The sequence below is a fragment of the Mycolicibacterium obuense genome (assembly GCF_055397605.1).
The window spans coordinates 5555542-5613212 of sequence record NZ_AP043663.1 but is presented as its reverse complement, the minus strand read 5'-3'; the positions used below and the strand labels follow the sequence as shown (position 1 = coordinate 5613212).

The window sequence follows — 57671 nt, the reverse complement described above, 5'->3', positions numbered from 1 at the left end:
GGCGCAGTCGATCAAGGCAGGCGTTGACGACGATGCGGTGCAGCCAGCTGCTGACCGCGGAATCGTGCCGGAACGCGCCGGCGGTGCGGTGCGCCGCCAGCAGGGCGTCCTGCAGCGCATCGGCCGCGTCGTCGGGATCGGCGGTGGTCAGCGTCGCGAGACGGTAGAGCTGGCGGTGGTGGCGATAGAAGAGTTCCTCGAACGCGTAGCGGTCGCCCGCGACGTGCGCGGCCAGCAACTCGGAGTCGGTGCGCGGCCGCACCACGCCGTCGCCGTGCCCCGAGAAAATCCCCACAGCCGAACCCTAGGCGGACCGAGCGGGGGCCCTGCGCACCAGTTTTCGGTCAGCCGGCGGCTTTGAGCGTGATCTCCGAGACGTCGGTACGGCTCTGCCCGTTGACCTGTCCCAGCGTGGAGATCCACACGAGCACATAGGACGTCGGGGCGGCGTTCTCGACCGCAATGGTGTTGGTTCCGGGCTTGAGCGTCGTGGGCTGGGTGAGCGCGGTCGTGTCGTCCAGCGACGACGGTGACGCCGATGTCGCCGAACGGATCTGCACCGCAGTGCCGGTGCTGTTGACGTTGATACCGACCGAACCCAGCGTGGTCGGTTGCGGCAGCTGCAGCATCAGGCCGACACCGTTCTTGAATCCGGGGAAGGGGGCCGCGTCGCTGTAGGTGTCGGTGGGCCACACCGTGCTCGGATCGCCGTCGATCGCCAAGCCGGCGAGATCCGGCGCATCGGCCTCGCCTTCGGGCGAGAACACCGTGGCGCGAACGGGTTTCACGACGGCCCCGGCGTCGGTGGTGCTGCTGTTCGGCTGCGACGACGTCGGGGCGTTGAGGCCGAGCTCGTCACCGCTGAGCCCGTTGCCCACGTCGCCGAAGATGTTGCTGAGCACGGTCGCCAGCAGGATCACCACGAGTACCACCGCGGCGGCGGCCACACTGACACCGATGATCAGGCGCTTGCGCCGCCGGGCCGCGTCGTCGGGATCGACCGGGGCGCCGGGGACACCCGGCACCGGGGACGCAGTCTCGTCGACCGGGGCGAGGTGATCGGTGCGGTCAGCGATCGCCGTGGCCTGCTGCAGCAGGTTCAGCATCGTCGAGGCGCTGCGGATCCCGCCGTTCTCCTGCGCGGCACGAGCGGCGGCCGCGGAGATCTGGAACGGGATGTCCCGGTCGACGGTGCGGGGTTCGACGGGTTGGCCGGCGGCATCCAGCTCGGCGGCGGCGAGCCCACTGGGTTGGCCGCTCTCGGGCAGCGGCCACCGGTTGATCAGCAGCGCATACAGCGCCGCGCCGATGCCGCGGATGTCGTCGTCCGGGGTCGCCGACGGGAGCGTGGCCGGGAACGCAAGCGCCACATCACCGTCGATGCTGACGCGGATGCGGGCCGGATGGTCGATCGCCAGCGCGACGCCGCTGCGGTGCGCCGCTTCCGCCGCCGCGGCCAACGACTGGATGGCGCGGGCACCCCCGATCGGGGAGGGGGAGGTGTCGGCGACTTCGGCGAGGGAGCCGCCTCGAATCCATTCGGACACGACGAGGCCGCCGGTGCCGGTGGGCATCACGTCGAGAACCCGCGCCACCCCGGGCATGTCGATGCGACCCAGCCGTTGGGTGCGATCCAGGATCGCCTGCACCTCGCTCGCGGGCAGCGTTCCGTCCGGGTCGACGAACGTCAGGGCGACCTGCCGGTCCAGCGCCGTGTCGAGCGCCTGCCAGAACTGCAGGGTGGGTGGTCCGCCATGTGAGACGAGCAGGCGGTAACGGCCTTTGCCGACGGTGGCGCCGGGGATGAGGTGCATGTCCTCCGCCGCGGTCGCCGCCTCGAGCGGTGGTTCGCGGGGCGGATCGAAGGCCAGCGATTCGCGGGTGGGGTCATTGCTGTAGTCGGCGCGGGGGCGGGGCGTGCCGGCGGCGGGCATCGCCTCGGTGGGCGAGGCGGAGTCGGCGGGGGTGGGGTCGACAGCGGGCGGCTCGGCCGGGGCCGGCTCATCGGGCTCCGGCACGTCGGGCTGGAAGTCATCAGCCGACGGGCGATCGATGCGCGCCGTCTTGGCTGGATCGGCCGGATCGGACGTCTGCCGCGGGGCCGGATGACCACCGGCGGGGGTGTCGCTCACGGCAGCTCCTTTCCCGGTCCTGTGTTCGCCAACCATGCCTCCCTGTCCCCGGTGCGTCGTCCCGGGAAACTGACGCGTCCGTCGCGTCGAGGTGAGATCAGGGTACGTGAGCCCCCCGTCCGGCCGGGTCGAGACGGAGGCCCCGGCATCGGCGTGGCGGCGACCGAGGCGCGCCCGCACCGCGCCCGCCGCCGCAACCGCCTCGGGGACCTTCGCGGCGAGCAGGATTCCGGCGATGATCGGACCCATGACCAGGCCCAGCACCGCCAGCCGCAGCAGGGACCCGGCCGCACCGAAATGGTCGGTCAGCGATCCCAGCCCTGCCAGCCGGTCGAGCACGTGGGCTATCAGGCCGGCCGCGAGCGCCGCCGTGATCGTGACCAGCACGGTGCGCACGACGTCGGTGGAGAACAGGCGCCCGCCGGGGGGATTCAGACGATTACGCAGCAGCAGATAGCCGAGCGTCGCACCGGCGAGAAAGCCCAAGCCGTTGGCCAGCCCAAGGTAGCCGGCGACCAGCTCCCGGTTGGTGGTCAGGTGCGGCGCCGCCAGCGAGCCGGCGACCTTCACGACCGTGATCACCACGATCAGCAGGATCGGCGTCCACGGCTCCTCGCGGGCATAGAACACCCGCAGCTGCAGCAGAACCAGGGCGTACGGGATCAGCGTGAACGCTGACAGCGTGATCGCCATGCCGAGGTAGCCGGCATCGACGGCGCCGAAATTGCCGTAGGAGAACAGCGCGCTGCCGATCGCCGGACCGCCGACCGTCATCAACGCGACCACCGGGATCAGCGTCACCATCGTCAAGCGGGTCGCCAACGACAGATCGGCGAGTACAGCGGGTCCGTCGCCGGCCGCCGCGTTCCGGGACAGGCGCGGCATCACGACGGTCAGCACCGTCACCCCGACGATGCCGAACGGCAGCTGCAGGATCAGCCACGTGTAGTTGTAGATCGCCGGGCCCGACGCTGCCGCACCGCTGGCGACCTGATTGCCGACGATGAACCCGACCTGGCTGATGAGCACGTAGAGCACCATCGCCAGCGCCATCATCCCGAACTTCTTGAGTCGCGCGTCGATGCCCCACAGCGGCCGCAGGCTGACCCGCTCGCGCCGGATCGCCACGAACAGCACCGCGGCCTGTGCGACGACGCCCAGCGTCGTCCCGATGCCAAGGACCAGGAGCTTGGCGTCGCCCATCGTCACCGGGTTCAGTGAGAGTTCGCCCGGCACAAGGAGATACAGGCCCAGGGTGAGGATCGCGACGACGTTGTTGACCACGGGCGCCCACGCCGGGGGCCCGAAGATGTTGCGGGTGTTCAGGATTGCCATGAACACCGACGACAACCCGTAGAAGATGATCTGCGGCAACAGCAGGTAGGCGAACGCCGTCGTCAACGGCCGGTCCACCAGGGGTTCCGACCCCAGCATCAGATCGACCAGCAGCGGGGCGCCGGCGGTAGAGATGATCGTCACCACGATCAGCAGGGTGGTGGCCAGCGTCAGAAGCCTTCTGATGAAGGCGGATCCGCCGTCGGGGTCGTCACGTTCGGCGCGGGCGAGCACCGGCACGAAGATCGCGGTGAACGTCGCCTCCAGCACCAGCGCGGCGATCATGTTGGGCAGCTGATTGGCCACCGTGAACGCGCTGGACAGCGCTGCACCGAGGATCGCGGCGAGCAGCACGATCCGGGCGAACCCGGTGAGTCGGCTGACCAGCGTGGCCAGCGCCATCCCCCACGAGCGCGACACCACCGCGGCGTCGGAGAGCTCGGCACGGGCCGGGGCCCGCCGTGGTTGCGCCGTACTCACCGGCGCCTCCGCTCGTCGTCGGAGTAGGCGAGCGCCACCTCGATCGGGTCGGGGCGGTGCGGATCGGCCTCGAGATCGGCGCGGTCAGGCTGGCCACGGAACCGGTGCCACAGTCGGCGCCCGACGAGCAGCACCAGCACCGCACCGCCGGTCAGCGTGATGAAGAACAGCACCTTGCCGTACGCGTTGGAGTGCACCGACAGCCGCACCGGCTCGCCGAGCGACAAGCCGTCGACGGTGCGCAGCGACACGTCCACGGCCACCCGCTGGGTGAAGTGGACCTCGATGGGCACCTTGAGCGGAAGGAAGCCGGGTGGCAGCACGATCTCGCCGGGGTCGGTCACCGTCATGCCGGGCGGGGCGTCGATCTGCAGGCGCACCCGAATCGGGACGGGCAGATCGTTGCGCAGCGCCAGCGGCAGCGGGCTGCGCTCGGTGGCCAGCGTGTAGGAGCCGCCGGGATTGACGATCGTCACGGCCTTGAACAGGTCCTCCACGGTGCCGCCGACGGTGGTCAGCCGCTGCTGGGCGAGCCCGTTGCGCGCGTCCGGCGGTACCGACTGGCTCAGGGCCCGCAGCATGTCCTCGCGCAGCGGCGCCGTGTACTGCGGTCCGGTCAGCCCGGTGCGGTCGTCGGTGGTCAAGGCGTCGGTGAGGCCGCGGAGTCGGTTGGTGGTCGCTGCGATCCCGGACACCACGCCGTCGTCGAAGCGCCCGCGCGGGTTGCCGACGTTGTCGGCGGGGGGTGGCGCGCTGCCGTGGACGGTGGCGGCCTCGTCGAGCACCGCCCGCAGCGGTCGTGGCGCGGCGAGTCCCGACCGGATCGTGGTGGCGACGGTGGTCAGCACGGCCTCTGCGTCCTCGGCGGTGGCGTTCCACATCAGGGGCGGCATGATCAGCTGGCCCCGCGGTGAGGCATCGGGGTCCAGGCCTCGCCAGAGCAGTGCGCCGAGCGCGTCCTGTCGACGCGCGATCGCCGAGTCCTGTTTCACCGAGATGCTCAGCGACGGGGCCAGATACGACGGTGATTCCGGCGCGGTGCCCATGCCGGCCAGCGCGGCGCCGACGGCGGGATCGAAGGGTGCGGTCACCACGTTCGGCGTGTACCGCACCGGCGCTGTGTCCGCGGTCTGCGGTTGTCCGCCATCGGCCTCGTCCGGACCGGTCAGGTTGGCCGCCGCCAGCGCCACGGTCGGACCCTGCGCGGACATCAGGTCGACGGCGGCCGCGGTGAGGGGTCCGTCGCCGACGATGGTGGCGCCCCGGGTGGAGGCCACGCCGAGGATCTGATCGACCACGTCGGCGGCGCCGCCGGTCGCGGCCGCCGCCAACGCCGGATCGTTGACGCGGTGCAGCGCGTCGAGGTCGGCTTGGGCGTATGGCGTCGCGGTCACGCACATCCGCTGGGCCAGCGCCTTGAGCCGGGCGAGCCAGCCGATGGCGGCCTGCTGCCCGGTGCCCGGATGCGTCGGCGTGGTGCGCGGGCCCGCGTCCGCGGCGTCGTTGACGACGTAGCCGTTGGTCATCGCGTTCACCGTGACCAGAAGGTCGGGGTCGACGGCCAGACACAGCCCGCCGGTGACCTCACCACCCGGGTCGACCTGCGGGCTCGTCGCGAAATCCGCTGCGGTCAGCAGACTGTCGAGCCGGCCGCCCGGCGCGAGGGACGTCGCCAGATCGTCGTCGATGAGCCGCACCGGGGTGGTGCCGCCCGGGGCGCCTGCCGCGAGCCGGGGTCGGTCGGCCAGCGGCCAGAGCATCGTCAGGCCGACGGGCCTGGTGGTGTCCGGGGGTACTGCGGACGTCACCGTGTCGGTGGCCGCGTCGTTCTGCTGATCGGGCGGTACACCCACGACGGGCAGCAGGAAGCGGGAGTCGTCGAGGCGGGCCGGCGCCCCGTAGTCCGGCGTGCCGTTGACGTTCACCATCACCGGGTAGACGCCCGGCTCACTGACGTCGAAGGACGGATGATCCGCCGAGCGCAGCGGGTACGACAGCCGGAACGGGACGTTCTGGCCCCGGGCCATCTCCGGGGCGATCGTGATGAAGTCGGCGACCGGCTGGAACTGATCGACGTTGCCGGCCAGGTCGGTCCTCAGCGCGGTCGACGACGCCACCGGATCTGCCCGTTCGAGGCGCACCACCACGTCGCGCACCGCGCGGTCGCCGACGTTGCGGATGGTGCCGGTGACCGTCACCATCGGGTCGCTCGTGGTGGTGACCACATCCGGGGTGATGCTGTCGATCTGGACGGTGAGGAACGGCAGGGGGGACGGCTGCGTGGCCGGCTGGGCGTCCGCGACGGCGGGCGCGACGATCGGCAGAACGGCAGCCAGCAGGGCGACGACCGCGGCGAGCAGGCGCGCGGGCAGACCGATCACGGACCCTGACCGTAGCCGTTCGCCCGTCGGCCCGGCTGGGGTTGCGCCGTCGGATCAGTCCTGTGGTTGCGGGTGCGCGAGTGCGTCTGGCCCCGGCGCCGCGGTGTGCTGCGGGGCAGCGGAGGCAGCGCCGCGGGCCCGTCGCTGTGCAGTTTGTCGATCAACTCGTCGGCGACCTCGGCGAGCCGGCGTTCGTCGGCGTAGGCCAGCCGCTTCGGCAGTTCCTGCAGCGGCACCCAGGCGACCTCGGTGACCTCGACGTCTTCATCGGACAGCTCGCCGCCGGCGAATCGCATCAGATAGTGGTGCACGGTCTTGTGGACCCGGCGGCCCTCGGTGACGAACCAGTAGTCGATGCTGCCCAGCGCGGCCAGCACGCTGCCCTGGATGCCGGTCTCCTCGGCGACCTCGCGGATCGCTGTCTGTTCGGCGGTCTCGCCCCGTTCGATGTGGCCCTTGGGCAGGGACCACAGCATGCGCCCGCGGCGGTCGGTCCGCCCGATCAGGGCGGCGACCTGGCTTTCCTTCGGTCCGTCGAGGCCGTCGATGACCAGGCCGCCCGCGGAGGTCTCGTGCACGGTGCGCAGGCGTTCGGTGGGCCGGCGCGGCCCGGAGCGTTGGGGTTTGGGGGTCGCGGGCGGGGTGTCGGCGGGGTTGACGTCCCGCGGCCCGGCCGGCTGTTGGGTGCCTGCCTCGGGCGGTCCTGCCGCGCGTCGGCCCCGACGCCGCCCGCGGCGTCGTCGAGGTTTTGGCTGCTCGCCGTCCGACACCCAAGCGATAGTAGCTGCCATGAACTATCGGCCACGCCGCACTCGCCGGTCGGTGACATGGCTGTGACCAGTAGGCTCATCGGACGTGCCTGAGCCCTCGTCCGGACAAGATGTCGCCGAACTGCTGGCTGCCGCGCAGGTGTCCCTGGGGCGGCACCACAAGGTGCTGCAGGCGCTCGGCCGGGTGTTCACCGATGCCGGGCATTCGATCTATCTGGTGGGCGGCAGTGTGCGCGACGCGCTGCTGGGCCGGCTCGACACCGATCTGGACTTCACCACCGATGCGCGCCCGGAGCAGATGAAGCCGCTGCTGGCCGGCTGGGCCGATGCGCTCTGGGACACCGGCATCGAGTTCGGGACGCTCGGCGTCGGCAAGGACGGCGACCGCCTGGAGATCACCACGTTCCGTGCCGACTCCTACGACCACGTCACCCGCCATCCCGAGGTGCGCTTCGGCGACAACCTCGCCGACGATCTGGTCCGTCGTGATTTCACCGTCAACGCGATGGCGGTGCGCCTGGACCCCGAGCAGCCCGGCGGGCTGGGGGAGTTCCTGGATCCGCTCGGCGGGCTCGCCGCGCTGCAGGCCCGCACGCTGGACACCCCGGCCGAACCCGAGGTGAGTTTCACCGACGATCCGCTGCGGATGCTGCGGGCGGCGCGGTTCGCGGCCCAGCTCGGATTCACGGTGTCGCCGCGGGTGCGGCAGGCGCTGACCGAGATGGCGCCGCAGCTGTCTCGGATCAGCGTCGAGCGGGTGGCGGCCGAGCTCGACAAGACGCTTCTGGGCGCCGACCCGGTCGCGGGGGTGGATCTGATGGTGCAGACCGGGCTGGGCGGGATCGTGCTGCCGGAGGTCGGGGCGATGCGCATGGCTATCGACGAGCACCACCAGCACAAGGACGTGTACCAGCATTCGCTGACCGTGCTGCGGCAGGCCATCGATCTCGAAACCGACGGCCCGGATCTGGTGTTGCGCTGGGCCGCGCTGCTGCACGACATCGGTAAGCCCGCGACCCGGCGCCACGAGCCCGACGGCGGCGTCAGCTTCCACCACCACGAGGTGGTCGGCGCGAAGATGACCCGAAAGCGGATGCGCGCGTTGAAGTACTCCAAGCAGATGGTCGACGACGTGTCGCAGCTGGTGTACCTGCATCTGCGGTTCCACGGCTACGGCGAAGGCCGGTGGACCGATTCGGCGGTGCGCCGCTACGTGACCGACGCCGGACCGTTGCTGAGCCGGTTGCACAAGCTCGTGCGGGCCGACTGCACGACGCGCAACAAGCGCCGCGCGGCCCGGCTGCAGGCCAATTACGACGATCTCGAGCACCGCATCGCGGAGTTGGCGGCCAAGGAGGATCTGGCGCGCGTGCGGCCGGACATCGACGGCAACGAGATCATGACGCTCCTCGGCATCCCGCCCGGCCCCGCTGTCGGACAGGCGTGGAACCACCTCAAGGAGGTGCGCCTGGACCGCGGCCCGCTCAGCCACGACGAGGCGGTCGAGGAATTGCTCAGGTGGTGGAACGAGCAGCGGTAGCCGTGCGTCTGACAGTCATGGAGTACTGCGTGGGCGACGTCGACGGCGGCGCGACGATGTGGAGTGCCGACCCGATGACCGACGTCGACGGTGACGGTGTGCTGGATGCGGTGATGCTGGATCTGGATCACGACGGCCTGGTCGACGACGCGCTCGCCGATCTCGATGCGGACGGACTCGCCGAACACGGTGTGCTCGGTGTCGGGGGTGCGGGTGCGGTGACCGTGACCGACGACGGGACCGGCACGTGGGCGGTGCATCTGGATCCCGGGGCGGCGTTGCGATGGCTCGGGCTCGACGGCGTCGAGCATCCGGCAGGCGCCGCGACGGTGGATCTGGACGGCGACGGGCTGGCCGACGAGCGGCTCGTCGATTCTGATGGTGACGGGTTGGCCGACCGGGCATTCGGGACGGGCACCGCCTGGGTCGACACGGACGCCGACGGCCGCTGGGACGTCCGATTGGTCGACGCCGACGGCGATGGCGCCGCTGACAGCGCCACGCCTATCTGAGGTTCAGCTCCGCCCAGCCCCGGGCGGGCCCGCGAACGCCTGCGCGATCGTGAGCCACTGTTCGGCGTCCGATCCGACGGCGACGATGTCGAGCGCGGACCGCGGGCGGCGTTGCGTCACCAGCATGCAGAAGTGCTCGGCGGAGCCCTGCACCCGCTGCGAGGCATCCTCCGGCCCCCAGGTCCACTCGCTGCCGTCGGGCGCAGAAAGTTTCACGTGGAACGGTTCGGCCGGCGGCGTCAGCCCGTGCACGGCGTAGGCGAAATCGCGGGTCCGCACGCCGATGTGCGCGATCGACCGCAGCCGCGCCGTCGGTGTGCGGGTCACGCCGAGCGCATCGGCGACATCGAGACCATGCGCCCAGGTCTCCATCAGCCGGGCGGTGGCCATGGACGCGGCGCTCATCGGCGGTCCGAACCAGGGCAGCTTGCGACCCTCGGGCACAGACACCAGGGCGTCGTGCAGCGCTGCGCGGGTGGCCCGCCAGTCATTGAGCAGGGCGTCGGGCGCGGTGTCGGCCAACTCTTCGGCGGCGGCGTCGACGAAGCCGCTGGGGTTCTGCGCCGCGGCGGAAACGACGTCAGAGCCGAAGGCGTCCTCATCGGTGACGGCGATCAGGGACGTGCGATCAGTCCACAGCAGATGCGCGATCTGGTGCGCGATCGTCCACCCGGGCGCGGGCGTGGCGGTGGCCCAGCGTGCCGCCGGGAGGTCCGCGACCAGCGCATCCAGCTCGTCGCTCTCGGCGCGCAGGTCAGCGACGATGGGGGCAGCTCCGGCCATGGCGGTCACCCTAGCCCGCGGGGCGTCGCCGCCGCGCCACGGTCGCGTAGACGGCAAGCCCCACCAGATAGATCGCGGTGCCGGCGAAGGCGACTGCGGGCGCATGCCCGTCGGCCGGCATCACGAACGCCGCCGCGGCGATCGCGAGGATGAACGCCATCCAGAACAGCGCGTCCTGCACCGTGAAGACGTGTCCGCGCAGGGCGTCGTCGACGTCGATCTGCATCGCGGTGTCGGCGCACAACTTGACCACCTGACCGGCTCCGCCGAGCAGGAAGCCGCACGCGATCATCACCGGCAGCCGCAACGTCGCGCCGCACAACTGGACCGCTGCGGCGAACGCCAACGCCCAGATCGGGGTGGCGTAGCGGCCCCAGCGCTTCACGAGGATCGGCGTCACCGCCGTCGCCAGGAAGGACCCGATACCCGTCGCCGCCACGAACAGCACCGCGGTGCCCAGCCCCGCCACCGCGGCCGTGTCGCTGTGCCGCACGATCACCAACACCAGCAGCGTGTTGAGGCCGAACGCCATCCGGTGCGCCGAGAGCCCCGCCAGGGTCGCGGTCACGGTCGGCACGGCGAGCACCGTGCGCGCGCCGTGCAGCCATCCCGTCGCCACGGCGTAGGCGACGGAACCGTGCACGGCCCGGGCACTGTCGTCTGGACCCAGCACCCGCGGCGGGAAGCGCACCGACAGCCACAGCGCCAGGGCGACCGGGACCGCCACCAGGAAGATGATCATCGACGCGCCGGAATCACTGGAGCCGAACAACCAGCGCGGCAGCAGCATGAAGTTCGCACCGAAGAACGCCGCTGCGGCGCCGGTGGCCGTCGCGACCGAGTTCATCGCCACCACCTGCTCACGCGGCACCACGTGCGGCAGCGCCGCCGAGAGCCCCGATGAGACGAACCGCGTCATCCCGTTGACCACCAGCGCGCCCAACAGGATCGGTAGATCACCCAGACCTGCCGCCAGCAGTGTGCCCACGACGAGGATCAGCACGAGGCGGCCGGTGTTGGCGCCGATGAGCACCACTCGCCGGTCCCATCGGTCCAGCAGCGCCCCGGCGAACGGTCCGAGCACCGAGTACGGCAGGAACAGCACGGCGAACGCCGCGGCGATCGCCCACGGATCGGCCGCGCGCTCGGGGTTGAACAGGATCGCGCCGGCGAGACCGGCCTGGAACAGCCCGTCACCGAACTGGCTGACGGCCCGCAGTTCCAGGAGGCGGCGGAACCCGGGCAGGGACTTCGTCGTCTGCCACACCGAACTCCACCCTGCGCGGGATGCGCGATCGTCGGGCACGGAGGTCACGTCCTAGGAGTGGGTGGCGCGTCGAAGGTCGGCAGTGGCGCGACCGGACACCACAGTACAAATATTGCGCCGGGGCCGGCTTGTTCGCCTCCGCGCGACGGTGGTGATGACAGAATGGTCCGGTGGCGCAGCCAGAGGACCCGGAGGATTTCGTCGCCCCAGCGGCGCACCGGGTGCGCGCGGGCACCTTGCTGTTGGCGAACACCGATCTGCTGGAGCCGACGTTCCGGCGCAGCGTGATCTACGTCGTCGAGCACAACGACGGGGGCACCCTCGGGGTGGTGCTGAACCGGGCCAGCGAGACGGCCGTCTACAACGTGCTGCCGCAGTGGGTGAAGTTGGCCACGAAGCCGAAGACGATGTTCGTCGGCGGTCCGGTCAAGCGCGATGCCGCACTCTGCCTGGCCACGTTGCGGGTGGGCGTCGACGTCACCGGGGTGCCGGGGTTGCGGCACATCCAGGGGCGTATCGCGATGGTCGACCTCGACGCGGATCCCGACGCAGTGGCCCCGATGGTCGAGGGTGTCCGCATCTTCGCCGGCTATTCGGGCTGGACCATCGGCCAGCTCGAGGGGGAGATCGAGCGCGACGACTGGATCGTCCTGTCGGCGTTGCCGTCGGATGTCCTCGCCGAGCCGCGGACTGATCTGTGGGGCAGGGTGCTGCGTCGTCAGCCGATGCCGCTACCGCTGCTGGCGACGCACCCGATCGACCTCAGCCGGAACTGACCTCAGCGGCATGACAAGGTGCAAGCCGCGCACGACCCGGCACACCCGGCGTCGGCGCTCTGCCGCGCGTTGGCTCGGGCCACGACCTTGGCGCTCTGCCAGCAGCCCGCAGCCAGCGTCGCCACCGCGCCGATGACGCAGACCGCGAGCACGACCGATGCCGTCGATGCCGTCGCTGACAGCGCGACCGCTCCGCCGGCCGCCAGCATCACGGCTGCGGCCAACTGGATGGGGGCGACCCCGCGCAGCACCTGACGGACGAAGTCACCGATGGGGGCGGGCCGCGTCAGCGACCAGACTCCCAGCGCCGCGGTCACGAACGCGACGCCCAGGCACAACACTGCGGCGACCATCACAAGTCACGAGGATACGGCGTCGGTGGCGGGCCGCCGTCCCCCGGGCGCCAGGCTTCGCCCGGGGGACGACGCCGCTCAACCCTGCAGTCCCAGCAGCTGCGGCGCGGGGGCCACCGCAGCGGGGGCAGCAGGAGCAGGGGGCGCCGGTGCTGCCGGCGCGGGGGGTGCGCCCAGTGGCGCACCGGGCGCGGGTGCCGCGGACGGCACACTCACCTTGAAGCCTTTGATGATCGCCTCGGTGGCATCCGCGGCGGCGACGACCTGGTCGACGCTCGTGGTGACGGCCAGCGAGACCAGGTAGCGATCCGGGCCGACAGTCGCCAGCACGTGCCGTCGCGACGTGTTCAGCGTCATCGCGTTCTCCCGGTACGTGCCCTCGATCAGCGACGAGGGCATCCCGCCGAACTCGGCGAACGAGGCATCGGTGGCGCGCCACGCCGGCTGCTGCTGGGCATCGATGAAACCGTGGCTGATCGCCTCTCTGGGGTCGAAGTCGCCGATGAGCTTGTAGACGACCACCTGGGCGTTCGACGAGTAGAGCCCGTTGCCGCCGACGCGGTCGGCGATCACCGCGAAGGCGTCCGGCACGTTCGGGTCGGGAATGTGCTGCCAGCCGCGTGGCATCGGCAGCACGATGTTCAGTGCACGGAAGTCACGGCTGGACTGCGGCTCCAACGTGACGCCCTTGGCCGCGAAGAAGTCGGTGAGTGTGCCGGAGGTGGCCGGCACGATCTGCGGTTGCGGGGCGACAGGCGCGGTGACGCCGGCGGGTACAGCGGTCACTCCTGCGGTGACGGGCGCCACACCTGCGGGGGCCGCGGCGGCGCCGGGCTGCGCGATGGTCGCCGGGGACGGCTGGGTCGGTTGCACCGGCAGTGGTTGTGCCGACGCCGCGGCGGTGAGAGCGAGCGCACCGACCACTGCGGCGGTGCACGCACCTACCCCTCTTGCCAGAACCCGCCGGCCGCGGGCGATTTCGCTCATCGAGTGAAGTCCTCCCAGTCTCTCTGCCCGATTTCCAGACGCCCCGTGTGCTCGTGGGGCCGGGCAGGCGAGAAATGTATCCACGGCGCAGGGCCGGTCACCAGGGCTGGAACCGACCTGGGACCAACCCCTGACGCATCCGCAACGGAACCGAGATCAAGCCGTGGCCCGCGGGGCGGCTGGGCTGCGGCTTATACGCTGATGGCGTGATCGACACGCCGACTTCCGAAGACACCCCCCGCTACCGCTATGCCGCGGAGCTGGCCGGGGAGATCGAGCGATCCTGGCAGCAGCGGTGGTCGCAGGACGGCACCTTCAACGTGGCCAACCCGGTGGGTGAGCTCGCCCCGGCTGACGGGACGTCCGTTCCCGCCGACAAGATGTTCGTGCAGGACATGTTCCCGTATCCGTCAGGTGAGGGGCTGCACGTCGGTCACCCGCTGGGCTACATCGCGACCGATGTCTACGCCCGCTACTACCGCATGACGGGTCGAAACGTTCTGCACGCGTTGGGTTTCGACGCGTTCGGTCTGCCCGCCGAGCAGTACGCGATCCAGACGGGGACGCACCCGCGCACCCGCACCGAGGCCAACATCGTCAACTTCCGCCGCCAGCTGGGCCGGCTGGGGCTCGGCCATGACACCAGGCGGAGTTTCTCCACCACCGACGTCGACTTCTACAAGTGGACGCAGTGGATCTTCCTGCAGATCTTCAATGCCTGGTTCGACCCGGCCCAGAACAAGGCCCGGCCGATCGCCGAGCTGGTCGCCGAATTCGAGAACGGTGCGCGTGAGGTCGGTGACGGGCGTAGCTGGTCGTCGCTGAGCGATGGGGAGCGCGCCGATGTGCTGGCCGACCACCGCCTGGTCTATCTGGCCGACTCGGTGGTGAACTGGTGTCCGGGGCTGGGCACGGTGCTGGCCAACGAAGAGGTCACCGCTGACGGCCGCAGCGAGCGCGGCAACTTCCCGGTGTTCCGGAAGCGGTTGCGGCAGTGGATGATGCGCATCACCGCCTACTCCGACAGGCTGCTCGAGGATCTCGACGTGCTGGACTGGCCGGACAAGGTCAAGACCATGCAGCGCAACTGGATCGGCCGGTCGACCGGCGCGAGCGTGCTGTTCGGAACCGACGCCGGCGATGTCGAGGTGTTCACCACCCGGCCCGACACGCTCTTCGGTGCGACCTATCTGGTGCTCGCTCCCGAGCACGAGCTGGTCGACGAACTCGTGGCTGCGGACTGGCCGGCCGGGGTCGACGCGCGGTGGACCTTCGGCGGTGCGACGCCGGCCGAGGCCGTCGCGGGCTATCGGGCGTCCATCGCGGCGAAGTCGGATCTGGAGCGCCAGGAGAACAAGACCAAGACCGGCGTGTTCCTCGGCTCCTATGCGGTCAATCCGGCCAACGGACAACAGGTTCCGGTGTTCATCGCGGACTACGTGCTTGCCGGCTACGGCACGGGCGCGATCATGGCGGTGCCCGGTCACGATCAGAGGGACTGGGACTTCGCCACGGAGATCGGCCTGCCGATCGTCGAGGTGATCTCGGGCGGAGACGTGTCGGACGCCGCGTACAGCGGCGAGGGCCCTCTGGTGAACTCCGACTTCCTCGACGGCTTGGACGTCGCGGCCGCGAAGGCCGCGATCACCGAACGGCTGGTTGCCGACGGGCGCGGACGGGCTCGCGTGGAATACAAGTTGCGCGACTGGCTGTTCGCCCGGCAGCGGTACTGGGGCGAGCCGTTCCCGATCGTGTACGACGCCGACGGGCGGGCTCACGGGTTGCCCGAAGAGCTCCTCCCGGTCGAGCTGCCCGACGTGCCGGACTATTCGCCGGTGCTGTTCGATCCGACCGACGCCGACAGTGAGCCGTCGCCGCCGCTGGCCAAGGCCTCCGACTGGGTGAACGTCGAACTGGATCTCGGTGACGGGTTGAAGCCCTACACCCGCGACACCAACGTGATGCCGCAGTGGGCCGGCAGCTCCTGGTACGAGCTGCGCTACACCGATCCGTACAACAAAGAAGCCATGTGCGCCAAGGAGAACGAGGCGTATTGGATGGGACCGCGGCCGGCCGAGCACGGCGCGAACGATCCCGGCGGTGTCGATCTGTACGTCGGCGGCGTCGAGCACGCGGTGCTGCACCTACTGTATTCGCGGTTCTGGCACAAGGTCCTTCACGACCTCGGCCACGTCAGTTCGCGGGAGCCGTACCGGCGGCTGGTCAACCAGGGCTACATCCAGGCGTTCGCGTACACGGATTCGCGGGGTACGTATGTGCCGGCCGCCGACGTGGTGGAGCGGGACGGGAAGTTCTTCTACGACGGCGCGGAGGTGAACCAGGAGTTCGGCAAGATCGGCAAGAGCTTGAAGAACTCGGTCTCGCCCGACGAGATCTGCGAGGAGTACGGCGCGGACACACTGCGCGTGTACGAGATGTCGATGGGTCCGCTGGAGGCCTCCCGTCCCTGGGCGACCAAGGACGTCGTCGGCGCGCACCGCTTCCTGCAGCGGGTGTGGCGCCTGGTGGTCGACGAGGCGACCGGCCAGGTGCGCGCCACCGACGACGCCGCCGATGAGGACACCCGGAAGGTATTGCATCGCACCATCTTCGGGGTCAACGAGGACTATGTGGCACTGCGGAACAACACCGCCGCGGCCAAGCTGATCGAGTACACCAATCACCTGACCAAGCAGTCGGTGACCGCGCGTGAGGCGCTCGAACCACTGGTGCTGATGGTGGCGCCGTTGGCCCCGCACCTGGCCGAGGAGCTGTGGTCGCGGCTGGGGCACGATGGGTCGCTGGCGCACGGACCGTTCCCGGTGGCTGATCCGGCGTATCTGGTGGAGGACACCGTGGAGTACCCGGTGCAGGTCAACGGCAAGGTGCGCAGCCGGGTCTCGGTGGCCGCGGACGCGGCCGCGGATGTGGTCGAGGCGGCGGCCCTGGCCGACGAGAAGGTCGCGGGCTTCGTCGAGGGCCGCACCCCCAAGAAGGTGATCGTGGTGCCCGGCCGGTTGGTCAACATCGTCGTCTGAGCGATTTCGGCGTGCTTGTCGTCGCTGAGCGACGGTTTGCACGCCGAAATCTCGCTCAGCGGGGCCGGACGATGACCTCGTGGATGTGGGCGTCGCGGGGTGCGTTGATCGCGTCGACGGTGACCGCGGCGACGGTCTCGACGCTCAGGAACTGCGACGGGTCGTAGTCGCGGCCCTCGTAGGCGATCAGATCCTCCTGCATGGCGGTCGCGATCCGGCCGGGGTGCACTGAGGTCACGCGCAGGGCCGGTTCGTCGGCGCGCAGTGAGTCGGCGAAGCCCCGCAGCGCGAACTTGCTCGCCGAGTACGACGCCAACCCCGGTGAGGCGTTGATCCCCGCACCGGAGTTGATGAACACGACGTGCCCGGCGGCGGCGCGCAGCGCGGGCAGCAGTTCGAGCGTGAGGGCGACGGCTCCGACGACGTTGACGGCCATCGTGGCGCGCCACTGGTCGACGGTGGTCTCGCCGACGCGGCCGGGATAGGCGACACCGGCGTTGTGGATCAGCACGTCGAGTTCGACGATCGGCTCCACGACCGCGGGAATCGCATCGGGATCGGCCAGGTCGATCGGCCAGGTGGTCGCCCCCAACCGCTCGGCGACGGCGTCGAGGCGATCCGAGGGGCGCCCGGCGAGGAAGAGGGTGTGGGTGGGGGCCAGCGCGTCGGCCAGCGCGGCCCCGAGGCCTCCGGCGGCGCCGGTGATCATGGCGGTCGGCACATTCGCACCCTACCGACCTGCGCCGCGCGCGAACTCGTCGCATCATGGGAGGCGATGCCCCACGATCCGAGCTTTGCCCCGACACAACTCGCCGCCCGCGCGGCCTACCTGTTGCGCGGCAACGATCTCGGCACCATGACCACGGCGGCGCCGTTGCTGTATCCGCACATGTGGAGCTGGGACGCCGCCTTCGTGTCGATCGGGCTCGCGCCGCTGTCGGTCGAGCGGGCCGTGGTGGAGCTCGACACGCTGCTCTCGGCGCAGTGGCGCAACGGCATGATCCCGCACATCGTGTTCGCCAACGGGGTCGACGGATACTTTCCGGGGCCGGCGCGGTGGGCGGCGTCGGCGCTCTCGCCCGATGCGCCCCGCGGCAGGCACACCTCCGGGATCACGCAGCCGCCGGTGCATGCCATCGCCGTGCAGCGGATCCTCGACCATGCTCGCCGGCGTGGCCGCTCCACCCGCGCGGTCGCCGACGCATTCCTGGATCGCCGCTGGGGTGATCTGGTGCGTTGGCATCGGTGGCTCGCCGAGTGCCGGGATCAGAAGGGGCACGGCCGCGTCACGGTCTACCACGGGTGGGAGTCCGGCATGGACAACTCACCGCGCTGGGATGGCCCGTACGCCAACGTGATTCCCGGTGATGTGCCCCCGTATCAACGCGAGGACAACAAGATCAACACCGACGCGAGTCAGCGTCCCAGCGATCTGGAGTACGACCGCTACCTCTGGCTGGTCGAGCAGATGAAAGCGGTCCGCTACGACGACCGGATGCTGGCCGACGCAATGAGTTTCGCGGTCGAGGACGTGTTCGTCTCGGCGATCTTCTCGGTGGCCTGCCAGGTTCTCGCCGAGATCGGGGAGGATCACAAGCGCCCGCACGCCGACGTCAAGGATCTGTATTCCTGGGCGGACCGGTTCCGGGCCGGCGTGATCGATACGACGGATCAAAGGACTGGTGCGGCAAGGGATTACGATGTCCGCGCCGATCGGTGGATCGCTACGGAGACGGTGGCTCAGTTCGCGCCTCTGCTGTGTGGGGGGCTGCCGCACGAGCGTGAGCGCGCGCTGATCCGGCTGCTCGAAGGGCCGCGGTTCTGCGGTCATCCGGACATGGCGTACGCACTGATTCCGTCGACGTCGCCGGTGTCGCGTGACTTCCGGTCCCGGGAGTACTGGCGCGGTCCGGTGTGGCCGGTGATGACGTGGTTGTTCTCGTGGTGCTTCGCCCGGCGCGGCTGGGCGGAGCGGTCGTCGGCGCTGCGGCGGGAGGGGCTGCGTCAGGCCAGCGACGGCACATTCGCCGAGTACTACGAACCGTTCACCGGGGAGCCGCTGGGCAGCATGCAGCAGTCGTGGACCGCGGCCGCGGTACTGGACTGGCTGGGCTGAGCGCTATTCGGCGATCCGCTCGAGCGGTGCCAGGGCGTTGGTCAGCGCCGCGAGTTCCTCCTCGCTGAGGTTGCTCAGCAGCTGCGCGAGGTGGGCCTGCCGGGAGGCCAGGGCGTCCCGATGCTGGGCGAGCCCCTCAGGGGTGATCTCGACGAGCACGGCCCGCAGATCCGAGGGATCGCGGGATCGCTTGACCAAGCCCAGCTTTTCCAGGCGCCGGATGGCGACGGTGGTGGTGGGCGTGCGAACCCGCTCGTGGGCGGCCAGCTCGGTCATCCGCATGGGTCCGCGGTCGAGCAGGGTCAGCAGGATCGACAGCTGCGCGAGCGTGAGATCGCCGGCGGTCGCGGTCTTGCCGGTGTGACGGAGCACGGACATCAACTTGGCCAGCACGCGCTGCAGATCGCCTGCAACATCGCTGACCTGGGCCTCCGTGGTCACCATAATTTTGGCAGTCTAACGGGTCGCGGGCTGCCGCGACGCCTGGTCAGCTTCTTTGCCGTAAATATGCTCACAGCACCTGCGAGAGGAAGCGCTGCAGCCGCTCCGTCTCGGCTTTCTCGAAGATCTGCTCCGGTGGTCCGGTCTCGACCACCCGGCCGCGATCCATGAACACCACGGTGTCAGCGAAGGATCGGGCGAAATCCATCTCGTGGGTCACGATCACCATCGTCATCCCGTCGGCGCCGAGCTCGGCCATGAGCGCCAGCACGCCTTTGACCAGTTCGGGATCCAGCGCAGAGGTCGCCTCGTCGAAGAACATCACCTGCGGTGACATCGCCAGGGCGCGCGCGATCGCCACGCGCTGCTGCTGGCCACCCGAGAGGGTGGTCGGCCGCACCTCCGCCTTGTGTCGCAGCCCGACCCGGTCGAGTTGCGCGAGCCCGAGTTCACGTGCCGCGTCGGCGGCGAGGCCTTTGAGCCGACGCGGGGCCAACGTCACGTTCTCGAGCACTGTCTTGTGCGGGAACAGCTGAAACTGCTGGAACACCATGCCGATTCGTTGACGCAGCTGGTCGGGGTCGTCGTGCAGCACGGAGCGCCCGTCGAGCAGGATGTCGCCACGATCGGGCTCGTAGAGACGATTGAGGGTGCGCAGCAGGGTGGACTTGCCCGATCCCGACGGCCCGATGACGGCGGTCGACGTGCCGGCGGCGACGTCGAGATCGACACCGCGTAGCACGGCATTGGGGCCGAAGGACAGGTGCAGGTCGGTGGCGGCCAGCGACACCGGTTCCAGTCCGGTGGCGGTCGCCATCAGTTCATCTCCTGGGCTGTCGAGGTGAGCAACGGATCGTCCTCCTCGTCGGGCCGGCGTCCGCGACGCAGGCGCGCGTCGATGAAGTTCACCAGGTGGGTGAGCGGGATGGTCAACGCCAGATAGAAGATCCCGGCAGCGACGAGAGGGGAGAGGTTGCCGGTCTGCGCGTTGAGGTCGCGACCCACCTGGAACAGCTCACGCTGATTGGCGATCAGCCCGAGGAAGTACACCAGCGAGGACGCTTTGAGCAGCGAGATGAACTGGTTCATCAGCGCGGGCAGCACCCGACGCACCCCCTGGGGGATCACCACCAGGCGCATCGAGGTGGCGTAGCTGAAGCCCAGTGCCCGCGATGCCTCCAACTGGCCGGGGTCGACGCTCTGGATGCCCGAGCGGAAGATCTCGCCCACGTACGCGGCCGCCATCAACCCCAGCGCCGCGATGCCTAGCGGGTACGGGTTGTTGCCGGTGAGGTGTCCGACGATCGGGCCGATGCCCAGTCCGATCAGCAGGATGATCACGACCTCGGGCAGACCGCGGAAGATGTCGGTGTAGATGCGAGCCGGCCACCGCAGCCACCGAGACGTCGAGATGCCGGCCACGGCCAGCACCATGCCGAGCACCAGACCGATCACGCTGGCCGCAAAGGTCAGGATCAACGTGTTGGGCAGGCCCGTCGTCAGCAGATCCGGGATGGCTTGGCGGTAGAGGTTCCAGTCGAGGAACGAGTCCTTGAGTTGGGAGAGCGTCGATTTGGGGGCGACGGGCGCCGTCGGGCCGGCGGTCGCCTGGTTCTGCGCGGCGATCGCGGTGAAGTCCGGCAGCTGTGGGACCGGCGCGGCTTTGGACCCGGGTTTCCAGCCCGGGGGTAGGGCGCGTGGCACCCAGTCGGAGTAGAGCCGCGACCACGTCCCGTCGGCGATGATCGCGTCGAGTCCCGAGTTCAGCGCGTCGATCAGCGGCCGGTTGTCCTTGGCGACGGCCCAGGCGACGAAATTGTCCAGGCTGAACGTGTTTTCGATGATCTCGGCGGGATCGCCGGACTTGACCGTGCCCTGCGCCTGCTGCGACGGGGCGACCCAGGCGTCGATCTGGCGGGTCTTCAGGCTGGCGTAGACGGTGTTGTAGTCGGGGAATTTCACCGGCTGCAGCTTCAACGTGTCGATGACGTAGGACTCCTGCACCGTGCCCTGCACGACGCCGATGCGTTGTCCTTCGGCCAGCTTGTCGAAGCCGGTGATCGCGGATCCCTGCGGCACGACGAGCGAGAAGTAACCGAAGTCGTAGCCGTTGGTGAAGCCGACGGTCTGCCGCCGGGCGTCGGTGGTGGTGATCGATGACGAGCCGACGTCGAAACGGCGCGCGGCCACCTGAGCCAGCAGCCCGGAGAATTCGGTGCCGACGAACTGGATCTTGAGGCCGAGCTTGTCGGCGATGGCCTTCAGCAGTTCGTTGTCGTAGCCGGTGAACTGGCCGGCGGAGTCGATGCAGATACTCGGTGGGGCATCGGAGAGGGTGCCGACGGTCAGGGTGCCGGGCCGCGACAGCCCGAGTGCGTTGACGTCGATGTTCTGCAGCGGTGTCACGCCGGGCGTCGTGTACTTGTCTTCGCCGGGACCGGCCGCCGCCGCGGAGAGGTTGGTCGGCAGCGCGCTGGCGCTCTTCTCTCCGGGCGGTGCGCATTGATCGTTCTGCGCGCCCGCCGGGGCGGCGAGGCCCATCGCGACGAGGAGACCGGCCACCCACAGCACCGCGAACCATCTCACGACGGGAGCGGATACTCGCTTGCTGCTCATCTCAAGCAACGTAGTGGGCGTCGCGGCGCAGCCGAAAGTTTCGGCTCATCGAGTGTTGAAACACCGCTGCCGGACGTCAGCCGTCGCGGCGGTCGCGCCACCGGCACAGCGCCTCGGCTTTCGTGAGGTCGTAGTCGGGGCCGTTGACGCCGATCGTCAGCAGGGTGACGCCGAGCCCGACGAGCGAGTCGGCGCCTGCGAGCATCGCCTCCTCGCTGCCCTCGGGGACGCCGGAGGACCGCTCGATCGCCGAGGGATCACGTCCGACGTCCGCGCAGTGACCGTCGAGGACCTCGGCTTTGCGGGGGTAGGTGGAGGCGTCGGTGAAGCCGTGCCAGATGTGGGCATACTCGGCGACCAGCCGCAGGGTCTTCTTCTCTCCCTGTCCGCCGATCAGGATCGGGATGTCGCGGGTCGGCGCCGGGTTGAGTTTGCCCAGGCGCGACGTGATGCGGGGCATCGCGGCGGCGAGGTCGTCGAGCCGGCTGCCCGCAGTCCCGAACTCGTAGCCGTACTCGTCGTAATCCTTTTCTTTCCAACCGGATCCGATACCGAGGATCAGTCGGCCGTCGGAGATGTGGTCGACGGTGCGGGCCATGTCCGCGAGCAGCTCCGGGTTGCGGTAGGAGTTGCAGGTCACCAGAGCGCCGAACTCGATGCGTGAGGTCTGCTCCGCCCAGGCCGCGAGCATGGTCCAACATTCGTAGTGCGCGCCGTCGGGGTCCCCGTACAGCGGGAAGAAGTGGTCCCAGTTGAACGCGATGTCGACACCGATGTCCTCGCAGCGGCGCACGGCGTCGCGGATGTGGCGGTACTCGGTCGAATGCTGGGGTTGCAGTTGCACGCCGATGCGCACGGGACGGCTGGTCATTCCAGCACAGTAGCCCCTGGCGAGCAGACGCAAACTCGAGTGTTCTGGGCCGAAATCACTCGAGTTCGCGATCCCCCGCAAGCGGGAGGTGCCCCCAGCTCGCGAGCAGAAATCAGACCCCTATCGCGCCGTTGTCCTTCCACACCGCCACCACCGACGGCCGGGCCGTGCCGTTGCCGCCCTCGGGCCAGCGCGACTGCGGATCGTCGATGCTGTTGTCGTCGTTCTCGCCGGGATGCTGCACGCAGACGGTGACCAGGGTGTCGGTGACGACGGGCCCACAGGTCTCCGCGCCGATGGGCACGGTCAGGAACTGTTTCACCTCACCGCGATTCGGCCCGTCGAGCGCGACGGCGAACAGCCCGTCGTTGGAGTCGAGCGCGTTGCCGTCGGTGGAGATCCACAGGTTGCCGTGGCTGTCGAAGGCAAGATTGTCGGGGCAGGAGATCGGGCTGACCTTGCTCTTGTCGAAGCCCGCGAAGTAGGTGTCGGCGGCCGCGGGATCCCCGCACACCAGCAGCAGTTCCCAGGTGAAGTCGGTGCCGGCGTGATTGTCGGAGATCTCGAGGATCTGGCCGCTCTTGTTGTCGTTGCGGGGATTCGCGGCATCAGGTGCTGCCTCGCCGGGCGCACCGCGTTCGTCGTTGTTGGTCAGCGCCACATAGACCTTGCCGGTCTTCGGGTTGGCCTCGAAGTCTTCGGGCCGGTCCATCTTGGTGGCGCCTGCCTTGTCGGCGGCCATGCGGGTGAACACCGCAGCTTCCTGGGCGGTGATGCCCTCGACCAGCGACTGCGCCTGACCGCCTGGCCCGCTGCGCAGCAGGGGCAGCCAGGTGCCGGACCCGCTGAACGAGCCCTTCTCCGGCAGCGTGCCCGAGCCGTCGATCTGCGCGGGCGGGATGTCGCTGGAGAGCTTGGCGACATACAGCGTGCCTTCGTCGAGGATCGACATGTTGTGCGCCATCGCCGCCGGGTCTGTTCCTGATTGCACCTTCTTGGCCGACACGAACTTGTACATGTAGTCGAACCGCTGATCGTCGCCGGTGTAGGCGACGACGGTGCCGTCGTCGGTGACGTAGATCGTGGCGCCTTCGTGCTTGAGCCGGCCCAAAGCGGTGTGCTTCACCGGGGTCGACGCCGGATCCCACGGATTGAGCTCCACGACGTAGCCGAACCGGTTCACCTCGTTCGGGTTCTTGGTGAGGTCGAATCGCGGGTCGAAGGTCTCCCACTTCAACGATGTCGGTGCCGCTTCGACGCCGTAGCGGTCCATCCGGTCGGCGTCGACGGGGCCGGGTTTCGGGGCGCCGTCTGCCGCTCCGAAGTACTCGTGGAAGTTCTCTTCGCCCGACAGCACGGTGCCCCACGGGGTGACCCCGCCCGAGCAGTTCGCGAAGGTTCCGGCGACGGTGCGGCCGGCGGGATCGGCTGCCGTCTTGACGAATGCGCTCCCCGCGGCCGGCCCGACGAGGGTGAAGGGGCTGTCGGCGGTGATGCGCCGGTTGTACTGGCCGATAACAGGTTTCAGCCCATCGGCGGTTCGCTCGACTTCGACGACACCCATGCCGACGGCCGCGATCTCCACCTCGAATTGCTCGCGGGTAGGGGCGTCGGGCTTGTAGCCGGGGAACATGAACTGCGGGGTGACGTACTCGAAGTTGGTCACCAGCAGGAAGCGGTCGCGCCGCCCGGGGATCGGCAGCAACCCGGCGAAGTCGTTGTTGAAGCCGAACTGCCCGCGCTGCGCGGCGCCGGTCTGCCGGTTGACGTCGAAGGCGGGGGCACCGGGCAGGATCGGGTCGCCCCAGCTGACGACGACCCCGTGCCGGTAACCATCGGCGACGACGACGGCGTCCTCGCTGTTGGGCGCCACCGATGCGAAGTTCATCCCGGGTACGGGGCCGGGTGCAGGTGCTGCTGACGACGACGTGGGCGCGGGTTGGGTGGGGGAGGAGCAGGCCGCAAGAGCGGAGCCGGCGCCGACCGCGAGCACCGCGACGCCGCCGGCCTGCAGCATCGAGCGTCGCGAGACCGCCTTGGCGATGTCGCCGAAGTACTCGTTGTCGCTGCGGTTGGGCACCGGCTTTGAGCAGGCGTCGCCGCACTTGAACACGCACGTGACGTGTTGGCGGCGCGACTTCCCGTCGTGGCTGACGAACAGGTTCAACGGCAGGAGCGTCATGAATTCCCTCGAGTCGGTTCCAGCGCGGACCGCGCGAACCTACGACACCTGAACCAGCAGCAGACCGCCAGCGAGTGAACAGCAAGTGTCCAGGGTCAGCCGGCCAGCACGCCCCGCAGCAATTCCACCAAAGCCCGCGGCTGGTCACTCTGCACCGAGTGGCCCGAGTTCTCCACGACATGCACCCGCTGGAAACCCGGTGCGGTACGGGCGAATTCGGCGGCGTCATCGTCGTTGACGAAGAACGACGTCGCCCCGCGGATCAACGTCGTCGGAGTGTGCAGCCGCGGCACGTCCTCCCACAGGCCCTCGAAGCCCTCGCCCTTGCGGATCGAGTCGTACCGCCATGTCCACGATCCGTCGTCGAGCCGCTTGGCGTTGTGGAACACCCCACGCCGCAACGACTCTCGATCGCGGTGCGGAGCTGCCGCGACGGTCACGTCGAGCATTTCGGCAAAGGAAGGAAACGTCCGCTCACCCTGGACCAGCGCGACGGTTCCCTTCTGGGCGTCGGTCATCTGCTGGTGGCGCTCGGGTGCCGACGGGGTGACATCCACCAGGACGAGACGGCGCACCAGTTCCGGGGCTGCCACAGCCAACCGCAGGGCGGTCAGCCCGCCGAGCGACATGCCCACCACGAGGTCTGCGTCGGGAGCCAGATCTCTCACCACCGGTTCGACGGCGCGGGCGTTGAGCACCGGGCCGTAGTCGCCGTCCTCGCGCCACGCGGATCGGCCGTGGCCCGGCAGATCGATCGCCAGTGCGGGCAGGCCGAGGCCCATGATCACGGTGTCCCAGGTGTGCGCGTTCTGCCCGCCGCCGTGTAGGAACACCACACGTGCCGGGTCGTCACCGAACCGCAGTGCACTGACCGGCCCGTGTTCGACGCGGGTCGCGGGCATCGGCTCACCGTTCACGCCGGCTTGTCGCGCGTTCTCGGGGAGGAAGACGAACTCGGAGAGTCCGGCCAGTTCGTCGTCGCTGTCGACCATGGTTGGACACTACGCACCTCGGGGATATTGAGATGCGACGGGCGTCGGGGGTGTGCCACCGTCGAGGCCATGTCCGACATCATCTTCCGCAGTGCAGAGAAGGCAGATTGGCCCGCGATGGGCTTGATCACGGAGACGGCCTTCGGATTCCGGCAGCCCGACGAGGCGGCCGAGGCGTGGCGGTCACTGATCGGAGCTGACGGTGCCGTGGTCGCATGCAACGGCGATGACGTGGTCGGCACCGCGGTGTTCCTGGATTTCGAGCTGACCGTGCCCGGCGGGGCGGTGCTGCCGATGGCCGGCGTGTCCATGGTCGCCGTCGCTCCCACTCACCGGCGGCGGGGCGCTTTGAGCGGGATGTTCGACGAGCTGCATCGGCGGATGGGGGCCTATCCGGTCGCCGGCCTGGAGGCCAGTGAGGCGGAGATCTACGGCCGCTTCGGCTACGGCCCGGCGACGGTGTGGGAGCGGCTCGAGGTGCACCGTGACGGGGCGCGCTTCCGCCCGGGGGTGCCCGATCCCGGCGGGGTCCGGCTGGTGCAACCCGCTGAGCATCGCGCGCACTTGGAGGACATCGACGAGCGGTGGCGTCGGCAGACGCCCGGCGGCCTGCACACTCCGTCGCGGCTGTGGGATGAGGTGCTGGCGGACCGGGAGGCATTTAGACACGGTGGGTCGCCTCGTTATTGCCTGCTGCATCGGGACGGCTACGCGTTCTACCGTCTGCACGGCAGCGACGAGAAGACGACCGCCGAGGTGACGAAGATGGCGGCGGTGACTGCGGAGGCGGAGATCGCGCTGTGGCGGGTACTGGTGGGGCTCGACCTGAAGGAGATCGTCGGCCTCCACACCCATCCCGGAAATGTGATCCGCTATCTGCTGACCGATCCGCGGTTGGCCCGCACCCGGGAGATGTTCGACGGGTTGTGGTTGCGGATGCTCGACATCCCGGCGGTGCTGCAGGCGCGAACCTACGCGGCTGATCTGTCCGCAGTATTCGAGGTGACTGACGACTTCCTGGGTCGCGGTGGGCGTTTCGCGCTGACGGTGCGCGACGGGCGCGCGACGTGTGAGCGCACCGACGCCGCAGCGAATGTCCACCTCGATGTCTCGGTGCTGGGCAGCCTGTACTTCGGCGCTCATCGCGCGTCGTCGTTCGCCGCCGCACGCCAATTACGGTGCAGCGACGCCGAACTGGTCATCGCCCTCGACAGGGCGTTCGCCACCGATGTGCCCGCGGAGCTCGGGTTCGGCTTCTAGCCCGAAACGAGACTGCGGGGAGATCGGCCATCCCGGTGGAATGGCGATCTCCCCGCAGTCTCGACGCAAAGGCTAGCCCTCGATGAACTGCTCCAGCTGCTCGCGCGCCAGGTCGTCGGCGAGCTGCTTGGGCGGGCTCTTCATCAGGTAGGCCGAGGCGGCTTCGATGGGTCCGCCGATGCCGCGGTCCTTGGCGATCTTCGCCGCGCGCACCGCGTCGATGATCACGCCGGCCGAGTTGGGGGAGTCCCACACCTCGAGCTTGTACTCCAGGTTCAGCGGCACGTCGCCGAAGGCACGGCCTTCGAGGCGGACGTAGGCCCACTTGCGGTCGTCGAGCCACGCGACGTGGTCGGACGGGCCGATGTGGACGTTCTTGTCCTCGATCTTGTTGGCCAGCGAGCCCTGCAGGTTCGACGTGACGGCCTGGGTCTTGGAGACCTTCTTCGACTCGAGGCGTGAACGCTCGAGCATGTTGAGGAAGTCCATGTTGCCGCCGACGTTGAGCTGGTAGGTGCGGTCCAGCGTGACGCCGCGATCCTCGAACAGCTTGGCCATGACGCGGTGGGTGATGGTGGCGCCGACCTGGCTCTTGATGTCGTCGCCGACGATCGGAACACCGGCGTCTTCGAACTTCTTGGCCCACACCGGGTCCGAGGCGATGAACACCGGCAGGGCGTTGACGAAGGCGACCCCGGCGTCGATCGCGCACTGGGCGTAGAACTTGTCGGCCTCTTCGGAGCCCACGGGCAGGTAGGACACCAGCACGTCGACCTTGGCGTCCTTGAGCGCCTTGACCACGTCGACCGGCTCGGCGTCGGACACCTCGATGGTGTCGGCGTAGTACTTACCGATGCCGTCGAGGGTCGGGCCGCGCTGCACGACGATGTCGGTGGGCGGCACGTCGGCGATCTTGATGGTGTTGTTCTCCGACGCGAAGATCGCCTCGGACAGGTCGAAGCCGACCTTCTTGGCGTCCACGTCGAACGCGGCGACGAACTTCACGTCGCGCACGTGGTACTGGCCGAGCTTGACGTGCATCAGGCCGGGCACGCTGGCGTTCTCGTCGGCGTCCTTGTAGTACTGCACGCCTTGCACGAGCGAGGACGCGCAGTTACCCACGCCGACGATCGCGACCCGGACGTCATTGCTTGCGGTCATGACGACTTCTCCTCTTGTCCTACTTCAACTTCTGTAAGGGGCTGTGTGGGTGATACGGGGCTCAACTCTGTTCGGCGCGTCCCTGCGCCGATTTCTCCGCCGCGATCAACTCGTTGAGCCATGTGACTTCGCGTTCGCTCGATTCCAGCCCCAGCTGGTGCAGCTGGCGGGTGTACCGATCGAATGAGTTGCTCGCCCGCGCGATTGCTTCACGCAGACCTTCCCGGCGCTCTTCGACCTGACGGCGGCGGCCCTCCAGAATCCGCATCCTGGCCTCGGCCGGGGTGCGGTTGAAGAAGGCGAGGTGTACGCCGAATCCGTCGTCGGAGAAGTTCTGTGGTCCGGTGTCGGCGACCAGTTCGGTGAAGCGCTGCTTGCCCGCCTCGGTGAGCTGGTAGACGCGGCGCGCACGGCGCACCTTGAGGGTGCCTTCCGGGGCGGCGTCCTCCACGATCAGGCCGTCGGCTTGCATGCGGCGCAGCGCGGGGTACAGCGAGCCGTAGGAGAACGCGCGGAACGCTCCCAGCAGACCCGTGAGCCTCTTGCGCAGTTCGTATCCGTGCATCGGCGATTCCTGGAGCAACCCGAGGATGGCGAGTTCGAGCATCCGGGCACCTCCTCTTGATTCAGCCGCTACGACGGTTCGACACCTCGCGCAATAGTATCGCGCCGATATATTGAACGCCACACGGGTGCGCCTCGTAGCGGCTGGGGGCGCAGGGTTCAGGTGTTGGCGTAGTTCATGTTCTTGACGGTCAGATCACCGTTGAGCTGCATGTATCCGCTGTCCCCGAAATTGGGGGTGACGTAGATGCTGATCTGGATGCTGTCCGGCGGCGCGGTCATGTCGCGGTTGGCTTCGATGCTGATGTAGGTGGTTTTCACCTCGGCCGGGTTGATGCCCAGCGTTTCGGGTGCCCCACGCAGGATGCCGACCAGCTTGGGGATGTCGAAGGCAGCGAGGTCCACGACGCGCTCGTCGGAGCTCACGCTGGTCTCGCTCGGGTCCCCCCACCCGCCGCGGTAGGAGTAGTTGAGCACCCGCCGCGGTTCGGTGGGGTCCTGCCGCTCCAGCGAGGCGTAGTCGGGGTAGATGGTGGTCGAGTAGCCCATGGTGTCGCCGAACTTCTGCTTCATCTGGGTGAACAGGCCGGTCAGACCGCCGAGGGAGTGCAGCTGCCGGGGCGGCGTGAGCACCTGGGCGGGGATTCCGTCGTCCTTGGCGCCCGGGTCGGACGTGAAGTTCAGCGGCGACGGCGTGTTGCCGTAGAGGCCCCACCCGACCGCGATCCCGAAGATCACCAGCACCGCGGCCATCGCGATGCGAATACCGACTCCGGCGGGCAGCGTCGGCAGCCGCCGCGCGGGTTTGCGTAGTTGCGTCGGCGCGTTGGCGGTCTGCAGGTCGGAGACCAGCTCCTGGAGTTCGCCGAGGGTGGCGGCGTTGGTGGCGGCCTTGACCCGTTCACCGTGCTCGGTCATCGACAGCTGGCCCTCGGCCAGCGCGGTGTCGAGGATCTGGCAGGTATCGGTGCGATCGCTGTCCTTCGCGCGTGTCCACGATGTTCCGCGTGCTGAGCTGCCGGGAGCCACGACGAGATCGTAAGAGTTGGGTCGCCGATCCCGCAGGCCCGCCGCGAACCGGGCCGCTTCGGGTGCCCCGTCGAGCCTCCGCCGCTGAGGCGCCGACGTACTCTGGTCAGCGTGCGATTGCAGCGACAGGTGGTGGATTACGCCCTGCGGCGCCGGTCGCTGCTGGCTGAGGTCTATTCCGGGCGCACGGGTGTCTCGGAGGTCTGCGACGCGAATCCGTATCTGCTGCGCGCCGCGAAGTTCCACGGCAAGCCCAGTTCGGTGATGTGTCCGATCTGCCGCAAGGAGCAGCTGACGCTGGTGTCGTGGGTGTTCGGTGATCACCTGGGCGCGGTGTCCGGCTCGGCCCGCACGGCGGAGGAGCTGGTTCTGCTGGCGACCCGTTATGACGAGTTCTCGGTTCACGTGGTGGAGGTATGTCGGACTTGCAGCTGGAATCACCTGGTGAAGTCCTACGTGCTGGGCGCGATACCGCCACCCAAGGGGTCCCGTCCGCGTCGCACGCAGACCGCGCGCGGCGCCGCGCGGACGGCCAGTGAATAGCCCGGGGCGCCCCGACCGTTCCGCCGACCGAGCCCGTAATGGGCGCAGGGCGGCCGACGGCGGTGGCGCGCTTCCCCAGCCTCAACCCCGATCGCAGCCGCCTCGGCCCCAGGCGCCTCGTCAGGCCGACGGACCCGCGCACGCCGCGCGTCCGCACCCCGACGATCGGTTGACGACGGTGCTGCCCCCGGTTCGGGAGGAGCGGCCGCGGCACCTCAAGGATCCGATCGACGACGTCAAGCGCGCGCTCGATGGCCGTCCGCCCAAGCAACCGCCACCACCGCCGCGTCGCCCGACGGGCGGTGGCGGACCGGGCGGTGGCGGCCCGTCGGACCGCCGGCCCGGCTGGCGCCAGCAGGTCAACTGGAAGTGGGTGCGCCGCGGGCTGATCGCCTGCGCCGCCGTCCTGATCGTGTTGCCGCTTCTGACGTTCGGCATGGCCTATCTCATCGTCGACGTGCCCAAGCCCGGAGACATCCGGACCGCGCAGGTGTCGACGATCCTGGCGAGCGACGGGTCGGAGATCGCGAAGATCGTCCCGCCCGAGGGCAACCGGGTGGACGTCAACATCGACCAGATCCCGGTGCACGTGCGCGACGCGGTGATGGCCGCCGAGGACCGGGACTTCTATTCCAACCCGGGCTTCTCGTTCACCGGCTTCCTGCGGGCGTTCAAGAACAACATCTTCGGCGGCGACCTGCAGGGCGGGTCCACCATCACCCAGCAGTACGTCAAGAACGCGTTGGTCGGTGATGCCCGTTCCGGCGTGGGCGGATTGATCCGAAAAGCGAAAGAGCTGGTCATCTCGACCAAGATGTCCAGCGAGTGGTCCAAAGACCAGGTGATGCAGTCGTACCTGAACATCATCTACTTCGGCCGCGGCGCCTACGGCGTGGCCGCGGCGTCCAAGGCCTACTTCAACAAGCCCGTCGAACAGCTCACCGTCGCCGAGGGAGCGTTGCTCGCCGCGTTGATCCAGCGGCCGTCGTCCCTCGACCCGGCTGTCGATCCCGAAGCCGCCACCGAGCGGTGGAACTGGGTGCTCGACGGCATGGTGTCCATCGGCGCGCTGTCTGCGCAGGATCGCGCGACGCAGGTGTTCCCGCCGACGATCCCGCCGGATGCGGCGATCACGCAGAACCAGACGACCGGGCCCAACGGTCTGATCGAACGCCAGGTCATCAACGAGCTGATGGACATCTTCAACATCAGCGAGCAGCAGCTCAACACCGAGGGCCTGCAGGTCACCACCACCATCGATCCGAAGGCGCAGTCCTCGGCACTCGACGCCGTCAACGAATACATGGACGGTCAAGATCCGGACATGCGCACGGCGGTGGTGTCGATCGACCCCAAGACCGGCGGCGTCAAGGCCTACTACGGCGGCAACGACGCCAACGGCTTCGACTTCGCGCAGGCCGGTCTGCCGACCGGCTCGTCGTTCAAGGTGTTCGCGTTGGTCGCGGCGCTGCAGCAGGGCATGGGCCTGGGCTACCAGGTGGATAGTTCACCCGTGACCGTGGACGGCATCAAGATCACGAACGTCGAGGGCAGCAGCTGCGGCAACTGCAACATCGCCGAGGCGTTGAAGCGCTCGTTGAACACCAGCTACTACCGCCTGATGCTGAAGCTCAAGAACGGTCCGCAGGATGTGGCCGACGCCGCGCACGCGGCCGGGATCGCCGAGAGTTTCCCCGGCGTCGAGCACACGCTGTCGGAGGACGGCAAGGGCGGCCCCCCGAACAACGGCGTCGTGCTGGGGCAGTATCAGTCCCGGGTCATCGACATGGCGTCGGCGTACGCGACCCTCGCGGCATCCGGGGTGTACCACAAGCCGCATTTCGTGCAGAAGGTCGTCAACGCCGAGGGCACGGTCCTGTTCGACGCGAGCCAGGAGGACAACGCGGGCGAACAGCGCATCGACAAGGCCGTGGCCGACAACGTGATCGCTGCGATGCAGCCGATCGCCGGCTATTCCAACGGTCACGCGTTGGCCGGCGGCCGCCCGTCGGGCGCCAAGACCGGCACCAACCAGCTCGGTGACACCGGCGCCAATCGTGATGCGTGGATGGTCGGTTACACACCGTCGTTGTCGACGGCGGTCTGGGTCGGCACCGTCGACGGCACCAAGCCGCTGGAGAACAAGTGGGGCTCCCCGGTGTACGGGTCCGGTATCCCGAGCGACATCTGGAAAGCCACGATGGACGGTGCTTTGGACGGCACCGACAACGAGTCGTTCCCGAAGCCGGAGGAGATCGGTGGGTACGCCGGCGTCCCGCAGGCGCCGCCACCGCCGCCGTCGACCACGGTGGCCCCGCCGCCGTCCAACACCGTGATCCAGCCGACGCTCGAGATCGCGCCCGGCATCACGATCCCGTGGGGCCCGCCGACGACGGTGCCTGCGGCACCCGGTCCTGTACCGGAAGGAACGCCGCCGGGTACCGAGGTGGCACCCGGCGTGCCGCAGCCCGGCGTGCCGCAGCCCGGCGTCCCGGTGGCGCCCGGCGCCCCCGCGCCGCCTCCGTGACCTCGCAGGTGCCGCGGGAATCGCCAGCTCCGCTGGCAGGCGATCTCCGGAGCCTCGATGACCGCGACTTCCCCAGCCGCACAGACACTCTCGGTGCCGGGCTGTCGGGCACCATCGGAGGTCCCGTCGGTAGGCACGCGCTGATCGGCCGCACCCGGTTCCTGACCCCGCTTCGGGTGATGCTGCTCATCGCGATCGTGTTCCTGGCGCTGGGCTATTCCACCAAGGCTGCATGCCTGCAGACGACCGGCACGGGGACCGCTGATCAGCGGGTCGGCAACTGGGCCAACAACCGCGCCTACTACGAGCTCTGCTACTCCGACACCGTGCCGCTCTACACCGCCGAGCTGCTGAATCTCGGGAAGTTCCCGTACAAGTCGAGCTGGCTGGAAACCGACGAGAAGAGCATGCCGCGCGTCCAGTACGACGGTGCGCCGGCGGTGCGCTACATGGAGTATCCGGTGCTGACCGGCATCTACCAGTACCTGTCGATGTCGCTGGCGAAGACGTACACGACGCTGACGAAACTGACGTCGGTGCCGATCATCGCCGAGGTGGTGATGTTCTTCAACATCTCCGCATTCGGGCTGGCCCTGGCCTGGCTGACCACTGTGTGGGCGACCGCGCTGCTGGCCGGTGCGCGCCGGATCTGGGATGCGGCACTGGTGGCGGCGTCACCGCTGGTGATCTTCCAGATCTTCACCAACTTCGATGCGCTCGCCACCGCGGCTGCCGCGGGGGCGCTTTTGGCGTGGGCGCGCCGACGGCCGGTCCTGGCGGGCGTGCTGATCGGTCTCGGCGTGGCAGCCAAGCTCTATCCGCTGCTGCTGTTGATTCCCATGGTGCTGTTGGCCATTCGCACGTCACGGCTGCAGGAGGTGGCCAAGACGGCGCTCGCGGCCGGGGCGACGTGGCTGGTGGTCAACCTGCCGATCATGCTGCTGTTCCCGCGGGGATGGTCAGAGTTCTTCCGCCTCAACACCCGTCGGGGCGACGACATGGATTCCCTCTACAACGTCGTGAAGTCGTTCACGGGATGGCAGGGTTTCGATCCGAACCTCGGCTTCTGGGAACCGCCGGTGGTGCTCAACACCGTCACCGCCGCGCTGTTCGCCGCGTGTTGCATCGCGATCGGCTACATCACGCTGACTGCTGCGCGCCGGCCGCGCATCGCCCAGATCGCGTTCCTGGTGGTGGCGGCGTTCCTGCTGACGAACAAGGTGTGGAGCCCGCAGTTCTCGCTGTGGCTGGTGCCGTTGGCGGTGTTGGCGCTGCCGCACCGGCGGGTGCTGCTGGCGTGGATGACGATCGACATGCTGGTCTGGGTGCCTCGGATGCTCTACCTGTTCGGCGAGCAGAACAAGGGCCTGCCCGAGCAGTGGTTCACCGCCACCGTGCTGCTTCGCGACATTGCGGTCATCACGTTGTGCGCGTTGATCATTCGTCAGATCTACCGTCCCGAGCTGGATCTGGTGCGTGGCCACGGCATCGACGATCCGGCCGGCGGGCCCTTCGATCGGGCGCCGGATGCCTATCCGTCGTGGGTGCCGGACTGGTTACAGCCGCGCACTCACATCCGCGCCCAGCGGGCCAACGCCAAGCTGTACAGCCCGTAGCACGCGAAGCCGAGCGCGGCGAACACCAGGAGCGCGTCACCGGAGGTTGCCGACCCCAGTGCCTGGACGGCGGCGTCGAGTCCGGCGGCTTTGGCCGGGTCGGCGCTGACGGCGGCGACGATCACCAACACCCCGGCGAGTGCGTAGACGATGCCCTCGGCGACGTAGCCGTAGATGCCGAGCACCAGCACCACCCGGCCGCCGGAGGTCGTCAGGTCGTCGACGAAGCGCCGCGAGGCGCCCTTGTAGGCGTAATAGCCGCCGATCACCGCGACGACCACGCCCACGGCGACCAGCAAGGCTCGTCCTGAAAGTGATTGCATGAGAACAGCACTCGCGCCGGAGTTCTGCTCGCTGCTGGGCTCGCGGCGCCCGACCGCGAAGCGCACGCAGGTGTATCCCACGCTGCAGTAGACGGCCAGCAGACCGAGGGCCTTGAGCCGGTTGCCGAGGCTCGCATCGCTGGGATCGCGGCCACCTTCGGCCGGATGCAGACCGAGAAGAGCTTCGGCGAGGCGCCAGGCCGCCAGCGGCACCAGCGCCGCGGCGATCGCCCACAGGATCAGCACGCCGTCGGTGGCGGCGGCGATCGTCGCCATCGCGCCGGAAGGGTCGGCGTGGCCGCCGCGGCCGAGCGCGATCCGTGCGATCACGTAGGCGATGAGGAAGTGCAGGAGTCCGCTGGCCACGAAGCCGGCGCGCGCGGTTCTGCGGACACCGCCATGGGCCAGAATCCGGTCGACGATCGGCGGCCGGGACATCACCGCGCTCTACCCTTCGCCCAGAGGATCGAAACCGGGGTGTTTCCCGGTGCCGCCTGGTGGTTATATTTGCTAAGCATCTGTATGCAGTCTGCAGGCTGGAGTCGTCTCATGAGTTTTCTGACCAAGACCGCGCCCGTCGCCGTGATCCTCGGCGGAATCGTCGCGGGCGCGCTGGGCTTCGGCGCGGGAACTTCGGTGGCCCAGCCGCCGCCCCCGCCTCCGGGACCGGCCGAGTTCCCCCCGAACCCGCCGGGTGAGCCGGTGCCGAACTGGGCGCCCCGCAAGCCGGCCGACATGTGGAACGGCGAGCCGGTGGTGTGGACCTCGATGTGGGGTGGGCGCTGGGGCGTGTGGAAGCACGGACAGTTCATCACCCTGTCGTCGAACCCCGTCACCAACGGCGGTTGAGGATCGGACTGCGCAGCTTCCTAGCTGCGCTATATAGTTGGCCCACGGCGGGTGAGATGCGCCGGCATTCGGCGAGGTAGGAGCGATCATGATCGGAATGGCGAGTCGAGTGCTGCGGACGGCCCTGGCGACGGCAGCAGCCGCCGGTGCTCTGTTCGGCGCCGCGGGTACCGCGCAGGCCGATTCGACCGACGACTACCCGATCCCGCACCGCATCATCGTCACCCAGTGCGATGTCGAGCAGTACATGCTGGCCGCCCGCGACACCAGCCCCGTGTACTTCGAGCGGTACATGATCGACCGGAGCAACCGGCCGGCCGACGTTCAGCAGCAGGCCTTCGACCGCATCCACTGGTTCTTCTCCCTCGACCCGGTCGCGCGGCGCCAGTACTCCGAGGACACCGCCACGAACGTCTACTACGAGAACGTGGCGACCCACTGGGGCAACTGGGCCAAGTTGTTCTTCAACAACAAGGGTGTCGTCGCGCACGCCACCGATGTCTGCATGAACTACCCGAAGGGCGATATGTCCGTCTGGGATTGGCCCGTTCGCCGCTAGCGATTTCGCAGGTCCACCTCTGGTCCTATACCCTGGGCAGGTTGCCGACGCAGGCGACCCTCCTGCCACGGACACGCCGTGGCCGTCAGACCAGAGGAGGTGATGGGTTCCCTATGCGTCCATACGAAATCATGGTCATTCTCGACCCCACACTCGACGAGCGCACCGTTGCTCCGTCGTTGGAGACGTTCCTGAACGTCATCCGTAAAGACGGTGGCAGTGTCGACAAGGTCGACATCTGGGGTCGTCGCCGGCTGGCCTACGAGATCGCCAAGCATGCCGAAGGCATCTACGCGGTGGTCGACGTCAAGGCAGAGCCCGCGACGGTGTCCGAACTCGACCGTCAGCTCAACCTCAACGAGTCCGTGCTGCGGACCAAGGTGATGCGCACAGACAAGCACTAAAGGGTGCCGATCGTCGGAGCCGCTGCGTAGGCTCGCGCCCAACGTCCGCTCACCTAGGAGGAACTCGTGGCTGGTGACACCACCATCACCGTCGTAGGAAACCTGACCGCCGATCCGGAACTGCGTTTCACGCCGTCCGGTGCCGCGGTGGCCAACTTCACCGTTGCGTCCACCCCGCGCATCTACGACCGGCAGAGCGGGGAGTGGAAGGACGGCGAGGCGCTGTTCCTGCGGTGCAACATCTGGCGTGAGGCCGCCGAGAACGTGGCCGAGAGCCTGACCCGCGGGTCGCGCGTCATCGTGACGGGACGGTTGAAGCAGCGGTCCTTCGAAACCCGCGAGGGCGAGAAGCGCACGGTGGTCGAGGTCGAGGTCGACGAGATCGGGCCGTCGCTGCGCTACGCGACCGCGAAGGTGAACAAGGCGAGCCGCAGTGGTGGCGGCGGAGGCGGTTTCGGCGGCGGCGGTGGCGGCGGGAATTCCCGTCCCTCCGAGCCGCCCAAGGACGACCCGTGGGGCAGCGCGCCCGCATCGGGGTCCTTCGGTGGCGCCGACGACGAGCCCCCCTTCTGAGACAAAACATTCAGTGATTTCAAGAAAGAGTTAGACACATGGCGAAGTCCTCCACCAAGAGGCGTCCGGCTCCGGAAAAGCCGGTCAAGACACGCAAGTGCGTGTTCTGCTCCAAGAAGGGCAAGGGGCAGAACATCGACTACAAGGACACCGCGCTGCTGCGCACCTACATCAGCGAGCGCGGCAAGATCCGTGCTCGCCGGGTGACCGGCAATTGCGTTCAGCACCAGCGTGATATCGCGATCGCGGTGAAGAACGCCCGCGAGGTCGCGCTGCTGCCGTTCAGCTCGGCGACGCGGTAAGGACGGTTGAGATGAAACTGATTCTGACTGCCGAGGTCGAGCACCTCGGAACGGCCGGTGACGCGGTCGAGGTGAAGGACGGCTACGGGCGTAACTACCTGCTGCCCCGTGGGCTGGCGATCGTGGCGACGCGTGGCGCGCAGCGCCAGGCCGAGGACATCCGGCGCGCTCAGGAGCTCAAGAGCGTCAAGAGCCTCGAGCACGCCAACGAGCTGAAGACCGCACTCGAGGGTCTCGATGGCGTCGAGCTCTCGGTGAAGACCGCCGGGGATTCGGGCAAGCTGTTCGGCTCGGTCTCCGCGGCTGACGTGGTGGCGGCCATCAAGAAGGCCGGCGGACCGAACCTCGACAAGCGGACCGTGCAGCTGCCCAAGGCGCACATCAAGAGCGTGGGCACCCACTCCGTCACGATCCGGCTGCACCATGATGTGGCCGCGACTGTGTCGCTGAACGTGGTCGCCAACTAGCACTACACGAGTCAACGGCCGGGTGAGGACCGAGAGGTCCGAGCCCGGCCGTTGTCGTGCTCTCGGCGAATTGTTCGGAGCGAATCCGCCACGGCGAACATAACCCGGTGTTAACCTCTTCGGCCCGCGATCGAAACGCAACACGCCCGAGAAGGCAACCCGGGACGACACGCCGATCGATTTATCATCCACAGAGCCGACACCGTCTCAACAGGCGTTCATCTGCGGAAACGGACCAGATCACAGTGTTGATCCACAAGTTGTCCCCAGCACCTCAACATGGCTCACCGGACCTATCCACACGCCATCCCCAGGTCTGTCAACAAGCGGTGGTTGCGTCTGCTGCAGCAACGTCTAGCGTTGGCCGTCGCGGACACCGTGACGGGCGCCGCGGGGACGATGTCGGTGCTCCGACATACAGTCTCATCGAACGTCCGTTCGACACCGACTGGGGAGGGGTGAGGGCACCGCGTGGCTGTCGTCGATGACTTGGGCCGGCCCGATGAGCATGCGGCCATGGAGCCGCCTCCGAGCGAGGATTTCGGTCGGCAGCCGCCGCAGGATCTCGCGGCCGAGCAGGCTGTGCTGGGCGGCATGCTGCTGAGCAAGGACGCGATCGCCGATGTCCTGGAGCGGCTGCGCCCCGGCGACTTCTACAAGCCGGCCAACCAACTCGTCTACGACTCGATCCTCGATCTGTACGGCCGCGGAGAGCCCGCTGACGCGGTCACCGTGGCCGCGGAACTGGACCGCAAGGGGTTGTTGCGCCGCGTCGGTGGGGCGCCCTATCTGCACACGCTCATCTCGACGGTGCCGACGGCGGCCAACGCCGGGTTCTACGCCGAGATCGTGTCCGAGAAGTCGCTGCTGCGCCGGCTCGTGGAGGCGGGCACCCGGGTGGTTCAGTACGGCTACGCCGGCGCTGAGGGCGCGGATGTCAACGAGATCGTGGACCGCGCGCAGGCCGAGATCTACGACGTCACCGAGCGGCGGGCCACCGAGGACTTCGTCCCGCTCGAAGAGCTGCTGCAGCCGACGATGGACGAGATCGATGCGATCGCGTCGCAGGGCGGCGTCTCCAAGGGTGTGCCGACTGGCTTCACCGAGCTCGACGAGCTGACCAACGGATTGCACCCGGGCCAGATGATCGTCGTGGCGGCTCGTCCCGGTATGGGAAAGGCGCTGGCGCTGGACACACCGCTGCCGACGCCGTCGGGGTGGACGACGATGGGTGAGGTCGCCGTCGGGGACGAGCTGATCGGGCCCGATGGCTTGCCGACGCGTGTGGTCGCCGCAACCGAGGTGATGACCGAACGGCCGTGCTTCGAGGTCGAGTTCTCCGACGGCACAGTGATCGTCGCGGATGCGGAGCACCAGTGGCTGACGTCGACACGGGCGGCTCGCCGTGCTGGAGGCGATACCGGGGCCATTCACACCACCCGCGAAATTCGCGAGACGCTGCGGTGCCGCACGGCGGACCAGCGTCTCAACCATTCCGTCGCCAATGCGGCGCCCCTCCAGGGTGCCGATGCGGACCTTTTGGTACCGCCGTACACATTGGGCGCCTGGCTGGGGGACGGAACGTCGCACGCCGCACAGATCACCACCGCTGACCCTGAGATCCTGATGCGGATCGAGGGGGAAGGGCTGATCACCGTCCCCTCGCGGGCGGTGGTGTTGCGGTACGGGCTTCAGCTCCCAGCGCCTGAACCCGCCGCAACCCGCACTTGTGTCGTGTGCGGTGCGCCATTCGTGCCGCAGACCAGTCAGGTGCGGACTTGCGGCCGGTCGTGCGGCGGTCGTGCGCGATTCGTGTCGGAAGCTGTTGTTGCCCCGACATGTTCGAGATGCGGCGAACCGTCATGCGGGATGCAACTATGCCAGACCTGCCGCAACGCGGTGGGCACCGTGCAAGGCCGTCTCAGAACGATCGGGGTGCTGGGGAACAAGCACATCCCGGGTCAGTACTTGCGCGCGTCGGAGCAGCAGCGCCGCGCGCTGCTCGCTGGACTGCTCGACACCGACGGCACCGTCACCAACGGCGGAGCGGTTCAGTTCTGCGTGACCAACCAGCGCCTGGCCGATGACGTCGTCGAACTCGTCGTGTCGCTGGGATATCGGTGCCAGGTTGCAACGAAGGCGGTGGAGGGTCGAACCCCGGAGACATCGACCGCTTATCTGGTCAATTTCTCGGCCACGGACAGCGTATTCGGCTTGCACCGAAAGGATCTGTTGCACAAGGAACGTCGGGCGCACAGCGCTGTGCGTTCCAACTCGCGTTTCATCGTCGACGTTCGGCCGGTGCCGAGTGTGCCGGTGCGGTGCGTGGAGGTCGACAATTCCAGCCACATGTATCTGGCAAGCAGGTCGATGGTCCCGACGCACAACTCGACGCTCGGACTCGATTTCATGCGGTCGTGCTCGATCAAGCATCATCTGCCGAGCATCGTGTTCTCGCTGGAGATGAGTAAGACCGAGATCGTCATGCGTCTGTTGTCCGCGGAGGCGCGGATCAAGCTGGCCGACATGAGATCCGGTCGAATGAGTGACGACGACTGGACCCGCTTGGCGCGTCGCATGAGCGAGATCAGCGAGGCACCGCTCTATATCGACGACTCGCCGAACCTCACGATGATGGAGATTCGCGCCAAGGCGAGGCGGCTCAAGCAGAAGGCGGACCTACGCCTCGTCGTGATCGACTACCTGCAGCTGATGACGTCAGGCAAAAAGGTCGAGTCACGCCAGCAGGAAGTGTCTGAATTCTCCCGGCAGATCAAGCTTTTGGCGAAGGAGCTGGAAGTGCCGGTGGTGGCGATGAGCCAGCTGAACCGTGGACCGGAGCAGCGAACGGACAAGAAGCCGCAGCTGTCGGATCTGCGTGAATCCGGCTCGATCGAGCAGGACGCGGATATGGTTGTGCTGCTTCACCGTCCGGATGCGTTCGAGAGTGATGATCCGCGTGGTGGTGAAGCGGATCTCATCGTCGCCAAGCACCGTGCCGGCCCGACGCGGACGGTGACCGTCGCGCACCAGCTGCATCTGTCGCGCTTCGCGAACATGGCCAAGCAATAGCCCGGCACGTGTAGGTTCTCAGCCCGCGTGTCATATTCTCAGCAGAGTTGTCATGTGGTTGTCATGTGTCTCACGAAGTTGTCATGCTGAAGCCGATGGTGTGGCTTCGCAGGTTTAAGCCCATATCCCGTATCACATCCACACAATGGCCACACGGACATGGGGGTGGGATGTCGCCCGGAAGGGGCGTCCCGCGCGTGCTCCACGTCAACCCGCTCCCGTCGGGTTTGGGCTTGGGCCGATGACCAACGCGGTTCTCCTGGCCCAAACCGTCGAGGCTTCAAAGTCCGCTCACGTCGTTGAGTGAAGGCCCGATATCCGCGACAGGATCTAGATTGACCTCGAAGTCTCTACACGCGAGACGGCAGAGCGCGTTATGGATTCCCACGGCAACGTGAGTTTCCCAGTCAACTTCGCCGGCCTCCGGGTTTGACCTTCTCGCTACGGAAGCTTTTGGCGTGAATTCATCGGAGGGGATGCGAGGAGGGCGGTAGATGAGTTGGTCGATACAAGAGGTGGCCCGGATGTCGGGGGTGACGGCTCGCACGTTGCGTCACTACGACGACATCGGGTTGTTGCCGCCATCTGAGGTAGGCGGCAATGGCTACCGGTATTACGGCCGAGACCAGCTGCTGCGGTTGCAAAACATCCTGCTGCTCCGCGAACTTGGCCTGGATCTGGCCACTATCAGGGCCGTAGTCGACGAGCAGCGTGACCCCGCGGAGATGCTGCACGCTCATCACCGCCGCCTGCTTGAGGAACGGGAGCGCCTAGACCGTGTTGCGCACACCGTGACCGTCACCATCAACAATCTCGAACGAGGAGATGATATGCCCGCCGAAAGCCATTTCACAGCAATGACACCCGAGCGCGCTGCCTACCTCACGGGCCTGCCCAAGAAGCGGGTCGCCGCCGGTGGCCTGTTCTGCGACGACCGCAACCGGACCCTGCTGGTCAAACCCACCTATCGGGACTACTGGCAGCTGCCCGGCGGAGTCGTCGAGGCCGATGAGGCACCGTTGGCGGCCGCGACGCGCGAAGTGCGCCAAGAACTCGGACTGCCCGCCCTGACTCTTGGTCGGCTCCTGGTGATCGACTGGGTGGCCCCGCGTGACGGCATCGCGATCGAGGGATTGCTGTTTGTCTATGACGCGCCCGCGCTCTCTGCCGAACTGATTGCTGCGATCACGTTGCCGGCCGAGGAGCTCGAAGCGTGGGCGTGGTGCGATGAAGAGCAGCTCCAGGAGCGCCTCCCCGCGCACATGCTACGTCGAATTACAGCCGCACGACACGCACGAACAACGGGCGAGACTTCCTATCTAGAAAACGGAGCAATACGCAACTGACGCTGCCGCAGCGGCTCAAAGGTGAAGGGGGCAGGGGTTTCTAGCGGATCTCCCCATTGATAGCTTCGACAACACGAGTGGTGTCTCGGGCGTTCAACGCGGCGCGAATTCGGTTGGCCAGCCGCGGGATCGTGGCGGCGTCTAAATCGGCGGGATCAACGAGCACCACGCCTCGGCCCTCCTCGCTGGCTGGGACCGATCGGAGAGCAGGCTCGTCGATAACGCCGCCGTCGTAGACGAACATGACGGAGTCGCCCCGGTTACCCTCGTCGGTCTGGTGGTCCAGCACGAGCAGCCGCCCAACGGCGATGTCGATGCTCAGTTCCTCCCGGCACTCCCGTGCGCATGCCGCTGGTGGTGTCTCACCTGTTTCGACCGCACCGCCCGGCAGTTCGAGATACTCGCGGTAGGTCACGTCGTACATCACCACCCTCCCATCAGGGGTGGTGATGAGCGCCCCGGCGCCCTGTCTCACGCGGGCGAGCTGCGCGTAGTACTGCTCCGGCGGCACGAACGGCTTTGGCATCAGCTCAGTATTGAGCACTTCGACAGGATCCCCCGTGAGGTGCTCAACCCTAAGAGGGGATTTGAACCGCCTCCATTCTCCGAAACGAGACTCGTCCGGGGTCAGCTACTCAACGAGGCGAGCGCTACGGCCGCGCTGATCAGCGATCATGCAGGCCGCCAACGCACTGCTAAAAAGGATGTCCGCCCATGGGGCATAAATGGGTTGGTGTCCGAGGGTGTGTGACGGGATGCTTTGACGATGGAGTTTTGGAGCGGATTCCGTCCCTTTCTGATCACGTCCAGACGGTGAGCGCGTTGTTCAGCCCGTGGGCGAGGGCCAAATTCGGCTCCGATTACGCGGTCGTTCGCCCTGTCTGCTGTGACCCGAGATGAATCTGATCTTCATTTATGGTCCCCCCGCGTCCGGGAAGTTGACCGTCGCCGAGGCACTGGCCGAACTCACCGGATTCCCGGTGTTCCACAACCATGTGACACGCGACCTGGTGCAGGGTCTCTATCCGGGCAAGGTGGCGGCCAACTACGAGCTCGTCGACGAACTGCGGGAAGCGGTCCTGAGCTACTGCGCACGGCGCGGTACCAATGTCATCTTCACCTTCGTCTACGACGGGCCGCAGGACGACGAGGTCGTACGAAAACGACTAAACGCCGTGATGACAAACGGTGGTGAGGTTCTGTTGGTGGAACTGCGCGCGCCGCACGACGTGCTCTTGCAGCGGGTGTCGGAGGTATCCCGCACGAAACACAACAAACTCACCGACCGCGACACTTTGGATTCGCTACTTCAATAGGTTCCGTATCCGTCGCTTCCCTACGCCGGCGTCTTGACGATTGACACCTCCAAGCACGACCCGAAAGACGCTGCAGCACTGATTGCGGCCCACTACGAACTCCCCACGAGGTAGTGGTGCTGCACACGATCGGGGTCAACGGTCAGCGGCCTAAGAGATGGACCAGGTGCGCAGCGCCGGTGATCGCGGGGCGATAGCGCCGGCGCGCTCGTGACTCCAACCAGGCGTCTCGGTCCAACTGGAAGACGCCTTCGGCGTATCGGGAGCCATGCTCGGTGATGTGATGACGATCAATAAGGCGGTAACCGAGTTTCGTTGAAACAGCGACGCTGGCCCGATTCTCGTCGAGTACCCAGGACTTGGCTGATTCAGCGCGCAGGTGGGCAAAGGCCAGCTCGAGAACTGCTGCGCGCGCACGCGTTCCGAGGCCTCGACCCTGAAAAGCCGCAAGCAGCCACGACGTCGTCCCCACGATACGGTGGTGCGGCCACTGATCGAACCCGGACAAGCTCTGCAAGCCCACCGGTTGTTCCTCGACCATCACCGCGAGGTCGAGCGACCAGCCGGGGCGACGGGTGAGATCGCGGTTGGCCTGCACCCGCGCAATGCGCTGTTGAGCGATCTCCTGCGGTGTTCGGCCCGCAATCCAGGTCACGAAGTGCGCCTCGGCTGGTGGGAGAACAGCACCGGGTTCGGCGGCGCGCCGTGCAAGCTGGACCAGGTCATCGTCAGTGGGCGGTTGAAGGAAGACGGCGCCGTCAAGTGCTAGTCGAAGTGTCATCGGCTTTCGCCGTTGACCGTCTCGACCACGCCTCCGGTTCCACGTGCGGTGAGTGCGTGACGAATCCTGTCGGCCAGCAGTGAAATGGTCACACTGGAAGGGTTTTTCGGGTCGACCAAAACCACGCCTCGACCCTCGTCAGAAGGGGCTGGATGTAGTGCAGACTCCTCGACGACGACGCCGCCGTCGTAAACAAACATCACCGAATTGCCCTGCGCCTCCGTCGACTTGATGATCAATGACGAGCAGACGCCCGATCTTGATGTCGACACCGAATTCCTCCCGTCCCTCCCGCAGGCACGCCACCGGTGGCGGTTTGTCCTCTCGGCGGCGCCGCTCGGCAATTCGAGGTAGTCGCGATAGGTCACGTCGCACATCACCACGCGCCCGTCGGGTGAAGTGATCAACGTCCCCGCGCCCTGCCTGATACGGGCCAACTGGGCGTAGAACAGCTTTGGGGCCACGAAGTCTTCCGGCATCAATCCAGTTTCCGGTACTCCGCCGTGGCTGTGGGCGCCAATTGTGACGGCAGTTGTTCGTGAATGTTGACGTCATGCCGTCGGGATCGGCGACTTGTGTTCGCGAAAGTTGACGCAGCTGCCACGTTTCGGTTGCTGACCGACAGACGGGGGCCTTTCCAAACGCTGATCACCTGATCTAATATCGGTTCGTGCGATCTGATTCGAAGAAGGTGACCTTTACACAGGCGGCACGACGAGCGCAGATCGTCACTGCTGCGATCGAGGTCATCGCGGAGATCGGCTGGGCGCAGACGTCAATACGCAAGATCGCCGACCGCGTTGGCGTCGCGATGAGCGCCGTGCTCTACCACTTCGGCAACAAAGACAACCTGGTCGACGCGATCATCGAGGAGATGTACCGCTCGGCGCTCGCTGCAGTAGCGCCGGCCATACAGGCAGAGAACACGTCAGCCGGAAAGCTGGCTGCCTACATCAGAGCCAACATCGCCTACTTCGACTCTCACCGCACACAATTGGCGGCATTGGCGCAATTGGGTGCGGGCTATCAGCCCACCGACGGCCGCCGCTTCGACGAGTTGGGTATGACCGAAGAGCTTCGCGAGGAACTCGCCATACTAGATCCAAACTCGATATTGGTTGCAGGACAACAGGATCACGAGTTCGGTGACTTCGCTGTCGGGTCGATGTCGATGGCGCTGCGGGGTGCTGTCAATGCGGTCGTCGAGAAGATTCTGCGGGAACCAGACTTCGATGCACACGCCTACGGCGAAGATCTGGTGGATATCTGCAGCCGCGTTGTGGCGGTGCAGCGATGAGCCGGGTCGTCATCATCGCCGTCGGCAGCCGCGGCGACGTCGCTCCACTGACCGGGGTCGGCGTAGCCCTGCAACAGGCCGGCCACACCGTCAGCATCGCCGCCTACACACCGTTCGCCGACATGATCACCCAGTGCGGGCTGGGTTTTCGTGAACTCCCGGCCAAATTGGAACTCGCCACTGACGGCGCCGAGGTGCAGCCGATGAAGGGCCTGGCGGTATTCGCCTCGCCCACCGGGATGCGGGCACTCGGTCACGACATCCTCGCCGCGGTCGACAACGAACCAGCCGACATCGCATTGCTGTCCCCGTTCGCGGAGATGGCCGGCCACCCCTGGGCGGAATCCCGAGGCATTCCTGCCATCGGTGTCCGCCTGCAACCCCTGTCAGCAACAAGGCACTTTCCACCGGCCATCCTCGGCGCCTGGTCGGCCGGAGCGGCCGGTAACCGTGGCGCCGCACGGATGGGTGCCTGGCTCGTCGATCGCGTCTACGGCAAGGTGGTAGCCGATTTTCGGCGCGAACTCGGTATCCCGCGGGACTCGACCCGCGCTTTACGCACGCAACGCACGAACGCCAAGTGGCCCATCCTGCACGGGTACTCACCATTGGTGGCGTCCCGCCCATCCGATTGGCGCCCCGGCCTCGATGTCACCGGGTACTGGTGGCCAGCTGATTCGGGAAAGTGGACCCCACCGGTTGAATTGACCCGGTTTCTGTCCGCCGGCCCGCCGCCGGTGTTCGTCGGTTTCGGCAGCCTCATGGTCACCCCCGCTCGCGCCGAGCAGCTCTCCGACCTCATCGGGCAGGCCGCGGCGCGGGCCGGAGTCCGCGTCCTCGTGCAAGCTGGATGGACCAGCCTGCACGTCGCTGACGACTCCGTGATGACCATCGGCGACACTCCCCACGACTGGCTGTTTCCTCGTCTGGCCGCCGTGGCACATCATTGCGGCGCGGGCACCACCGCAGCGGGGTTGCGCGCTGGTGTCCCCACCATCGCGCTACCCGCTTACGGTGACGGCCCGTTCTGGGCGGCCCGGCTCACCGCGCTCGGCGTAGCCGCCGCCGCCATCAACCAGCGCCGCCTGACCGTCGACCGTCTCGCGGCTGCGATGCGCACCGCGGTCGACGATCCACAACTACGCGATAACGCGCGTCGACTCGGTGCGGACATCGCCGCTGAGGACGGCGCCGCCCAAGCCGTTAAAGCTGTCGAATCCCGCTTGCATCACACGACCTAGGAGGTTTCATCATGCCGACTGACCCCATCGTGGGCGACGCACTCTTGGCCGGCGCCATCATCCTGGCCGGTGGCGCCATCGGTGCAGGTATCGGGGACGGAATGGCCGGATCGCAGTTCATCGCAGGCGTTGCCCGCCAACCCGAAGCGCAATCACGTTTGTTCACACCGTTTCTTATCACCGTCGGGCTGGTCGAAGCGATCTACTTCATCAACATCGCCTTCATGGCCCTGTTCGTCTTCGCCACGCCGGGCAGATAGCACATCGGTGGTCTCGCGGCAGCCCTCCCGAGTCGGTGCGAACTGTTCGTGGGCGCGAGAACCTAACGCGTAGAGAGGCACTGACGGGTATCGGTTCTTGGATGTGACACAGATCACATCGACTGAATCAACTGTCCTGGAACGGCTCTTGCAACCCCTAAACGATGGGGTATTTGGGCGCCGGTGACCTGCACTTTCATTCAAAGCACACACGGACTGCGGCGTGGTGCGTGAATTGATCTCGTCGAACTATCTTGCTGCGACGCGTAATTCGAATCGGCGGCAAGTGCGCCCAATCTTCCGTGACGGGGTGTTCGATGCCGTTAGGCGATCGGCATTTCACCGGGACGGTACCGGTGCCAAAGTGCCCCGCGGTCAGGAAGGTGCGGAAATGAGCCGACCCACGCTAGGTCCGCGAGATCGAGTCCGTGTCGAATTCCGCCTACCGCGCGAAGTGGCTGAGGCCGCGTACCGCTGCGCCGACGATTGGGACGTGTCCCTGTCAGAAGCCGGATCTAGACTCATCGAGTCCGGTTACATAAGCCTCCGCTCGCAGCCGAAAACCTCTGCCTTAGTGAATGATTCGTGCCGAGAAGCCTCTGCTGGTCTGAACCAGTCCACCAAACCCAGCGACGGACGGAGGGGATGCGACTCGGGGGCGTAGAGAAGTCGCCGCCTTAGCGGCGGCCCCAGATATGGCGAAGGGCCGGGCTGGCACCCGACCCCTCGCTTGCGGCCCTGAGAGCCGCAGTTCCAGATAAGCCCCTCCGAAGGGACCTCATGATTGCAACGCATTCCTGCGCCCATGTCAACGCTCCGACAAGTGTGTCGACACCTCAGCGCCGCGGCGGTGCTACCGGTGGCTGAATTTCGCACTGCTCCGATCGCCGCGTCCCTCTCCTTCAAAACTCATGATGACGATGCCGTCCAAACAGTCGACTGGGATGACGCGAACGGCGTCGCAACGTGCTCGCTCAAACCCTGGCGGACATTCCGGTGGTGGTACGGGCAGCGCCACTACTCCGGGACCTACTGGTCCGCGACAATGCAAGATCATGTGATCTATGAATCCCGGCTCGAGCTAACCAGGCTCATCTACGCCGACTTCGACCCTGAAGTGACTTCTATTGTCGCCCAGCCCTTCCTGATCGAGTCGGTCGTGGACGGCGAGAGGCGGAGACGCATCCCCGACTACCTGCTCCTAACATCACCCGGGCCGGTGGTGGTCGACGTCAAACCAATGGCCCGCGCAACCGCACCCAAAGTCTCTTACGCCCTGAAGTGGACGCGGGAACTCATCCAGGAGTTGGGGTGGCGCTACGAAGTGTGGACCGAGCCGCCGCCAATTGAACTCGCGAATCTTCGCTTCCTCGCCGGATACCGTGATGAGCGCCGGATGAACGCTGGCGTCGTTGAAAAGCTCCGCGGCAGCGAGATCGATGGGCTTTCGATCCAGCAGGCAATCCAGTCCTGCGACGGATGGCCACAACCTCTCGCCCATGCCGGTGTGTGTCATCTACTCTGGCGCGGGGCGATACGCACGGACCTGAGTGCCACACTGCAAGCGTCGTCTGTTCTACGCGAGGTGCCGAACTCATGAAGCATAGGCGACGAGTCGGCCCTGGAGCCCGTCTGACCTACCAGGGCGAACTGATCGAAATCGTTGAGATCCGCACGGCTTCCGGCGGCAACATCGCAATCGTTAAATCACTCGGCACCAACCAAATTCGTGCTGTCGCATTTAGCGACATCCTGATGTACCGGTCTGAGCAACCACACGAAGAGGCCTGGGACGCGGGAGACGATGAATCGGTCGAGGACGTTGCCGCCACCATCCTGGGCACGCTCAACGAGGCGGAGCGCAACGCGGTCCGCGATCGCGCTCGCCACATCCGGGAAGTCCTTACGGGTTTTCGTGACGAAGTTGGCGGATCCTCCACCACCGACGAGCCGAAGCCGCAGTACGACCCAGCGCTGTCGCTGAGCGCACGGTACGCAGCAAAGGCCGTCGAACTCGGTGTCGACATGCGCACCATCCAACGGATGGTGGCCGAATACCGGGCGCACGGGGAGGCAGGTCTGGCCAGAGGCAAGGGGGTCAGGGTGAAATCCATGCCGAGTGTGGACAGCCGCTGGCGGGATGCCGCCGTGGAGGTCATGGTGGAAAGCGTCGATCAATCGCGCCCTTCCCGCACCGCGGTAATCAAGCGCACGAACGCTCGCGTGATTGCTCGCTTCGGGCCCGACGTCGTGCCATTACCTAGCCGTGCCACTGCCTTTCGGATGCTGACCGAACTGGAAACTAAGCATCCAACCTTCCGATTGAGCACCAAACGCAACCGTGACATCGCTGAGCGAAACCCCGGTGTTTACGGAAAGCTGCGCCCCACGCGGCCGGGGGAATACATGCTCATGGACACAACCAGGTTGGATGTGTTCGCGATGGACCCTCTGACCCTGCGGTGGTGTCAGGTGGAGCTGACCGTGGCGATGGACTGGTACACACGCTGCATCGTCGGCCTGCGTCTGACGCCGGTGTCCACCAAGTCCGTAGACGTAGCGACGGTGTTGTACCAGGCCTACCGGCCACCGGCCGCGCCATCTACATGGCCCCCGGAGGCGACTTGGCCAGAACACGGAATCCCCTGCTCCGTTCTCCTGGATACCAACGGCATCGAACGTGAAGGCGTCCGCGCGGTCGGCCCAGCCATCGTCCCGGAAACGCTGATCGTCGATCACGGAAAGGTGTACGCCTCCGATCACATGAACAGCGTCTGCCAGCGGATGGGTATCTCAATTCAGCCGGCACGCCTACGAACTGGGCGAGACAAAGGACCGATCGAACGCTTCTTTCGCACAATCCGTGAAGACCTGTTACAGCTTCTGCCCGGGTACAAAGGCCCTGATATCCACTCCCGGGGCCGACACCCCGAATCAGAGAGACATTTCTACATCAACGAACTCGAAGCAATCATCCGCGAGTGGATCGCGGTGGTGTACCACCGCAGGCCACACGCCGGCTTGATCGAAGCCGCGCTGCCGGGCCTCGAACTCTCGCCAGTCACGATGTTCGAGCACGGGCTCGCACGGGCGGGATATATCGAGGCACCCCGCAACCCCGACCTGGCCTACGAGTTCCTCGCTGTCAAGAAGCGGACAATCCAGCCCTACGGTATCGAGATCGACGGTCGGAGATACAAAGGCCGAGTCCTCAATGGGCGTCAACACCAACGAAGCCCCTACCCAGGAGGATTGTGGCCGGTCCATTGCCACCCCGACGACATCTCCCGGATCTACTTCCGCGATCCCGACAGTCGTACCTGGCACACCTTGGTGTGGGAACACGCCGGCGCACTCGACATTCCCTTCAGCGACGAAGCACTGCAATACGGCCGGAAGCTGGCCAAACAGCAGTACACCTACCCCAATGACGAGTTAGCCATGGAGCTGCTCCTCGAGCGTTGGAATCTTGGCCTGGGTAGATCCGCGGCTGAGCGGCGAATCGTGCTTCGCCTATCGCGGGATGATCAATTGCGTGGTGCAGCAACCGCTGATGAGTCAGAACCAACGTCGAAGCTGCCGTCGGTTCGACATGCACTGTCCGAATCAGCCGGGATGGGGGCGGATGAACCCACCCCCGTCGAGACAGCGACGGACCCCGATGATGACGACGACAGTCCTGAGGACTTCTACGCCGACGCCTGGGAGGACGCGTGACGACAGCACCGCGCGTCCGCCGGAAGCCACCTACCCTGGACAATCTGACCCTGTCGCGCAAGGAAGGCTGGTTCGCGTTCGCCAACAGTCCTATCCTTTCGGCGCCCGAGCGACTAACCCAATTCGAGCTGATGAACCTGAACGATGACCAGTTGGCGAAGTACAACGCGCAACGGCGCCACTGGCATGCGAACCTCGGGCCGATCAGGACCCCACAGTTGGCGAATCTGCACGAGGACTTGTGGGACATTGTGGACAGCAACCTACAGACCGGTGACAAACCGAAAAGCGCAGTCGCCGTTGATGGTTTCCCGGGGTTAGGCAAGACCACTGCGGCGCTGGCTTTCGCCAAAGATTTTCACATTCGGGAGATCGCAGAGTACGGGCATACGACTGCTGAGGGCCACGAACGGATTCCAGTTTGCCGCGTCGGCCTCGCCGGTAACACCGGGATGCTGGATTTCAACCGGGCGATGCTCGGGTACTTCGGGCACCCTGGCATCAGCCGCGGTACGGCAGCGCAGCTTGCGCATCGAGTACTCGACTGCGTGTTGAGCTGCGAGACCAGACTGTTGATGATCGACGACTTGCACTTCTTGCGATGGGGAAACAGCCAAAGCGTCGAGATCAGCAATCATTTCAAGTACATCGCGAACGAGTTCCCGGTGACGATCATGTACATCGGTGTCGGGTTAGCGGCCAAGGGACTGTTCTCCGAGGGAGAGTCCTATCAAGACGCTGTTATCGCCCAAACAGGGAGGCGCACAACACGACTCACCATGGATTCGTTCGATATCAAGACGAAATCCGCGCGACAGTGCTGGCGACAACTGCTCCTGACACTAGAAAGAAGAATAGTCCTTGCCGGAAGTTACCCGGGAATGATCGCAGATGAACTCTCGGACTACCTCTGGGCCCGTTCCACCGGTCATATCGGCTCCCTGATGACTCTGATCAACCGGGGGTGCCAGCGAGCCGTACGTACGGGCGAGGAACGCCTTAGCAAGGACCTGCTCGATTTGGTCAAGAACGACGCCGCGGCTGAAAAGGCACGTAGAGAGCTTGAGTCGGCGTTGACCAATGGCAAGATCACAACCCGCGTCGGCGCAACATGAGCATCACCGCGCGGCGCATCCCGATCAACGTCGAGCCCATCGACGGCGAGGCACTCGATTCCTGGCTAGAAGCTCTCGCTGCTCGCACTCACACGAGTTGGGGTGATCTGCTCACCGCCGTCGGCCTGGGTGGTGTTGCACCAGTCCGATGTCTACCGCAGTGGATGGTGGCGATCACGATGAATCAGCAATCCGCACTGCACGCAGCAACGGGCATCGAACCAGCCACGCTCGCTGCAATGACGCTTTCCCACTACGAAGGACGAGCACTGGCCATCGATAACACGCGCACGACCCTTGACAACAACTTCCCCTGGAGCCCACGAGCAGGTTCACGATTCTGTCCGCAGTGTCTCTCGGAATCCGGCGGCCGAAGGCTGCTCACCTGGCGGCTAGGATGGACCTTCGCGTGTCTCCGGCATCGATGCCTGCTTGCTGACGGTTGCCCTGGGTGCCGAAGCCGCGTAGTGGAACGGCCCCGCCGCTTCGACCCAATTCCGAAGCCGGCCAGATGCGAAGCTGCGGATGGTGTCCGAACCCCCAAAGACGCGCGGTGCGGGATCGACCTTTCGATCGCTGAGACTCTCACGTTCAACGACGAGGCGCATCCCGTCCTTATGGCGCAGCGATGGATCGACGGCGTCATAGCCGGGAAGCGTGTGGGGTCGGGTCTTCACGCCCGGTGTGATGAAGGGGGCCGCGATGTGTTGTCCTCCGTGAGGGCAATCGCCATCAGAGCCTTGTCCTACGCGACACCGGACGAACTCGAACCTTTCATCGCCGGCGACCTGCTCAACGCCTATCGCCGCGACCACCCGCAACTCCCTACCGCCACACGCCGCAGTGACTCTAGGCAGCTGAGGATTCGATCGCCCCGGTCCGCAAGCTTGACCGCGGCCGGAGTCCTTGCTGCGCTTCGCTGCCTTGAGCAACCAGACGTGCAAACAGCGGCAAACGAGCTCCGTTGGTTGACGAAGGCGATGCGCACGCGGAAAGCCCTGCCCTGCACTACCAATCTGCTCTGGACTCCAGGAATATCAAGGGCCGTCGAGCTCGCAGCACTTGGCCCGACGCTCAAACCAAGCGATCAGCTCCGATACCGGACGATTAGTTCGTGGCCTTCCGTGCCATCCAAGACGGCCCGCGAAGTCAAGGAGCTGTCCCGCAAGATCCCCACGCTTCTGTGGCCGAAGTTGTCGCTACCGCTGGCAATCCGCGGAAGCCACCAGCGCCAACTTCGCGCGGCGCTGTCGGTAGCACTGCTCCTCGTCGGTGCACGAATAGTGCTTAAGCACAGCGTGCGCATCATGCGCAGTCCCATTGACGAGCAGGGTGCTTCCCGTGCTCTGCAACTGCTCCACAAGCAGCCAGAATGGCTGGACATCAGCCGCGCTTTCAGTCGCCTTTCCGAATACCTGTACGACACTGACATCCCCATCGACTACGCGCGCAGACGCGCACTGGATTACCGCACGTTGCTACCGGACAACGTCTGGTTTCGCATCTGCAGAGAGACCGATACTGCAGCGCACGGGTCGGCCCGGGCCGCCGTAGCCCGCTGCTATTTGGAAGAGCGTATTTCCGGGGCACCTACTGGAGTCCAAGATCTGAAACCGATGGTGCGGAGCAAGATTGCCGACTTCCCGTACTACCTGACGCCCGCGCTCGCCGACGCGCTCGATGCTCACGCTCGTGCGTTCCTCGCGAGCCAGAATGTCCACGACGAGCCCGTCCGCTATGAACCTCCGTCGACGTGCTTGGCCGGACTTCGGTTGCCAGGCATTGACCCGGATGAGGCGGACGTCGACACGCTCCACCATTATCTGCAGGACGGGTTGCCGCTCGGCCGCGCCGCTGAGCGAGCCGGCATCGAACTAGAGGTCGCCCGCTACCTCCTGAGTGCCTATCCCTGCCCCGCACTGCGCGACGGGGACCACAGTGCTTATTTCCTTGCTAGGAAGGCCTTTCCGCGCCACCGGTTCATCGATCACTACAACGTGGCGGGTAACAGCCTGCGTGATATCGCCGAGATCGCCGGCGTCAGCAGACAGACCATGGCGCGACTGGCGAAAGACTACGAGATCGACCTACGCGTTGGCGGACGGTCCCAGAAGCACAATGTCGAGCGCGAGTGGCTCTATACGGAGTACATCGTCCGCGGACGGACGCTTCCGGAGCTCGCTCGTGACCAAGGCGTAGGTGCGTCGACAATTGCTCGGTGGGCAAGAGCGCACGGGATTCCGTTGCGGCCCCGTGGCGGTACAAGAAAGGCAGTCGGTTAATCGTCCCTATCGCCCAGCACTGCTCACCGGTGTCTCGCTTGCCGAGCGATTCGTACCAAATCAGCGGACCACGGCGGCGGAGTTGGCCGCAAAGTCGTAGCGGCACATGCAGTTTCGAACGAAATGCCGAGGAGGCTGCACCACTGTGCGAGTCGTCCCGGGTAGCACCTGGGACCCACGACGATGGTGCTAGACAGGATGCTCACGACGATTCCTCGCCCTCCCAGCCCGCAAGTTCGGTGTCGGGTAAAGGCTCGTCAAAGTTCGCGGGCACAGACAGGCTCGGCAGTTGCCCAAACGTCCGCTGGGCGTGGGTGGTGGGCACGGAGTCGAGGCGTTCGGGCTCGAACTCGACGTCATGGCCGCTGTCGGCGCCGAGGAGTACCGACATAGGAGCATCTTCACCCGACAACGCATCGGCCAGGATCGCACGGACTTCGGCTTCGACGGAGTGACGGTGACGCGCGGCGCGCGCTCGCAGTGCAGCCATAGAGCCCTCGGGAAGGTCGCGGATCACGAGCGGCTCCACACGAGCGACGATATCAGCCGAGGCCGGGCTTCGGAGTTTGTCGCTAGAGCGCCCACCGGATTCCTGCCCGAACTGGTCCGGACTGAGCCGCCTACATCGACTCCCGAATCCGCGGACGAACGACTCCGCGCGCAGGATCTCCCGAGTCGGGCTGGGCGGTCTCCGCGATGGCTAGTGCTTCCTCGGACGAAAGGCGTTGTTCATCAATGAAACTCGCCTGCGCGCTGCCAAGCTGCCTGGGTATCGATCCAGGTTCCATCTGTTTGCCGCTTGCGCTGCCACTCGAGTCGGACGAGTTCGGCGGCCCGTGCGATGTGCTGGGCGTGCATATCGAGGAGGTGGTCCTCAAGAGCTGCGGTTTCGCGGCGGTGTTTATCGAAGCGACGACGTTCCACTGCTGTCAAGTGGCTGTAGCAGTGTTGCGCAAACTCACCGGAGCCGAGATACACGGCTGAGTTACTGCACGCCCGTTGTGCTTTGGTGACCGACGTACACGACGGTCTTGGAGCCCTTAGCTCGGTGCCGTCGTCAATCGGTGCTGCGTCGTCCATCAGGGCATCGAATAGCGATGCTGCGGGCTCGCGCGGCCGGACCCTGCGGGCTCCCGATCTGACGGCGGCATGGTGACGGGCAAAGATTGCCTTAGGCCGCGAGAAGTAGTCGCTCCACGCGGCCTCCAGTTCAGCCTGCTGGTTCAACAGACTGGCCGCGCGAAACGCTGACCGCGCCGTGTGTTGAATCGCGCCGAGTCCGCTGATGAGTTTGTCGAGGTTGAGACTGACGTCCTTCTGTATGTCACTGGCGACCAGCAGGCATTCCAGGAGCACCAGGCATAGCTGATCCATTACCTCAATGCCGTCAGGGGTCGCGAACTCCGCAGTTCTTGCGGCTTCCAGGTCCGACACCAGGCCTAATGTACTACTAGTAGGGCAGACATTGTTTGCGGACACCACTTTCCTGTCTGCGTGCCAACTCGTCCCAGTCAGAACGATCCGCAGAGGGTCGCCGAGTGGGAGCGGCTACGTCAGATGGTGGGCCTGAACATCCGTGACGCACGGACCGAGCAGGGTATGTCACAAGAGTCGCTTGCCCTTCTTTCGGGCGTGACCCGGAACGTCCTGATCGACGTCGAGCATGGCCGGCGTGGTTTGCTGTTCGAGCGCGTCTACGATCTGGCGCGTGCACTGCGGGTGCCGATCGAAACCCTTCTGCGCGAGCGATAACGCAACGAGCGGTCGGCGTGGGGGAGTTTTAACATCGCGGCCAAGCTCAATGTTTCTGGCTGAACAGCGAGGTCGACCGAACGGCCGCGGCTCAGCGCGTAGCGGCTTGCTGTGCGATGACGGGCGGATTGCGTGGAATGTCGTCACGCCGCAGATTTCCTGGGTAGCAGGGTGATGCGGCGATGACGCTTGGTGGGTAGGTCGGAGGATAGCTCGCTGTGATTTGGAGGACGTAGCCGTCCGGGGCGTATCCGAAGCGGTTCGGCTTTTCGTATCCGTCGCGCTCGATGACTTGCCAGCCCCAGCTTTTCCATACGTCACCGACCTCACTGACGAGATTGGTGAAGTCCATCTCGGCTGGCGTTTGGATGTCGCGCCAATCCGAGAACCGGACGGGTGCATCGGGCCCGCTTGGATCATCGTCGCAGTAGCGTGTGTCGCCGCCGGCGACGTAGCGGGTCCCGTCCAGACTGCTGCCTGGCGGCAGTGCGTTCACGGTGTCCTGCAGATAGCGAAGCACAGTGTCTTGCGCTTCCTGTTGACTCGCAGGAACTTTCGGCGACGGTACGGCAGGCGTAGCTTCCATGGGTCCTCCAGGGATGGGGGTAACGTCGGAACTTTCCGGGACGGACGTTTCTTCTGCTGGTTGGTTGCTCGGCGTACACGCAGCCAGCGAGACACCGACAAGAACGGCGGCCAGCATGGACATTGGGAATCGCGCAACGGTTTTCATGGTGACGTCTCTCAGAAGCTACGAGTGGAAAATCAGGCCAAATCGAGGTGCTGACGGACAACGGCGACGTCCTGCGTATGGACACGCGTGATTCGTTTCGACTTCACGGCGAAGGCGGATTTCTCGATTACCACCAGCCGTAATCCGTGCGCGGGGATTAGAGTGCGCTTGCGCGCGTCGTAGAGGCGGCGCTGCTCTCCTCGGCCGACCCCCGAGACGGTGTGCCGGCGGTCGAACAACGACGAAGGTTGCGAGTGCTGTTCCTCCTGGAACTCAACGACTAAACCTAGGTCTGGCCAGTACCCGTCGACGGGGAGCCGCGTGCCTCTCAGCCGTTTGGGAGATGGGTCTCCGCGTAGCCAGTCAAAGGTCGCCTGGCGGCATCCCCGAATCCCGAGGATCTCGTCGCAAAGGTCGAGGACGTAATGCTCGTCGGAGTCGGCACGGCTGCCCATGGACTGATTCTCACAGGGAGGCACATGTGATCTCGCTTGTACCAAGCGGCGGGACGCCTGACCGCTCGATTTCGATGGTCTTTCAGTCGAAAGCAGTCATGACACAGCCAACTAGCTGTACTGACCACGGACGTTAGGGACGGCGTGGTGAGGTGACAAGACGAAGACCTCCGAGTGAAGTGCGAGCTGCTTAGGAACGCACTACTCACTCCGGAGGTCTTCGTGGTCCACCGTAATGCCCCTTTGTGTCGGCTCCGGTTGAATCCTGAGCGGCCTGCTCCGGTTGAAAAGTGAGCAGGTTTACGGGGTTGAGTCTGCCTGACGATCGGCTTCCACGGAGGGCAGTGTGTCGATCGGGGTGTGTTTGATGCGGTAGCTGGCGCCTTTGAGGGCGATGACGTCGGCGTGGTGCACGATGCGGTCGATCATTGCCGAGGCGATGGTGGCCTCGCCGAAGACCTGGCCCCAGCGGGAGAACGGCAGGTTGGAGGTCAAGATGATCGACGATTTCTCGTAGCGGGTGGAGACGAGCTGGAAGAACAGGTTGGCCGCTTC

Annotated in this window: 52 protein-coding genes and 2 pseudogenes (2 of these 54 only partly in view); 27 read left to right on the top strand and 27 right to left on the bottom strand. The window is 66.6% G+C overall.

Translation table 11 applies throughout. The features are described 5' to 3' along the window. The 4 genes from sigM to ACZ50N_RS27175 form a co-directional block, all read right to left on the bottom strand. A protein-coding gene (sigM, locus tag ACZ50N_RS27190; protein ID WP_046365051.1) for an RNA polymerase sigma factor SigM crosses the window boundary here: on the bottom strand, positions 1 to 295 show its 5' portion. 281 nt of this gene lie to the left of the window's left edge; the window shows 295 of its 576 coding nt (coding positions 1–295); the start codon lies at positions 293 to 295; its stop codon lies off the left edge, out of view. A gap of 49 nt (positions 296 to 344) precedes the next feature. Then, entirely contained in the window at positions 345 to 3869 is a 3525-nt protein-coding gene (gene murJ, locus ACZ50N_RS27185; RefSeq protein WP_464475737.1) for a murein biosynthesis integral membrane protein MurJ, read from the bottom strand. Between the two features lie 74 nt (positions 3870 to 3943). Further along, positions 3944 to 6328 (bottom strand): DUF6049 family protein, encoded by a 2385-nt coding sequence (locus tag ACZ50N_RS27180; RefSeq protein WP_464474258.1) that lies wholly within the window; start codon positions 6326 to 6328, stop codon positions 3944 to 3946. After that, complete coding sequence (locus ACZ50N_RS27175) at positions 6325 to 7098, bottom strand: NUDIX hydrolase (protein WP_198529210.1); 774 nt, start codon at positions 7096 to 7098, stop codon at positions 6325 to 6327. The genes ACZ50N_RS27180 and ACZ50N_RS27175 overlap by 4 nt, the downstream gene beginning before the upstream one ends. A gap of 85 nt (positions 7099 to 7183) precedes the next feature. Here ACZ50N_RS27175 and ACZ50N_RS27170 point away from each other — a divergent pair, with 85 nt between their 5' ends. Further along, positions 7184 to 8638 (top strand): CCA tRNA nucleotidyltransferase, encoded by a 1455-nt coding sequence (locus tag ACZ50N_RS27170; RefSeq protein WP_046364582.1) that lies wholly within the window; start codon positions 7184 to 7186, stop codon positions 8636 to 8638. Positions 8639 to 8655: 17 nt separating this feature from the next. Then, on the top strand, positions 8656 to 9150 hold the full coding sequence (locus tag ACZ50N_RS27165) for a hypothetical protein (RefSeq protein ID WP_046364581.1): 495 nt from the start codon (positions 8656 to 8658) through the stop codon (positions 9148 to 9150). 3 nt (positions 9151 to 9153) lie between these two features. On the opposite strand, the gene ACZ50N_RS27160 is transcribed toward ACZ50N_RS27165, so the two are convergent. Together ACZ50N_RS27160 and ACZ50N_RS27155 are read right to left on the bottom strand one after the other, a co-directional pair. Continuing rightward, on the bottom strand, positions 9154 to 9933 hold the full coding sequence (locus tag ACZ50N_RS27160) for a TIGR03084 family metal-binding protein (RefSeq protein ID WP_464469304.1): 780 nt from the start codon (positions 9931 to 9933) through the stop codon (positions 9154 to 9156). A 10-nt stretch (positions 9934 to 9943) separates the two neighbouring features. Further along, positions 9944 to 11239, bottom strand: coding sequence for an MFS transporter (locus ACZ50N_RS27155; protein WP_464469303.1), 1296 nt, complete (start codon positions 11237 to 11239; stop codon positions 9944 to 9946). Between the two features lie 131 nt (positions 11240 to 11370). On the opposite strand from ACZ50N_RS27155, the gene ACZ50N_RS27150 reads away from it, so the two are divergent. After that, positions 11371 to 11976 carry a YqgE/AlgH family protein gene (locus tag ACZ50N_RS27150; protein WP_046364580.1) on the top strand — a complete coding sequence of 202 codons (606 nt, stop codon included), beginning with the start codon at positions 11371 to 11373 and terminating at the stop codon, positions 11974 to 11976. Between the two features lie 2 nt (positions 11977 to 11978). On the opposite strand, the gene ACZ50N_RS27145 is transcribed toward ACZ50N_RS27150, so the two are convergent. Both ACZ50N_RS27145 and ACZ50N_RS27140 read right to left on the bottom strand, forming a co-directional pair. Further along, on the bottom strand, positions 11979 to 12332 hold the full coding sequence (locus tag ACZ50N_RS27145) for a hypothetical protein (RefSeq protein WP_046364579.1): 354 nt from the start codon (positions 12330 to 12332) through the stop codon (positions 11979 to 11981). A gap of 75 nt (positions 12333 to 12407) precedes the next feature. Next, positions 12408 to 13316: an LpqN/LpqT family lipoprotein gene (locus tag ACZ50N_RS27140; RefSeq protein WP_048424827.1), complete on the bottom strand. Its 909-nt coding sequence runs from the start codon at positions 13314 to 13316 to the stop codon at positions 12408 to 12410. A 206-nt stretch (positions 13317 to 13522) separates the two neighbouring features. On the opposite strand from ACZ50N_RS27140, the gene leuS reads away from it, so the two are divergent. Next, positions 13523 to 16354 (top strand): leucine--tRNA ligase, encoded by a 2832-nt coding sequence (gene leuS / locus ACZ50N_RS27135; protein WP_464474257.1) that lies wholly within the window; start codon positions 13523 to 13525, stop codon positions 16352 to 16354. Positions 16355 to 16409: 55 nt separating this feature from the next. Here the strand turns inward: leuS and ACZ50N_RS27130 are convergent, their stop codons facing one another. Further along, complete coding sequence (locus tag ACZ50N_RS27130) at positions 16410 to 17075, bottom strand: SDR family oxidoreductase (protein ID WP_073682353.1); 666 nt, start codon at positions 17073 to 17075, stop codon at positions 16410 to 16412. A gap of 54 nt (positions 17076 to 17129) precedes the next feature. Between ACZ50N_RS27130 and ggh the strand changes: the two genes are divergently transcribed. Continuing rightward, positions 17130 to 18470: a glucosylglycerate hydrolase gene (ggh, locus tag ACZ50N_RS27125; RefSeq protein ID WP_048424825.1), complete on the top strand. Its 1341-nt coding sequence runs from the start codon at positions 17130 to 17132 to the stop codon at positions 18468 to 18470. Positions 18471 to 18473: 3 nt separating this feature from the next. On the opposite strand, the gene ACZ50N_RS27120 is transcribed toward ggh, so the two are convergent. The 6 genes from ACZ50N_RS27120 to ACZ50N_RS27095 form a co-directional block, all read right to left on the bottom strand. After that, on the bottom strand, positions 18474 to 18914 hold the full coding sequence (locus tag ACZ50N_RS27120; protein ID WP_464474256.1) for a MarR family winged helix-turn-helix transcriptional regulator: 441 nt from the start codon (positions 18912 to 18914) through the stop codon (positions 18474 to 18476). Between the two features lie 67 nt (positions 18915 to 18981). Beyond that, positions 18982 to 19728, bottom strand: a complete 747-nt coding sequence (locus ACZ50N_RS27115; protein ID WP_046364573.1) for an amino acid ABC transporter ATP-binding protein — start codon at positions 19726 to 19728, stop codon at positions 18982 to 18984. Continuing rightward, on the bottom strand, positions 19728 to 21527 hold the full coding sequence (locus tag ACZ50N_RS27110; RefSeq protein WP_464474255.1) for an ABC transporter substrate-binding protein/permease: 1800 nt from the start codon (positions 21525 to 21527) through the stop codon (positions 19728 to 19730). Before ACZ50N_RS27110 ends, ACZ50N_RS27115 begins: the two co-directional genes overlap by 1 nt. Positions 21528 to 21603: 76 nt before the next feature. Continuing rightward, a complete protein-coding gene (locus ACZ50N_RS27105; protein WP_166429135.1) occupies positions 21604 to 22398 on the bottom strand; it encodes an LLM class F420-dependent oxidoreductase in 795 nt (264 codons plus the stop codon). A gap of 112 nt (positions 22399 to 22510) precedes the next feature. After that, positions 22511 to 24580, bottom strand: coding sequence for a PhoX family protein (locus ACZ50N_RS27100; protein WP_464474254.1), 2070 nt, complete (start codon positions 24578 to 24580; stop codon positions 22511 to 22513). 95 nt (positions 24581 to 24675) lie between these two features. Next, entirely contained in the window at positions 24676 to 25572 is an 897-nt protein-coding gene (locus ACZ50N_RS27095; protein WP_464474253.1) for an Rv0045c family esterase, read from the bottom strand. A gap of 69 nt (positions 25573 to 25641) precedes the next feature. Between ACZ50N_RS27095 and ACZ50N_RS27090 the strand changes: the two genes are divergently transcribed. Next, complete coding sequence (locus ACZ50N_RS27090) at positions 25642 to 26832, top strand: enhanced intracellular survival protein Eis (protein WP_133412697.1); 1191 nt, start codon at positions 25642 to 25644, stop codon at positions 26830 to 26832. A 72-nt stretch (positions 26833 to 26904) separates the two neighbouring features. Here the strand turns inward: ACZ50N_RS27090 and ACZ50N_RS27085 are convergent, their stop codons facing one another. The 3 genes from ACZ50N_RS27085 to ACZ50N_RS27075 all read right to left on the bottom strand — a co-directional run bounded on the left by ACZ50N_RS27085 (position 26905) and on the right by ACZ50N_RS27075 (position 29586). After that, the gene (locus ACZ50N_RS27085; RefSeq protein WP_046364567.1) at positions 26905 to 27993 is read right to left on the bottom strand and encodes an inositol-3-phosphate synthase; all 1089 of its coding nucleotides are present in this window, start codon (positions 27991 to 27993) and stop codon (positions 26905 to 26907) included. Between the two features lie 61 nt (positions 27994 to 28054). After that, entirely contained in the window at positions 28055 to 28600 is a 546-nt protein-coding gene (locus tag ACZ50N_RS27080; protein WP_046364566.1) for a PadR family transcriptional regulator, read from the bottom strand. 116 nt (positions 28601 to 28716) lie between these two features. Next, positions 28717 to 29586 (bottom strand): DUF1707 SHOCT-like domain-containing protein, encoded by an 870-nt coding sequence (locus ACZ50N_RS27075; protein WP_048424450.1) that lies wholly within the window; start codon positions 29584 to 29586, stop codon positions 28717 to 28719. Positions 29587 to 29697: 111 nt separating this feature from the next. Between ACZ50N_RS27075 and ACZ50N_RS27070 the strand changes: the two genes are divergently transcribed. The 3 genes from ACZ50N_RS27070 to ACZ50N_RS27060 all read left to right on the top strand — a co-directional run bounded on the left by ACZ50N_RS27070 (position 29698) and on the right by ACZ50N_RS27060 (position 34272). Further along, positions 29698 to 30129 carry a DUF5318 domain-containing protein gene (locus ACZ50N_RS27070; RefSeq protein ID WP_046364564.1) on the top strand — a complete coding sequence of 144 codons (432 nt, stop codon included), beginning with the start codon at positions 29698 to 29700 and terminating at the stop codon, positions 30127 to 30129. A 178-nt stretch (positions 30130 to 30307) separates the two neighbouring features. Then, the gene (locus tag ACZ50N_RS27065; RefSeq protein WP_330218751.1) at positions 30308 to 32656 is read left to right on the top strand and encodes a transglycosylase domain-containing protein; all 2349 of its coding nucleotides are present in this window, start codon (positions 30308 to 30310) and stop codon (positions 32654 to 32656) included. Next, a complete protein-coding gene (locus ACZ50N_RS27060) occupies positions 32653 to 34272 on the top strand; it encodes a glycosyltransferase family 87 protein (RefSeq protein ID WP_464474252.1) in 1620 nt (539 codons plus the stop codon). Before ACZ50N_RS27065 ends, ACZ50N_RS27060 begins: the two co-directional genes overlap by 4 nt. Here ACZ50N_RS27060 and ACZ50N_RS27055 read toward each other — a convergent pair. After that, entirely contained in the window at positions 34227 to 35033 is an 807-nt protein-coding gene (locus ACZ50N_RS27055; protein ID WP_046364153.1) for a DUF1206 domain-containing protein, read from the bottom strand. The genes ACZ50N_RS27060 and ACZ50N_RS27055 overlap by 46 nt on opposite strands. A 111-nt stretch (positions 35034 to 35144) precedes the next feature. On the opposite strand from ACZ50N_RS27055, the gene ACZ50N_RS27050 reads away from it, so the two are divergent. From ACZ50N_RS27050 to ACZ50N_RS27015, 8 genes are all read left to right on the top strand, one after another. After that, positions 35145 to 35444, top strand: coding sequence for a hypothetical protein (locus ACZ50N_RS27050; RefSeq protein WP_046364152.1), 300 nt, complete (start codon positions 35145 to 35147; stop codon positions 35442 to 35444). A gap of 88 nt (positions 35445 to 35532) precedes the next feature. Beyond that, entirely contained in the window at positions 35533 to 36003 is a 471-nt protein-coding gene (locus ACZ50N_RS27045) for a DUF5078 domain-containing protein (protein WP_046364151.1), read from the top strand. A gap of 113 nt (positions 36004 to 36116) precedes the next feature. Beyond that, a complete protein-coding gene (gene rpsF / locus ACZ50N_RS27040) occupies positions 36117 to 36407 on the top strand; it encodes a 30S ribosomal protein S6 (protein WP_018603055.1) in 291 nt (96 codons plus the stop codon). A gap of 66 nt (positions 36408 to 36473) precedes the next feature. Then, positions 36474 to 36980, top strand: a complete 507-nt coding sequence (locus tag ACZ50N_RS27035) for a single-stranded DNA-binding protein (protein ID WP_046364150.1) — start codon at positions 36474 to 36476, stop codon at positions 36978 to 36980. A gap of 38 nt (positions 36981 to 37018) precedes the next feature. Beyond that, positions 37019 to 37282, top strand: a complete 264-nt coding sequence (gene rpsR, locus ACZ50N_RS27030; RefSeq protein ID WP_046364149.1) for a 30S ribosomal protein S18 — start codon at positions 37019 to 37021, stop codon at positions 37280 to 37282. A gap of 11 nt (positions 37283 to 37293) precedes the next feature. Continuing rightward, complete coding sequence (gene rplI, locus ACZ50N_RS27025) at positions 37294 to 37749, top strand: 50S ribosomal protein L9 (RefSeq protein WP_046364148.1); 456 nt, start codon at positions 37294 to 37296, stop codon at positions 37747 to 37749. A gap of 516 nt (positions 37750 to 38265) precedes the next feature. After that, on the top strand, positions 38266 to 40821 hold the full coding sequence (gene dnaB / locus ACZ50N_RS27020; RefSeq protein ID WP_419196932.1) for a replicative DNA helicase: 2556 nt from the start codon (positions 38266 to 38268) through the stop codon (positions 40819 to 40821). A 494-nt stretch (positions 40822 to 41315) separates the two neighbouring features. Beyond that, positions 41316 to 42167, top strand: coding sequence for a MerR family transcriptional regulator (locus tag ACZ50N_RS27015; RefSeq protein ID WP_464474251.1), 852 nt, complete (start codon positions 41316 to 41318; stop codon positions 42165 to 42167). A gap of 40 nt (positions 42168 to 42207) precedes the next feature. On the opposite strand, the gene ACZ50N_RS27010 is transcribed toward ACZ50N_RS27015, so the two are convergent. Continuing rightward, positions 42208 to 42711 carry an NUDIX domain-containing protein gene (locus tag ACZ50N_RS27010; RefSeq protein ID WP_464474250.1) on the bottom strand — a complete coding sequence of 168 codons (504 nt, stop codon included), beginning with the start codon at positions 42709 to 42711 and terminating at the stop codon, positions 42208 to 42210. A gap of 352 nt (positions 42712 to 43063) precedes the next feature. Here ACZ50N_RS27010 and ACZ50N_RS27005 point away from each other — a divergent pair, with 352 nt between their 5' ends. Next, positions 43064 to 43483, top strand: coding sequence for a P-loop nucleotide/nucleoside kinase family protein (locus ACZ50N_RS27005; RefSeq protein WP_464474249.1), 420 nt, complete (start codon positions 43064 to 43066; stop codon positions 43481 to 43483). Positions 43484 to 43625: 142 nt separating this feature from the next. Here the strand turns inward: ACZ50N_RS27005 and ACZ50N_RS27000 are convergent, their stop codons facing one another. Beyond that, positions 43626 to 44264 (bottom strand): GNAT family N-acetyltransferase, encoded by a 639-nt coding sequence (locus tag ACZ50N_RS27000; RefSeq protein ID WP_464474248.1) that lies wholly within the window; start codon positions 44262 to 44264, stop codon positions 43626 to 43628. Next, on the bottom strand, positions 44261 to 44743 hold the full coding sequence (locus ACZ50N_RS26995) for an NUDIX hydrolase (RefSeq protein ID WP_464474247.1): 483 nt from the start codon (positions 44741 to 44743) through the stop codon (positions 44261 to 44263). The genes ACZ50N_RS27000 and ACZ50N_RS26995 overlap by 4 nt, the downstream gene beginning before the upstream one ends. 191 nt (positions 44744 to 44934) lie before the next feature. Here ACZ50N_RS26995 and ACZ50N_RS26990 point away from each other — a divergent pair, with 191 nt between their 5' ends. The 8 genes and pseudogenes from ACZ50N_RS26990 (at position 44935) to ACZ50N_RS26955 (ending at position 54176) form a co-directional block, all read left to right on the top strand. Next, the gene (locus ACZ50N_RS26990; RefSeq protein ID WP_464474246.1) at positions 44935 to 45561 is read left to right on the top strand and encodes a TetR/AcrR family transcriptional regulator; all 627 of its coding nucleotides are present in this window, start codon (positions 44935 to 44937) and stop codon (positions 45559 to 45561) included. Then, entirely contained in the window at positions 45558 to 46802 is a 1245-nt protein-coding gene (locus ACZ50N_RS26985) for a glycosyltransferase (RefSeq protein WP_464474245.1), read from the top strand. Before ACZ50N_RS26990 ends, ACZ50N_RS26985 begins: the two co-directional genes overlap by 4 nt. 11 nt (positions 46803 to 46813) lie before the next feature. Then, the gene (locus tag ACZ50N_RS26980; protein ID WP_464474244.1) at positions 46814 to 47062 is read left to right on the top strand and encodes a F0F1 ATP synthase subunit C; all 249 of its coding nucleotides are present in this window, start codon (positions 46814 to 46816) and stop codon (positions 47060 to 47062) included. 859 nt (positions 47063 to 47921) lie between these two features. Next, on the top strand, positions 47922 to 48662 hold the full coding sequence (locus ACZ50N_RS26975) for a TnsA-like heteromeric transposase endonuclease subunit (protein WP_464474243.1): 741 nt from the start codon (positions 47922 to 47924) through the stop codon (positions 48660 to 48662). Continuing rightward, complete coding sequence (locus tag ACZ50N_RS26970; RefSeq protein ID WP_464474242.1) at positions 48659 to 50779, top strand: TnsB C-terminal domain-containing protein; 2121 nt, start codon at positions 48659 to 48661, stop codon at positions 50777 to 50779. Before ACZ50N_RS26975 ends, ACZ50N_RS26970 begins: the two co-directional genes overlap by 4 nt. After that, a complete protein-coding gene (locus tag ACZ50N_RS26965; RefSeq protein ID WP_464474241.1) occupies positions 50776 to 51894 on the top strand; it encodes a TniB family NTP-binding protein in 1119 nt (372 codons plus the stop codon). The genes ACZ50N_RS26970 and ACZ50N_RS26965 overlap by 4 nt, the downstream gene beginning before the upstream one ends. Next, a pseudogene (locus tag ACZ50N_RS26960) lies at positions 51891 to 52316 on the top strand (TniQ family protein); the annotation flags it as partial. The gene ACZ50N_RS26965 and the pseudogene ACZ50N_RS26960, both read left to right, overlap by 4 nt. Positions 52317 to 53018: 702 nt before the next feature. Further along, the gene (locus ACZ50N_RS26955; RefSeq protein WP_464475750.1) at positions 53019 to 54176 is read left to right on the top strand and encodes a hypothetical protein; all 1158 of its coding nucleotides are present in this window, start codon (positions 53019 to 53021) and stop codon (positions 54174 to 54176) included. A 313-nt stretch (positions 54177 to 54489) separates the two neighbouring features. Here the strand turns inward: ACZ50N_RS26955 and ACZ50N_RS26950 are convergent. Together ACZ50N_RS26950 and ACZ50N_RS26945 are read right to left on the bottom strand one after the other, a co-directional pair. Then, a pseudogene (locus ACZ50N_RS26950) lies at positions 54490 to 54705 on the bottom strand (FitA-like ribbon-helix-helix domain-containing protein); the annotation flags it as partial. Positions 54706 to 54908: 203 nt separating this feature from the next. Next, a complete protein-coding gene (locus tag ACZ50N_RS26945) occupies positions 54909 to 55610 on the bottom strand; it encodes a hypothetical protein (protein WP_464474240.1) in 702 nt (233 codons plus the stop codon). Positions 55611 to 55670: 60 nt separating this feature from the next. On the opposite strand from ACZ50N_RS26945, the gene ACZ50N_RS26940 reads away from it, so the two are divergent. Further along, on the top strand, positions 55671 to 55928 hold the full coding sequence (locus ACZ50N_RS26940; protein WP_464474239.1) for a helix-turn-helix domain-containing protein: 258 nt from the start codon (positions 55671 to 55673) through the stop codon (positions 55926 to 55928). A 91-nt stretch (positions 55929 to 56019) separates the two neighbouring features. Here ACZ50N_RS26940 and ACZ50N_RS26935 read toward each other — a convergent pair whose 3' ends face one another. The 3 genes from ACZ50N_RS26935 to istB form a co-directional block, all read right to left on the bottom strand. After that, positions 56020 to 56661: a hypothetical protein gene (locus ACZ50N_RS26935; protein WP_464474238.1), complete on the bottom strand. Its 642-nt coding sequence runs from the start codon at positions 56659 to 56661 to the stop codon at positions 56020 to 56022. A 32-nt stretch (positions 56662 to 56693) separates the two neighbouring features. Further along, complete coding sequence (locus ACZ50N_RS26930) at positions 56694 to 57116, bottom strand: hypothetical protein (RefSeq protein ID WP_464474237.1); 423 nt, start codon at positions 57114 to 57116, stop codon at positions 56694 to 56696. 300 nt (positions 57117 to 57416) lie between these two features. After that, positions 57417 to 57671, bottom strand: the final stretch of a protein-coding gene (gene istB, locus ACZ50N_RS26925; protein WP_464474236.1) for an IS21-like element helper ATPase IstB. It continues 561 nt past the right edge of the window; only the last 255 of its 816 coding nucleotides appear in the window; its start codon lies beyond the right edge, outside the window; its stop codon occupies positions 57417 to 57419.

Excerpts from the sequence above, each read along its gene's own strand:
- murJ (WP_464475737.1), bottom strand. The coding sequence starts at position 3,869 with ATGGCGCTGGCCACGCTGGTCAGCCGACTCACCGGGTTCGCCCGGATC.
- ACZ50N_RS27165 (WP_046364581.1), top strand. The coding sequence starts at position 8,656 with ATGGAGTACTGCGTGGGCGACGTCGACGGCGGCGCGACGATGTGGAGT.
- ACZ50N_RS27160 (WP_464469304.1), bottom strand. The coding sequence starts at position 9,933 with ATGGCCGGAGCTGCCCCCATCGTCGCTGACCTGCGCGCCGAGAGCGAC.
- ACZ50N_RS27140 (WP_048424827.1), bottom strand. The coding sequence starts at position 13,316 with ATGAGCGAAATCGCCCGCGGCCGGCGGGTTCTGGCAAGAGGGGTAGGT.
- ggh (WP_048424825.1), top strand. The coding sequence starts at position 17,130 with ATGCCCCACGATCCGAGCTTTGCCCCGACACAACTCGCCGCCCGCGCG.
- ACZ50N_RS27120 (WP_464474256.1), bottom strand. The coding sequence starts at position 18,914 with ATGGTGACCACGGAGGCCCAGGTCAGCGATGTTGCAGGCGATCTGCAG.
- ACZ50N_RS27115 (WP_046364573.1), bottom strand. The coding sequence starts at position 19,728 with ATGGCGACCGCCACCGGACTGGAACCGGTGTCGCTGGCCGCCACCGAC.
- ACZ50N_RS27110 (WP_464474255.1), bottom strand. The coding sequence starts at position 21,527 with ATGAGCAGCAAGCGAGTATCCGCTCCCGTCGTGAGATGGTTCGCGGTG.
- ACZ50N_RS27105 (WP_166429135.1), bottom strand. The coding sequence starts at position 22,398 with ATGACCAGCCGTCCCGTGCGCATCGGCGTGCAACTGCAACCCCAGCAT.
- ACZ50N_RS27100 (WP_464474254.1), bottom strand. The coding sequence starts at position 24,580 with ATGACGCTCCTGCCGTTGAACCTGTTCGTCAGCCACGACGGGAAGTCG.
- ACZ50N_RS27095 (WP_464474253.1), bottom strand. The coding sequence starts at position 25,572 with ATGGTCGACAGCGACGACGAACTGGCCGGACTCTCCGAGTTCGTCTTC.
- ACZ50N_RS27090 (WP_133412697.1), top strand. The coding sequence starts at position 25,642 with ATGTCCGACATCATCTTCCGCAGTGCAGAGAAGGCAGATTGGCCCGCG.
- ACZ50N_RS27085 (WP_046364567.1), bottom strand. The coding sequence starts at position 27,993 with ATGACCGCAAGCAATGACGTCCGGGTCGCGATCGTCGGCGTGGGTAAC.
- ACZ50N_RS27080 (WP_046364566.1), bottom strand. The coding sequence starts at position 28,600 with ATGCTCGAACTCGCCATCCTCGGGTTGCTCCAGGAATCGCCGATGCAC.
- ACZ50N_RS27055 (WP_046364153.1), bottom strand. The coding sequence starts at position 35,033 with ATGTCCCGGCCGCCGATCGTCGACCGGATTCTGGCCCATGGCGGTGTC.
- ACZ50N_RS27050 (WP_046364152.1), top strand. The coding sequence starts at position 35,145 with ATGAGTTTTCTGACCAAGACCGCGCCCGTCGCCGTGATCCTCGGCGGA.
- ACZ50N_RS27045 (WP_046364151.1), top strand. The coding sequence starts at position 35,533 with ATGATCGGAATGGCGAGTCGAGTGCTGCGGACGGCCCTGGCGACGGCA.
- rpsF (WP_018603055.1), top strand. The coding sequence starts at position 36,117 with ATGCGTCCATACGAAATCATGGTCATTCTCGACCCCACACTCGACGAG.
- rpsR (WP_046364149.1), top strand. The coding sequence starts at position 37,019 with ATGGCGAAGTCCTCCACCAAGAGGCGTCCGGCTCCGGAAAAGCCGGTC.
- rplI (WP_046364148.1), top strand. The coding sequence starts at position 37,294 with ATGAAACTGATTCTGACTGCCGAGGTCGAGCACCTCGGAACGGCCGGT.
- dnaB (WP_419196932.1), top strand. The coding sequence starts at position 38,266 with ATGGAGCCGCCTCCGAGCGAGGATTTCGGTCGGCAGCCGCCGCAGGAT.
- ACZ50N_RS27015 (WP_464474251.1), top strand. The coding sequence starts at position 41,316 with ATGAGTTGGTCGATACAAGAGGTGGCCCGGATGTCGGGGGTGACGGCT.
- ACZ50N_RS27005 (WP_464474249.1), top strand. The coding sequence starts at position 43,064 with ATGAATCTGATCTTCATTTATGGTCCCCCCGCGTCCGGGAAGTTGACC.
- ACZ50N_RS27000 (WP_464474248.1), bottom strand. The coding sequence starts at position 44,264 with ATGACACTTCGACTAGCACTTGACGGCGCCGTCTTCCTTCAACCGCCC.
- ACZ50N_RS26995 (WP_464474247.1), bottom strand. The coding sequence starts at position 44,743 with ATGCCGGAAGACTTCGTGGCCCCAAAGCTGTTCTACGCCCAGTTGGCC.
- ACZ50N_RS26985 (WP_464474245.1), top strand. The coding sequence starts at position 45,558 with ATGAGCCGGGTCGTCATCATCGCCGTCGGCAGCCGCGGCGACGTCGCT.
- ACZ50N_RS26980 (WP_464474244.1), top strand. The coding sequence starts at position 46,814 with ATGCCGACTGACCCCATCGTGGGCGACGCACTCTTGGCCGGCGCCATC.
- ACZ50N_RS26970 (WP_464474242.1), top strand. The coding sequence starts at position 48,659 with ATGAAGCATAGGCGACGAGTCGGCCCTGGAGCCCGTCTGACCTACCAG.
- ACZ50N_RS26935 (WP_464474238.1), bottom strand. The coding sequence starts at position 56,661 with ATGAAAACCGTTGCGCGATTCCCAATGTCCATGCTGGCCGCCGTTCTT.
- ACZ50N_RS26930 (WP_464474237.1), bottom strand. The coding sequence starts at position 57,116 with ATGGGCAGCCGTGCCGACTCCGACGAGCATTACGTCCTCGACCTTTGC.